Annotated in this window: 52 protein-coding genes and 5 pseudogenes (1 of these 57 running past the window's edge); 21 read left to right on the top strand and 36 right to left on the bottom strand. The window is 44.0% G+C overall.

The window, feature by feature from the left end:
- Nucleotides 1-556: the 3' portion of a Na+/H+ antiporter NhaC gene (gene nhaC / locus Q3W56_RS14275; protein ID WP_302895943.1), read on the top strand. 806 nt of this gene lie to the left of the window's left edge; 556 of the gene's 1,362 nt are visible here — the last part of the coding sequence; its start codon lies beyond the left edge, outside the window; its stop codon occupies nt 554-556.
- A gap of 40 nt (nt 557-596) precedes the next feature.
- On the opposite strand, the gene dat is transcribed toward nhaC, so the two are convergent.
- Nucleotides 597-1,445 (bottom strand): D-amino-acid transaminase, encoded by an 849-nt coding sequence (gene dat / locus Q3W56_RS14270; protein ID WP_302895942.1) that lies wholly within the window; start codon nt 1,443-1,445, stop codon nt 597-599.
- 284 nt (nt 1,446-1,729) lie between these two features.
- On the opposite strand from dat, the gene Q3W56_RS14265 reads away from it, so the two are divergent.
- On the top strand, nt 1,730-2,578 hold the full coding sequence (locus Q3W56_RS14265) for a polysaccharide deacetylase family protein (protein WP_019713800.1): 849 nt from the start codon (nt 1,730-1,732) through the stop codon (nt 2,576-2,578).
- Nucleotides 2,579-2,607: 29 nt separating this feature from the next.
- Here Q3W56_RS14265 and Q3W56_RS14260 read toward each other — a convergent pair whose 3' ends face one another.
- From Q3W56_RS14260 to Q3W56_RS14250, 3 genes are all read right to left on the bottom strand, one after another.
- On the bottom strand, nt 2,608-3,351 hold the full coding sequence (locus Q3W56_RS14260) for an NAD-dependent protein deacylase (protein ID WP_302895941.1): 744 nt from the start codon (nt 3,349-3,351) through the stop codon (nt 2,608-2,610).
- Nucleotides 3,352-3,424: 73 nt separating this feature from the next.
- Complete coding sequence (gene mscY, locus Q3W56_RS14255; RefSeq protein WP_302895940.1) at nt 3,425-4,540, bottom strand: small-conductance mechanosensitive channel protein MscY; 1,116 nt, start codon at nt 4,538-4,540, stop codon at nt 3,425-3,427.
- Between the two features lie 150 nt (nt 4,541-4,690).
- Complete coding sequence (locus Q3W56_RS14250) at nt 4,691-4,798, bottom strand: YhdX family protein (protein ID WP_003224203.1); 108 nt, start codon at nt 4,796-4,798, stop codon at nt 4,691-4,693.
- Between the two features lie 231 nt (nt 4,799-5,029).
- Here Q3W56_RS14250 and Q3W56_RS14245 point away from each other — a divergent pair, with 231 nt between their 5' ends.
- From Q3W56_RS14245 to crcB, 3 genes are read left to right on the top strand one after another with little or no spacing between them, the layout of a single operon-like run.
- Entirely contained in the window at nt 5,030-5,761 is a 732-nt protein-coding gene (locus Q3W56_RS14245) for a glycerophosphodiester phosphodiesterase (RefSeq protein ID WP_302895939.1), read from the top strand.
- Nucleotides 5,748-6,143 (top strand): fluoride efflux transporter FluC, encoded by a 396-nt coding sequence (locus Q3W56_RS14240; protein WP_302895938.1) that lies wholly within the window; start codon nt 5,748-5,750, stop codon nt 6,141-6,143. The genes Q3W56_RS14245 and Q3W56_RS14240 overlap by 14 nt, the downstream gene beginning before the upstream one ends.
- On the top strand, nt 6,140-6,496 hold the full coding sequence (crcB, locus tag Q3W56_RS14235) for a fluoride efflux transporter CrcB (RefSeq protein ID WP_302895937.1): 357 nt from the start codon (nt 6,140-6,142) through the stop codon (nt 6,494-6,496). Before Q3W56_RS14240 ends, crcB begins: the two co-directional genes overlap by 4 nt.
- 13 nt (nt 6,497-6,509) lie before the next feature.
- Here the strand turns inward: crcB and Q3W56_RS14230 are convergent, their stop codons facing one another.
- Nucleotides 6,510-7,895, bottom strand: coding sequence for a hemolysin family protein (locus Q3W56_RS14230; RefSeq protein WP_268400277.1), 1,386 nt, complete (start codon nt 7,893-7,895; stop codon nt 6,510-6,512).
- Nucleotides 7,896-8,187: 292 nt separating this feature from the next.
- Nucleotides 8,188-9,365: pseudogene (locus tag Q3W56_RS14225) on the bottom strand (pyridoxal phosphate-dependent aminotransferase).
- A 155-nt stretch (nt 9,366-9,520) separates the two neighbouring features.
- On the opposite strand from Q3W56_RS14225, the gene cueR reads away from it, so the two are divergent.
- The 3 genes from cueR (at nt 9,521) to Q3W56_RS14210 (ending at nt 12,407) form a co-directional block, all read left to right on the top strand.
- Nucleotides 9,521-9,952, top strand: coding sequence for a Cu(I)-responsive transcriptional regulator (gene cueR / locus Q3W56_RS14220; RefSeq protein ID WP_302895958.1), 432 nt, complete (start codon nt 9,521-9,523; stop codon nt 9,950-9,952).
- A gap of 60 nt (nt 9,953-10,012) precedes the next feature.
- Complete coding sequence (locus tag Q3W56_RS14215; protein WP_268400279.1) at nt 10,013-11,347, top strand: hemolysin family protein; 1,335 nt, start codon at nt 10,013-10,015, stop codon at nt 11,345-11,347.
- 160 nt (nt 11,348-11,507) lie between these two features.
- Nucleotides 11,508-12,407: an NAD-dependent epimerase/dehydratase family protein gene (locus Q3W56_RS14210; RefSeq protein ID WP_302895936.1), complete on the top strand. Its 900-nt coding sequence runs from the start codon at nt 11,508-11,510 to the stop codon at nt 12,405-12,407.
- Nucleotides 12,408-12,426: 19 nt separating this feature from the next.
- On the opposite strand, the gene Q3W56_RS14205 is transcribed toward Q3W56_RS14210, so the two are convergent.
- The 3 genes from Q3W56_RS14205 to Q3W56_RS14195 all read right to left on the bottom strand — a co-directional run bounded on the left by Q3W56_RS14205 (nt 12,427) and on the right by Q3W56_RS14195 (nt 15,384).
- Entirely contained in the window at nt 12,427-13,554 is a 1,128-nt protein-coding gene (locus Q3W56_RS14205; RefSeq protein WP_302895935.1) for an NAD(P)/FAD-dependent oxidoreductase, read from the bottom strand.
- Nucleotides 13,555-13,654: 100 nt separating this feature from the next.
- A complete protein-coding gene (locus tag Q3W56_RS14200; protein ID WP_268400281.1) occupies nt 13,655-14,254 on the bottom strand; it encodes a 1-acylglycerol-3-phosphate O-acyltransferase in 600 nt (199 codons plus the stop codon).
- A gap of 134 nt (nt 14,255-14,388) precedes the next feature.
- Nucleotides 14,389-15,384, bottom strand: a complete 996-nt coding sequence (locus Q3W56_RS14195) for an aldo/keto reductase (RefSeq protein ID WP_302895934.1) — start codon at nt 15,382-15,384, stop codon at nt 14,389-14,391.
- A 189-nt stretch (nt 15,385-15,573) separates the two neighbouring features.
- Between Q3W56_RS14195 and sigM the strand changes: the two genes are divergently transcribed.
- Genes sigM through Q3W56_RS14180 form a run of 3 tightly spaced genes read left to right on the top strand, consistent with a single transcriptional unit; the run spans nt 15,574 to nt 17,409 of the window.
- Nucleotides 15,574-16,065: an RNA polymerase sigma factor SigM gene (gene sigM / locus Q3W56_RS14190; RefSeq protein WP_003224177.1), complete on the top strand. Its 492-nt coding sequence runs from the start codon at nt 15,574-15,576 to the stop codon at nt 16,063-16,065.
- The gene (locus Q3W56_RS14185; protein WP_302895933.1) at nt 16,055-17,131 is read left to right on the top strand and encodes an anti-sigma factor; all 1,077 of its coding nucleotides are present in this window, start codon (nt 16,055-16,057) and stop codon (nt 17,129-17,131) included. The genes sigM and Q3W56_RS14185 overlap by 11 nt, the downstream gene beginning before the upstream one ends.
- Nucleotides 17,119-17,409, top strand: coding sequence for an anti-sigma-M factor (locus Q3W56_RS14180; protein ID WP_003224169.1), 291 nt, complete (start codon nt 17,119-17,121; stop codon nt 17,407-17,409). Before Q3W56_RS14185 ends, Q3W56_RS14180 begins: the two co-directional genes overlap by 13 nt.
- A 36-nt stretch (nt 17,410-17,445) precedes the next feature.
- Here Q3W56_RS14180 and Q3W56_RS14175 read toward each other — a convergent pair whose 3' ends face one another.
- Complete coding sequence (locus Q3W56_RS14175) at nt 17,446-17,874, bottom strand: GNAT family N-acetyltransferase (RefSeq protein ID WP_019713787.1); 429 nt, start codon at nt 17,872-17,874, stop codon at nt 17,446-17,448.
- 109 nt (nt 17,875-17,983) lie between these two features.
- Between Q3W56_RS14175 and pdxR the strand changes: the two genes are divergently transcribed.
- On the top strand, nt 17,984-19,393 hold the full coding sequence (gene pdxR, locus Q3W56_RS14170) for a MocR-like pyridoxine biosynthesis transcription factor PdxR (RefSeq protein ID WP_019713786.1): 1,410 nt from the start codon (nt 17,984-17,986) through the stop codon (nt 19,391-19,393).
- A 41-nt stretch (nt 19,394-19,434) separates the two neighbouring features.
- On the opposite strand, the gene Q3W56_RS14165 is transcribed toward pdxR, so the two are convergent.
- The 4 genes from Q3W56_RS14165 to citA form a co-directional block, all read right to left on the bottom strand.
- On the bottom strand, nt 19,435-20,784 hold the full coding sequence (locus Q3W56_RS14165) for a sodium-dependent transporter (protein ID WP_302895932.1): 1,350 nt from the start codon (nt 20,782-20,784) through the stop codon (nt 19,435-19,437).
- A gap of 116 nt (nt 20,785-20,900) precedes the next feature.
- A complete protein-coding gene (gene bcaP, locus Q3W56_RS14160) occupies nt 20,901-22,298 on the bottom strand; it encodes a branched-chain amino acid transporter BcaP (RefSeq protein WP_302895931.1) in 1,398 nt (465 codons plus the stop codon).
- 249 nt (nt 22,299-22,547) lie between these two features.
- Complete coding sequence (locus Q3W56_RS14155; protein WP_302895930.1) at nt 22,548-23,417, bottom strand: SDR family oxidoreductase; 870 nt, start codon at nt 23,415-23,417, stop codon at nt 22,548-22,550.
- Nucleotides 23,418-23,490: 73 nt separating this feature from the next.
- Nucleotides 23,491-24,591, bottom strand: coding sequence for a citrate synthase CitA (gene citA, locus Q3W56_RS14150; protein ID WP_302895929.1), 1,101 nt, complete (start codon nt 24,589-24,591; stop codon nt 23,491-23,493).
- 108 nt (nt 24,592-24,699) lie between these two features.
- Between citA and citR the strand changes: the two genes are divergently transcribed.
- On the top strand, nt 24,700-25,575 hold the full coding sequence (gene citR / locus Q3W56_RS14145; protein ID WP_019713781.1) for a transcriptional regulator CitR: 876 nt from the start codon (nt 24,700-24,702) through the stop codon (nt 25,573-25,575).
- A gap of 77 nt (nt 25,576-25,652) precedes the next feature.
- Here citR and lytE read toward each other — a convergent pair whose 3' ends face one another.
- The gene (gene lytE / locus Q3W56_RS14140; RefSeq protein WP_302895928.1) at nt 25,653-26,666 is read right to left on the bottom strand and encodes a peptidoglycan endopeptidase LytE; all 1,014 of its coding nucleotides are present in this window, start codon (nt 26,664-26,666) and stop codon (nt 25,653-25,655) included.
- A 536-nt stretch (nt 26,667-27,202) separates the two neighbouring features.
- Between lytE and phoA the strand changes: the two genes are divergently transcribed.
- Nucleotides 27,203-28,579 carry an alkaline phosphatase PhoA gene (gene phoA / locus Q3W56_RS14135; RefSeq protein WP_302895927.1) on the top strand — a complete coding sequence of 459 codons (1,377 nt, stop codon included), beginning with the start codon at nt 27,203-27,205 and terminating at the stop codon, nt 28,577-28,579.
- Nucleotides 28,580-28,610: 31 nt separating this feature from the next.
- On the opposite strand, the gene spoVR is transcribed toward phoA, so the two are convergent.
- The gene (spoVR, locus tag Q3W56_RS14130) at nt 28,611-30,017 is read right to left on the bottom strand and encodes a stage V sporulation protein SpoVR (protein WP_302895926.1); all 1,407 of its coding nucleotides are present in this window, start codon (nt 30,015-30,017) and stop codon (nt 28,611-28,613) included.
- Between the two features lie 158 nt (nt 30,018-30,175).
- Here spoVR and Q3W56_RS21195 point away from each other — a divergent pair.
- From Q3W56_RS21195 to lytF, 3 genes and pseudogenes are all read left to right on the top strand, one after another.
- Nucleotides 30,176-30,379 (top strand): annotated as a pseudogene (locus Q3W56_RS21195) (mechanosensitive ion channel); the annotation flags it as partial.
- 96 nt (nt 30,380-30,475) lie between these two features.
- A complete protein-coding gene (gene nsrR / locus Q3W56_RS14125; protein WP_019713777.1) occupies nt 30,476-30,916 on the top strand; it encodes a nitric oxide-sensing transcriptional repressor NsrR in 441 nt (146 codons plus the stop codon).
- A gap of 143 nt (nt 30,917-31,059) precedes the next feature.
- A complete protein-coding gene (gene lytF, locus Q3W56_RS14120) occupies nt 31,060-32,490 on the top strand; it encodes a peptidoglycan endopeptidase LytF (protein WP_302895925.1) in 1,431 nt (476 codons plus the stop codon).
- Between the two features lie 42 nt (nt 32,491-32,532).
- On the opposite strand, the gene Q3W56_RS14115 is transcribed toward lytF, so the two are convergent.
- Entirely contained in the window at nt 32,533-32,856 is a 324-nt protein-coding gene (locus tag Q3W56_RS14115; protein WP_302895924.1) for a YqzG/YhdC family protein, read from the bottom strand.
- A gap of 200 nt (nt 32,857-33,056) precedes the next feature.
- Here Q3W56_RS14115 and Q3W56_RS14110 point away from each other — a divergent pair, with 200 nt between their 5' ends.
- Nucleotides 33,057-33,299 (top strand): YhdB family protein, encoded by a 243-nt coding sequence (locus tag Q3W56_RS14110; RefSeq protein ID WP_003224139.1) that lies wholly within the window; start codon nt 33,057-33,059, stop codon nt 33,297-33,299.
- Nucleotides 33,300-33,313: 14 nt separating this feature from the next.
- On the opposite strand, the gene Q3W56_RS14105 is transcribed toward Q3W56_RS14110, so the two are convergent.
- The 14 genes and pseudogenes from Q3W56_RS14105 to Q3W56_RS14040 all read right to left on the bottom strand — a co-directional run bounded on the left by Q3W56_RS14105 (nt 33,314) and on the right by Q3W56_RS14040 (nt 48,385).
- Nucleotides 33,314-33,838, bottom strand: a complete 525-nt coding sequence (locus Q3W56_RS14105) for an NADPH-dependent FMN reductase (protein WP_302895923.1) — start codon at nt 33,836-33,838, stop codon at nt 33,314-33,316.
- A complete protein-coding gene (locus tag Q3W56_RS14100) occupies nt 33,835-34,482 on the bottom strand; it encodes a response regulator (RefSeq protein WP_019713773.1) in 648 nt (215 codons plus the stop codon). The genes Q3W56_RS14105 and Q3W56_RS14100 overlap by 4 nt, the downstream gene beginning before the upstream one ends.
- Complete coding sequence (locus Q3W56_RS14095; protein ID WP_302895922.1) at nt 34,479-35,621, bottom strand: GAF domain-containing sensor histidine kinase; 1,143 nt, start codon at nt 35,619-35,621, stop codon at nt 34,479-34,481. The genes Q3W56_RS14100 and Q3W56_RS14095 overlap by 4 nt, the downstream gene beginning before the upstream one ends.
- A 149-nt stretch (nt 35,622-35,770) precedes the next feature.
- A complete protein-coding gene (locus Q3W56_RS14090) occupies nt 35,771-37,516 on the bottom strand; it encodes a phospho-sugar mutase (RefSeq protein WP_302895921.1) in 1,746 nt (581 codons plus the stop codon).
- A 130-nt stretch (nt 37,517-37,646) separates the two neighbouring features.
- Nucleotides 37,647-39,314: a glycerol-3-phosphate dehydrogenase gene (gene glpD / locus Q3W56_RS14085; RefSeq protein ID WP_302895957.1), complete on the bottom strand. Its 1,668-nt coding sequence runs from the start codon at nt 39,312-39,314 to the stop codon at nt 37,647-37,649.
- Between the two features lie 141 nt (nt 39,315-39,455).
- A complete protein-coding gene (gene glpK / locus Q3W56_RS14080; protein WP_302895920.1) occupies nt 39,456-40,946 on the bottom strand; it encodes a glycerol kinase GlpK in 1,491 nt (496 codons plus the stop codon).
- 18 nt (nt 40,947-40,964) lie between these two features.
- On the bottom strand, nt 40,965-41,789 hold the full coding sequence (glpF, locus tag Q3W56_RS14075) for a glycerol uptake facilitator protein GlpF (RefSeq protein WP_019713768.1): 825 nt from the start codon (nt 41,787-41,789) through the stop codon (nt 40,965-40,967).
- Nucleotides 41,790-41,959: 170 nt separating this feature from the next.
- Nucleotides 41,960-42,536: pseudogene (gene glpP / locus Q3W56_RS14070) on the bottom strand (glycerol uptake operon antiterminator GlpP).
- Between the two features lie 28 nt (nt 42,537-42,564).
- Entirely contained in the window at nt 42,565-43,902 is a 1,338-nt protein-coding gene (locus Q3W56_RS14065; RefSeq protein WP_302895918.1) for an aspartate aminotransferase family protein, read from the bottom strand.
- 158 nt (nt 43,903-44,060) lie between these two features.
- Nucleotides 44,061-44,975, bottom strand: coding sequence for an AEC family transporter (locus Q3W56_RS14060; RefSeq protein ID WP_019713765.1), 915 nt, complete (start codon nt 44,973-44,975; stop codon nt 44,061-44,063).
- A gap of 112 nt (nt 44,976-45,087) precedes the next feature.
- The gene (locus tag Q3W56_RS14055) at nt 45,088-46,629 is read right to left on the bottom strand and encodes a carbon-nitrogen hydrolase family protein (RefSeq protein WP_019713764.1); all 1,542 of its coding nucleotides are present in this window, start codon (nt 46,627-46,629) and stop codon (nt 45,088-45,090) included.
- A gap of 15 nt (nt 46,630-46,644) precedes the next feature.
- The gene (locus Q3W56_RS14050; RefSeq protein ID WP_302895917.1) at nt 46,645-47,304 is read right to left on the bottom strand and encodes an HAD family hydrolase; all 660 of its coding nucleotides are present in this window, start codon (nt 47,302-47,304) and stop codon (nt 46,645-46,647) included.
- 125 nt (nt 47,305-47,429) lie between these two features.
- The gene (locus tag Q3W56_RS14045; protein ID WP_014113165.1) at nt 47,430-47,852 is read right to left on the bottom strand and encodes a CBS domain-containing protein; all 423 of its coding nucleotides are present in this window, start codon (nt 47,850-47,852) and stop codon (nt 47,430-47,432) included.
- Between the two features lie 137 nt (nt 47,853-47,989).
- Nucleotides 47,990-48,385, bottom strand: coding sequence for a YhcU family protein (locus Q3W56_RS14040; protein WP_019713762.1), 396 nt, complete (start codon nt 48,383-48,385; stop codon nt 47,990-47,992).
- A 110-nt stretch (nt 48,386-48,495) separates the two neighbouring features.
- Between Q3W56_RS14040 and Q3W56_RS14035 the strand changes: the two genes are divergently transcribed.
- Complete coding sequence (locus Q3W56_RS14035; RefSeq protein ID WP_302895916.1) at nt 48,496-49,404, top strand: RluA family pseudouridine synthase; 909 nt, start codon at nt 48,496-48,498, stop codon at nt 49,402-49,404.
- 30 nt (nt 49,405-49,434) lie between these two features.
- On the opposite strand, the gene srtA is transcribed toward Q3W56_RS14035, so the two are convergent.
- On the bottom strand, nt 49,435-50,031 hold the full coding sequence (gene srtA / locus Q3W56_RS14030; RefSeq protein ID WP_302895915.1) for a sortase SrtA: 597 nt from the start codon (nt 50,029-50,031) through the stop codon (nt 49,435-49,437).
- Nucleotides 50,028-53,630, bottom strand: coding sequence for a sortase-dependent nonspecific endonuclease YhcR (gene yhcR, locus Q3W56_RS14025; RefSeq protein WP_483298531.1), 3,603 nt, complete (start codon nt 53,628-53,630; stop codon nt 50,028-50,030). The genes srtA and yhcR overlap by 4 nt, the downstream gene beginning before the upstream one ends.
- Before the next feature lie 144 nt (nt 53,631-53,774).
- On the opposite strand from yhcR, the gene Q3W56_RS14020 reads away from it, so the two are divergent.
- Nucleotides 53,775-54,425 carry a spore coat protein gene (locus Q3W56_RS14020; protein ID WP_302895914.1) on the top strand — a complete coding sequence of 217 codons (651 nt, stop codon included), beginning with the start codon at nt 53,775-53,777 and terminating at the stop codon, nt 54,423-54,425.
- On the opposite strand, the pseudogene Q3W56_RS14015 reads toward Q3W56_RS14020, so the two are convergent.
- A pseudogene (locus Q3W56_RS14015) lies at nt 54,357-55,324 on the bottom strand (hypothetical protein). The gene Q3W56_RS14020 and the pseudogene Q3W56_RS14015 overlap by 69 nt on opposite strands.
- Before the next feature lie 118 nt (nt 55,325-55,442).
- The gene (locus Q3W56_RS14010) at nt 55,443-56,030 is read right to left on the bottom strand and encodes a YhcN/YlaJ family sporulation lipoprotein (RefSeq protein ID WP_019713757.1); all 588 of its coding nucleotides are present in this window, start codon (nt 56,028-56,030) and stop codon (nt 55,443-55,445) included.
- A 190-nt stretch (nt 56,031-56,220) separates the two neighbouring features.
- Here Q3W56_RS14010 and Q3W56_RS14005 point away from each other — a divergent pair, with 190 nt between their 5' ends.
- Nucleotides 56,221-56,622 carry a hypothetical protein gene (locus tag Q3W56_RS14005; protein ID WP_302895956.1) on the top strand — a complete coding sequence of 134 codons (402 nt, stop codon included), beginning with the start codon at nt 56,221-56,223 and terminating at the stop codon, nt 56,620-56,622.
- A 321-nt stretch (nt 56,623-56,943) separates the two neighbouring features.
- On the opposite strand, the pseudogene Q3W56_RS14000 reads toward Q3W56_RS14005, so the two are convergent.
- Nucleotides 56,944-57,226, bottom strand: a pseudogene (locus Q3W56_RS14000) (hypothetical protein).
- Nucleotides 57,227-57,671: the final 445 nt, after the last annotated feature.

Raw genomic sequence — 57,671 nt, 5'->3', positions numbered from 1 at the left:
AATTTTGACTGCTATTTTTGTCTCTGACAGCAGCCTGCAGGGGTTTATGACAGCTTTGCAAAATGGCACGACGTTCGAAACTGACAATGAGGCCGCCGCTCAAATTATCAACAGAGGCGGACTTCAATCCATGATGGGCTCAGTCTCGCTCATTATGATTGCTTTTGCACTCGGCGGGCTGATGGAGAAAATCGGATTGATTTCCGCGCTATTGGAGGGTGTCATGAAAGGCATCCGCTCAAAAGGACAGCTGATTGCGGCAACTGTCTGCTCAAGCATCGGCATCAATTTGGCAACCGGCGAACAGTATCTCTCAATATTAATACCGGGACAATCATTTAAAGCCTTATACGACAAACAAAACATCGAGCGAAAATTTCTTTCCAGATCCTTAGAGGACGGCGGGACATTAATGAATCCGTTGATCCCTTGGGGAGTATGCGGTGCTTTTATGGCGAGCGCACTTGGTGTTCCCGTCATCGACTATATCCCGTTTACGTTCTTCCTCTATATATCGCCGATGATCTCAATTTTGGTTGGATTTATTAAAAAATAAAAGAGCTCCGCTTGCAAAGCCGGCTCTTTCTTATGTTTCATTATGAAATGCTTGCTGCCTGGTGAATGCTTTCTTGAAAAGCAGCCTGAAGCTGTTTTGTCACCGGTCCGGGCTCACCGCTTCCGACCGTTTCTCCATCTAGCGTCACGACTGGAATAATCTCTGCTGTCGTTGACGAAATAAAGATTTCTTCCGCCTGTCTCAGTTCTTCCTCACTGACAGGCTTCTCTTCAAGCTCGATCCCGTTCTTTTTCATAAGCCCTAAAATAGTCATCCGCGTAATTCCGTTGAGAATGAGCCGATTAGCCGGATGCGTTCGCACCTTCCCATTGATAACAGCATAAACGTTAGAGGATGTACCTTCCGTAACAGTGCCGTCTCTTAGTAAAATAGTTTCAAATGCTCCTGCTTCATAGGCTTTTTGCTTGGTCATAACATTATACAGTAAATTCAGACTTTTGATGTCACATCTCAGCCAGCGAAGATCCTCATCTGTAATGGCTGCCACTCCGTATGCCTGCTCTTGCTCCGGTTTTTTCACATGAAATGTGTAAGCAGTCGTCTGCGGCTTAAGTCCAGTTTCATACTGGTGTTTTCGCGGCGCCACACCTCTTGTTGTCTGAATGTATACCGCTCCCTCACTGACCGCATTCTCCTGTACAAGCTTTTGCAGGTCCCACTCTAAATCTTCTATACTGAACGGCAGTGAGATTCCAATTTCAGCCGCGCTTCTGAAAAAACGCTCTGCATGCTCGCGCAAGCCGAACAATACCCCTTTGTACACTCTGATAACCTCATAGATACCGTCACCAAACTGATAACCGCGATCTTCCAAATCAACCGAAGCTTCGCTGCGTTCGATCAGCTGGCCGTTGACTAAAACCTTCATAATAGCCCTCCCTTTCGAGATTTCCCTCATGGTTTCTCTTGCTGTCATTGTCACTTATTCTATCATATTGGACTAGCTGAAAAACAGAAAGATCCAAGAGATCTATAGCGGGAAGGAGTTTATTTTTTCCTTAAAATCTGACATTTCGACACACTTTCTATGTTCTTTCCAGTTTTATTCCTGTATACTTGACTGGTGATACATAGGTTGTAAACATATGGCATCTTCATAGCTGCCTGCTGTACAGCGGTATGTAGAGATTTTATGCCAATGGAGAGATTGTTATGCGACAAACAAGAGGAGATGCTTCTCCTTCTGCAGTTTCGCTTGCTTTTAAATTTGCAAGTTTAGCAGTTTTATGTGTGCTGCTTTTGCTTATGGTGATTCTAGGGTATTCCAACAGCTCATCGAAAGCAAAGGAAGTCACTGTTACCACAAACGGCCAGCTTCGCAATGAAAAGGAAAGCCTGAAACTGAAAAACGACTCCCCCGATCTGCTGATCAAACATCTGCAGACAAAACAGAACATGGGAGATAAGACGGTTTACTTAACCTTCGATGATGGCCCGTCAGCCTATACAAACCGATTGCTCGACGTACTAAAGCACGCTGATGTAAAAGCGACATTTTTTATGCTGTCACCGCGGATGAACGAATTCAAACAAGCGGTGAAAAGGGCACAAAAGGAAGGCCATACACTCGGTTTACACGGCGTCACCCATAATAACAAATTGTTCTATCAAACACCGACATCTCCGTTAAAAGAAATGCAGGAGGCGCGTGATACGCTGCAAGACATTACAGGATATAAAACCGATCTTGTCAGAACGCCATACGGGAGCAAGCCGTCACTGACAGCCTCACAAATCCGCAATCTTGAGAAAGAAGGTTTTGTGTACTGGGATTGGACAATTGACAGCATGGACTGGAAATACCGGAATTCAACATATGTGGCGGCGGTGTTACAGCAGCTTGAGAATATGGAACACAGCCATTCAAGCAGGCCGTATGTCATTCTCATGCATGATCTTCCCGCTACCGTAAACGCGCTCCCGGCATTAATCAATAAACTAAAAGAAAAAGGCTATTCCTTCGGAGTGTTAGAGGACACCATGGTTCCTGTTCATGAATAAAAAAGTGAGGCGCACGCATATGGGCGGCCTCATTTTTTTATGCCCAAACTTCGGGCAAACTTTCCAATTTTTTGATGGATGACCATGTCAAACAAGCTGTCGCAAGACGTTGGCTCGAGGTTAATGATGACTTTCTTCATGCCGGGAATCCGGCTTGCGTCCTCAGGCACAAATCTTGCCGGCGCAACTTCGAGAGACGTGCCGATAACCAATAAAAGATCTGCTTGATCCAGCTTTTCATAAAGGGTGTCAAAGTGCAAGACGGCATCGCCAAAGAGAACCACATCGGTTTTTAATACTGTTTTGCAACTGTCACCATCTTGTCCGGGCGCCGTGCACTCCGGCACCTCCCGCTCCAGCAAATGTGGTAGCTCATATCGGGCGCCGCATGCCGGGCAAGCTGCTGTCTGGATAGAGCCATGCAGTTCGTACACATGTCTGCTTCCGGCTTTTTTATGAAGACCGTCAATGTTTTGCGTAAAGATATCGACCTGCTTTCCTTGCTTCTCCAGCTCAGCTAAAAGCAAGTGCCCTTCATTCGGTTCAAAGCTGCCGCTCATTTTCATCTGGAACAATCTTTTGAATTTAGGCCAAAATAGACGCGGATGGCTTAAAAAGTAGTCAAGGCTCATCGCTTCCATTCTTGAGGCATCCTCTGTCCAAATGCCCCCGGCTGAACGAAAGTCGGGAATCCCTGATTCTGTGCTTATCCCCGCCCCGGTCAGCACGACAATTCGCTGCGATTCATTTAGAATATTTTTGAATGCTTCCAACTCAACACCGCCTTTTTTCTCTTATTTTACCACGAAAAAGACTCCGCCTCTGTCAGACGAAGTCCTTCCCCTTTTAAGCCCGTTCCTTTTCCTCCTTATTCAGATTGACTTGGAACGGATTGTTTTGGTGCTTTTGCTTTACATAAACCATTTGGCCGGGGTATGCAAACTCAACACCTTCTGCGGCGAGAATTTCAATAATTTTATAGTTGATATCCTCTCTAACATCAAGGTTTTCAGCCCAAACCGTTGTTTTTGTATAGAAGTTGAAAAATAGATTGTAGTAGCTATCGGCAAACGTATCAAAGTTGACCATGATCGTTTCATTATCAACGCCCTCATGTTCCAAGAGCATGGTTCTGAGAGAACGAATAGAGCGTTCAAGGTTTTTAATCGGCGTTGCGTAGGACACATGGATGGAAAACGTGATCTGGCGTTTGGTCATTCTCGTCCAGTTCGTGATCGCTTCCATCGCCAGCGTAGAGTTCGGCACCGTTACAAGCGCTCCCTGTGCTGTTCTGAATCTCGTGCTCCTGAAGGTAATATCTTCTACTGATCCGGTTACTGTCGACGTCTCCACCCAGTCACCGATCGTGAACGGCTTTTCAGTGATAATGATGATTCCGCCAAAGAAATTGCTGATGGTATCCTTCGCTGCTAGAGCAAAAGCCAATCCGCCAAGCCCAAGGCCCGCCACAAACCCATTGACGTCATAATTGAATTCCTGTGCGATCACGCTCACACTGAGCGCTATAATGACAAAACGGAGCAGCTTAGACAAAAACGGCGCCAGAATATCATCCATATCCAGCTCGAAGCGCTGATTCACTTTATGAAAAATAAAAGATGATGTAGCGGTCAAATTACAAAGCCCCCAGCACAACAGCGCCACAATCAGCGAGCGGTATATTTTGCTGATCAGCGGCATCTGTACATCTAAAAACGGTGAATAACGGATCGCTAAAAACAGCCCTAAGGCAACAAAAAACCATCTGGCAGGCTTATCGAATGCCACAACCACCTGTTTAAAAACTTCGGTTTTCGGTTTGTTTGTCATATTAAAAAGCAAATTAAAGAAATATCTTGTAAACAGTTTTCTCAGTATAAGAAACACCAGCAAAATCGCCAAGCTGATGCCGATTTGTATGATTTTATCAAGCGTGACATATTGCTGCAGATAATCTGGCATGACAGTCTCTCCTTCTATTTAAATCAAATGTTTATTATACTAAAAGATTCGTAAAAATGCGCTTCTAAATGTCTTTTTCCAGCACAAAACCCCGGCGGAGCGCCGGGGTCAATTCTCAATTCAGCTATCAGCCAGATTCAATAGGGACAGTCACTTACTTTTTTTCGTTTGTGTCTGATCAAGGAGAGTTGCTTTTTGCATTTCAGCATCCGTTTCGGCTTTAATTCTTTCCTCCACTCTGATTCTCCCTTTTCCCATGATCTCGCCTCCTTTTTTGCTATTATAAAGTAACAGAATGTTTTTTGAACATGTCGAAAGGCCTAATTTCCTGGCGAAATATGTTCTGATACGCTGAATGTCTTTTTAGTTATACGCAGTCCTCAGCCCGTACCATTCCGATATGACAGAAAAAATTCACCAGTTTGTATCGCCGCGCATATATGGATTTGATACAATAACAGAAATGCCCATACGAGGAGCTGACTTAGCTTGTACACCATTGCCCATCGCGGAGCATCAGGTTACGCTCCGGAAAATACATTTGCCGCATTTGACCTTGCGGCGGAAATGAATGCAGATATGATCGAACTGGATGTCCAGCTTACAAAAGACAGGCAGATTGTTGTAATACACGATGACAGGGTTGACCGAACAACAAACGGCTCGGGTTTTGTTAAGGATTTTACATTGGAGGAATTGCAGAAGCTCGATGCAGGAAGCTGGTACGGCCCCGCTTTTCAAGGAGAGCGTATTCCAACCTTGGAAGCGGTGCTCAAGCGCTATCATAAAAGAATCGGTCTTTTAATTGAATTAAAAGGCCATCCATCTCAAGTCGGTATTGAAGAAGAAGCGGGACAGCTGTTAGGGAAATTTTCTTTTTCTATTAATAATATTGTCCAATCCTTTCGATTCCGCTCCGTCCAGAGGTTCCGCGAGCTTTATCCATCGATTCCGACAGCAGTCATTACAAGGCCCAATTTTGGCATGCTGTCTAGAAATCAGCTGAAGGCCTGCCAATCTATCGCAAACTATGTCAATATCAAATACACACGACTCAACCGGCTGATGATCGCTTCCGCGCATAAAAACGGCTTAAAAGTATTTGCATGGACTGTCAAGAATCAAAGGACAGCAGCAAAATTACAAGCCATGGGCGTGGACGGCATCGTAACAGACTACCCGGATTTCATCATAAAGGATGGAAAACATGAAAATATATAGCGCAGTTTTTATCGGAGGCGCGCTTGGCGCCTGCCTCCGATACGAATTAAGTATGTGGATACACACCGATCAATTCCCGGCAGCAACCTGGCTGGAAAACGCGGCAGGCAGCCTTTTATTAGGCATTCTGACCGGCTTTTTTATGACCAGGGCAGAACGGCCTTTGCTGTCGGCTTTTTTAGGAACCGGCTTTTGCGGAGGCTTTACGACAATGTCTACGTTTTCTAAAGAAACGGTGATGCTATTGCAAGCACAATCCTCACTGGCTGTTTTGTATATGGCAGTTTCACTGATATCGGGAATCGTTCTTGCGCTGATTGGCGTTCTGGCGGGACGGCGCATAGCAGGCATTCAGTTAAGAAAGGGGCTGCAGGAAAGATGACACTAGCTGGTATCTTCATAGCCGGCGGTCTTGGCGCGATGCTGCGCTTCTGGGTCGGCAATGTCATAACATCCAAAGCCAAAGGTCTCAGCCTTCCCATCAGCATAATAACAATCAATATTCTCGGAGCTCTCGGGCTTGGACTATTGACTGGGCACCATATTACAAATGCATCTGCCTCCCTCATCATCGGCACGGGTTTTTTTGGCGCCTTTACGACTTTTTCCACTTTCAGTGTTGAAAGTGTTCAGCTCCTGCTGTCCAAACGCGTAATGGAAAGCATGTTGTACATCGCCCTGACGCTTTGCGGGTCGCTTTTGGCATTTTGGTGCGGCTGGACAATTACAACGTAAAAAAACCTTGAGCTTATTTCTCGCTCAAGGTTGCACTGTTCATCATCACAGGCTCGGGCATTGGCAGCGTGTGGTGCGCTGTCATCCCGGTTGTGTTGCCAACTTCTTCTTTTATATCGATTTGTTTGATTAATCGGCCGTCCATCTTCAGTACCTTTATCGTATATGAACCGATACGGATGGACTCACCAGCCTCAATATCGATATTTTCTTTTAGTATCAGTCCGCCAATCGTATCGACGTCCTCTTCAATAGACGCGCCAAGAAGGCTGTTCACCTGATCGATCCGAACCTTTCCATCCATCACATAATGGCGGTCGCCAAGCTTTTGGATCAGCGGCTGTTCATCTTCGTCAAATTCATCTCTGATCTCGCCGACAATTTCCTCAAGAATATCCTCTGTCGTCACAAGTCCCGAGGTTCCTCCGTATTCATCAGACAATATGGCCATATGAATACGTTCACGCTGCATTTTAATCAGCAAGTCATGAACCGGGATGGTTTCAATCACTTCGATTACGGGCCGTACATACGGATGGATCGTCATCTTCATTCGTTCCTCTTCTGTCATAAACAGCAAATCGGAAAACAAATGCTTCGTATTAACCAAACCGATGACACTGTCTTTGTCCCCGTCTGTGACAGGCCAGCGCGTGTATTTTTCCTTCAGCATGACTTCAAGCATCTCGGCCATTGTCATCTCTGTTGACACAGCGGCCATTTCCTTCCGCGGTATCATAATTTCTCTGGCGATCCGATTATCAAATTCGAAAATTTTATTCACATATTTATATTCAGACGGATTAATCTCTCCGTTTTTTAAACTCTCAGATAATAGCATTCTGAGTTCTTCCTCAGAATGGGACCCGTCATGTTCTGACGCAGGCTTTAAACCGAACATGCCGCATAAAAGCCGCGCTGATCCATTGAGGATCCAAATAAACGGAAACAGGAGCAAATAGAATAAACGCAATGGACCCGCTATCAGCAAGGTCAGCTGCTCTGCCTTTTGAATCGCGACCGTTTTCGGGGCCAGTTCGCCCACAACAACGTGCAGGAACGTGATCAAGGCGTACGCGACCGCAAATGAGATCGCATGAGAAACCGATTCCGGCAGATCGAGCGGTTCAAACAATGGATGCAGCAGCCGTTCAAATGCCGGCTCCCCCAGCACGCCGAGTCCGATTGATGTCAATGTAATGCCCAGCTGGGATGCGGATAAATATTCATCCAAATCTGTAATGACACGCTTTGCGAGTATCGCCCGTTTGTTTCCTTCCGTTATAAGCTGATCAATTCTGGATCTCCTTACTCTAACAATCGCAAACTCGCTCGCAACGAAAAACGCGGTTAAAGCAATGAGCACGCCAATTAAAATCAGACTGTCAATATCGTCCATTTAACCTTATCCCCCCTCGTGGAAAGGATAAGGAGTCACCTCCTGATATAATCATTTTTCCTTAACATTGAGGTACGCGGTGTATTGTTGCCTAAGCAGAGGGCCCCATCATACCACCTCCAAGTCAAAGTTTGATTATAATTTGTATATTTTATTGTAACACAACTCATTCCAAAAATGATTTTTAATTTTTAGACTTTTGCCAGTTGCCTGTTTGAATTGGAAGAGGGAGGATTTTGAGAATATAAAAAAGATAACAGCATGTAAAGCCGTTTTCTTTTTCTTTACTATCCTAAGCAAAATCTCTATATAAGGATATGAAAATATCCCGTGAGTTTTTAATCTGCTCGATCGGCACACTAAAGGATAAACGGAAGTGCCCTTTCATTCCAAAACCGCTGCTCGGCACGATTAATAGTTTGTATTTTTGGGCGGCATGCACGCAAAATGCGGCTTCATCTTCAATTGGCGATTTCGGAAAAACGAAGAAGCCGCCCTTCGGCATCTCAAATTCAAAACCGGCTTCCTTTAAAATGTCGACCATTAAATCCCTGCGCTCTTTATAAGCGCTCGCGTCTACTCTTAAATCTTCCATTCTTGCCACAGCCCGCTGCGCCATGACAGGGGCATTCACATATCCAAGCGTTCGATTACAGTACACAAAGCGTTGATCAAAAGGCCTGCATCCGGCATCTTGCTATCCAATCCGATATACCCGAGCCGCTCTCCGGCTATGCCGAGATCCTTACTGAATGAGCTCGCCAAAATCACACGATGATATGATTGAAACGGATTTGCCAGCTCTTCATCATAAATGAATTGACTGTACGGTTCATCAAACAGCACATAAATTGTCTGGCCGTTCTTCTCTTCTATTTCTTTTAATATAGCGCCTAAATCATCTATATTTTTCTGGCTGAGAACGGTACCTGCCGGGTTATGTGGTGTATTGAGAATCAGCCCTTTCGTCTTTGGCGTGATCGATTTTACCACATCAATATCAATTTCGAACCGGGAGGTCAACGGGCAGCTGACAGCCTTTGCTCCGTAGTTCTCAATATACAATTTATACTCGGCAAAATAAGGTGCGAGAATAATGACCTCTTCTCCCGGGTTTACGATACTTTTTAACGCGACATTTAATGCGCCGCCCGCACCCACCGTCATGACGACGCGTTCTGCCGAGAACTTTGCTTCAAAACGGGACGCCAGAAATTGGGCAACTTTTTCTCGCGCTGCCGCAAGCCCTTGGTTTTGTATGTATCCGTGATTGCCTTTTTCAGCTTCCTCTATTAACGCTCTCTTAAAAGCTTCTGGCGGTTCAACAATCGGATTGCCGAGTGAAAAATCAAATACCTGATCATCTCCGAACTCTTTCTTCAGCCTTGCGCCTTCATCAAACAGCTTGCGAATCCATGAGCCTTTATTTAAGTTTTCTTCAATTTCCCGGGATAATCCAGCCAATTTCATCTGTCCCTACCGTCTATAAAAGTTTGAAAATTCTATCTTTATATGTTACTTCAATCAGGTGATGAATTCCACACTTCCAGTTTCCGCCTGAGAAAAACAATAAACTTGTGCAAGACACCGTTCATATATTAAACTATTCTCATAACTATAACGTGATGGTTGGGAGGGATATAGATGGGGCTGAGACTTATCGTATCAGTGAACTAGCGGCACTTGCCGGAGTAACGAAACGAACAGTTGATTATTATACGAATATTGGTCTGCTTACGCCGGCCAGATCCTGTTCAAATTACCGTTACTACGACGAAAATGCACTCAAACGGCTTATATTTATTGTAGATTGTAAGAAGCAGCGATTGGCCCTGTCCGATATTAAAGATCGACTGGAGAACCAGTTTCCCTCTTCAGCTAAACTTGATGATGAAATTGGAAACCTGGCATTAGAAATTGATCATATGAATCAAAACATCTCCGGCATCTTGAATCGGTTCGAGCGGCTGAAGCCTGAGGATCGTGACAAGCTGAAAAGCAAGCTCACTCCCGAAAAGCTCGCCGTGCTCCAATCATTTATGCTGCTGTTAAGTTAAAACCATTTTATCTAACAGGAGGTGTTACCTTCATTCTCAATGCTAGAGTGAAGGTTCTAATTGGACATAGTGAATTTGATTTTAGTTGCTGTTTTAATCGCCCTGACGGCATTTTTCGTTGCATCTGAGTTTGCCATTATCAGAATCAGAGGCTCACGGATTGATCAGCTGATCGCGGAAGGAAATAAAGCAGCAATAGCCGCAAAAAAAGTGACCACGCATCTTGATGAATATTTATCTGCGTGTCAACTCGGAATTACATTGACCTCCATCGGATTAGGGGTTTTAGGTGAATCAACGATTGAAAGGCTGCTTCACCCGCTTTTCGTACAATTGAACGTTCCTGGTTCCCTTTCACATGTCATATCGTTTATTTTTGCGTATGCCATTATCACGTTCCTGCACGTTGTTGTCGGAGAACTTGCACCTAAAACAGTCGCTATCCAAAAGGCGGAAGCAGTGTCTATGCTGTTTGCGAAACCGCTGATTTGGTTTTACCGCATTATGTTCCCGTTCATTTGGCTTTTGAACAATTCCGCACGGTTATTGACAAAAGCATTTGGCCTGGAGACCGTTTCAGAAAACGAACTCGCTCACTCTGAAGAAGAGCTGCGAATCATTCTGTCTGAAAGCTATAAAAGCGGTGAAATTAACCAGTCAGAGTTTAAATATGTGAATAAAATCTTTGAATTTGACGACAGGCTCGCGAAAGAAATTATGATTCCGCGGACCGAAATTGTCAGCCTTCCACATGATATCAAGATTTCTGAAATGATGGACATCATTCAGATTGAAAAATATACCCGTTACCCTGTAGAAGAGGGCGATAAGGATAACATCATCGGGGTTATTAATATTAAAGAAGTGCTGACCGCCTGCATCAGCGGCGAGGTATCTGTTGATTCCACCATTTCTCAATTCGTCAACCCGATCATTCACGTCATTGAATCTGCGCCGATCCAAGATCTGCTTGTCAAAATGCAAAAAGACAGGGTTCACATGGCTATCCTGTCTGATGAATATGGCGGGACTGCCGGACTCGTGACGGTTGAAGATATTATCGAAGAAATCGTTGGCGAAATCCGCGATGAATTTGATATTGATGAAATTAACGAGATCCGCAAAATCGGTGAAGGCCATTATATTCTTGACGGAAAAGTGTTGATCGACCAAGTAAACGACCTGCTCGGCATCCAGTTAGAGAACGAAGAAGTCGATACAATCGGCGGCTGGTTCCTTACCCAAAAATACGATGTTGAAAAAGGTGACTCGATCATCGAAGAAGGCTGCGAATTTATCATCAACGAAATTGACGGTCACCATGTCGCTTATATTGAAGTCAAAAAACTTGCGGCAGAAGAGCTTATCGAAGCTGGAGAATCGAAAGAAGCATAATGTGAAAAGACACCTTTTATTAGGGTGTCTTTTTTTATTATGTTTTGTTTTAACCTCCCCAATCTGCTCCTATGAAAACTGTTGCTAATAAAACGCTAATCCTCGGGAAGCCTAATTATGGGGTTCGATCTCATTTAAGACAAGAAAAAGGAGTGAAAACATGAAAGTAGTGGTAACTGGGGCAGCAGGCAAAATAGGACGTTGGGCCGTAAGAACAATATTGGAGGCCGGCCACGATGTGACAGCGTCAGATCGGTTATTAAGAGAAGAATCAGCATCGAAAAAATTTATTCAAGCTGATTTGCGGGATTATGGCCAGGTATGCCAGCTTATTATGGGCTGTGATGCTGTAGTCCACCTCGGGAATATCCCGACCGACGTCAGGAATACCTCCCAAGCGATATTTGAAAATAATATGCTCGTCAATTTTAATGTCCTGGAAGCCTGTAAAGATTTTAAAATCCCTAAGCTGGTATGGGCTTCAAGTGAAACAGTGCTGGGATATCCGTTTGACCCGAAAGAGCTCAGCTACCTTCCTGTAGACGAGGAGCACCCGACGATCGTAAAATCTTCGTATGCCATGGCAAAACGGCTGACTGAAATTCTCTCAGATATGTATTCAAAGCTTACCAAAACACAAATCGTCACACTCCGTTTTGCGAATATTTATGAGCCTGATGAATACGAAAAAATCCCTGGCATGCACTGGAACGAACAGCAAAAAGAGATACAAAAGAAAAATGCATGGGCGTATTGCGATGTAAGAGATGCGGCACACGCTTGCCTCCTTGCAGTCGAAAAAAATAATCTCGGGAACGATGTCTTCCATATTACTGCGCCGGACACCATCATGAAAGAACCGAGTGAAGATTTAGTTAAGCGGTTTTTCCCGGATGTCTCTTTAAAAAGAGATATAAAAGGATATGAAACGCTGATGGCAATCGATAAAGCGAAAAAGATCCTTGGTTATGAACCGCGTTATACATGGCGTTCTGTATTAAACAATGACGGCTCACTCAAAGCACTGCCAGAAGATCAGCTTTCATTATCCAAAATATAAAACAAAAAGCAGCCGATGTTCAATGAACGTCTGCTGCTTTTTTTATATCATACTCTTCTAAATTGATGTCTACATCCATTTTGAGAGCCAGCTTTGCCAGCTGCAGCCCCATATAGGGCCCCATTGTCAAACCTGACGATCCTAGGCCATTTGCTGCTATAATCCCGTCCCAGCCGGGAAGAGGTCCGATCACCGGCACATCACCTGGTGTAAAGGGGCGTAAACCGACTCTTGCCTCTTGAAAGGTGCTGTTTGCTAAACCAGGGGCCATTTCTAAACCTTTGTTCAACAATTCCTGCAACCCGCCTGCCGTTATCCGTACATCATGTCCATCTATGTCATCTTCACGAGTCGCTCCAATGGCTATTCTCTTATCAGCATAAGCTAACAGATATTCCTTAGAAGGCGGCATTACAGCCGGCCAGCTGTCCATATCTTTTGCGGCCGGAACCTGTACATATACGATTTGCGCTTTTTGCGCGCTTACTTTGAAGCGAATGCCTAAAGGTTCCAGCAATTGGCCTGCCCATACACCTGCACAAACAATCACCTCATCAGCAGCATAACATTCATTATTCACGGTTACTCCTGTCACTCGTTTCGAATGATAGTGAAGCTTGGCATCGCCTGTTAAAAAAACGGCGCCCATCCTTTGAGCAGAACGCACCAATGCATCTCTCAGCACTTCCCCATCCACTCGGGTAGCTCCGCTTATATGAATGGAATGGTACCGTTTAGCCAGCAGCGGAAACATGCCAGCAGTTTTTATTTCAGAGAGAAAGGAAATCTCACCGATTTCCGGGGCACCTTGTTTACGTTCCTGCACCCGTTTTTCAATTTTCTCGATCTTTTCTTTCTCGTGATGAATACTAAGAGCACCAACAGGAGCATAACCCGTTTCTTTCACGCCTGTTTTTCTAAGCTCTTCTATGAAACTCGGGTAAAAGTGTGCTCCTGCCTTTGCCATTCTGTACCACGCCTGATTTTGCCTCGGTGACAGCCATGGACAAATAATGCCTTTCGCCGCATGGGTGGCCTGTCCCTTATCTTTCCGATCTATCACAAGAACCTCAGCCCCCATTTTGGCTAACTGATATGCAGTTGACGCTCCCAGAATTCCAGCTCCTACTACGATGATTTTTTTCATTTTCCGTAACCTTTCCCAACAGTCATTCCTCAATTAGTATAGCTAATTGCTTAGGAACTTATAAACAATCGGGAAATTAGTGAGAAGAAGCACTGATGGTTTATAGCTGCTCAAGCTTCTTTTCGAGTTCTTTAATACTTTTATTCAAAGCCTCTGTCATAGCTGCAAGTCTTTCCTTTGACGGCAGGTGTGCAAAATCAGCCTGCTGAAGAGGCTCACCGATAATAAGCTTCATTTTCCCTTTTTTAAACAATTCCTTTCCGCTTGATGGCCCTTTATAAGCAGCAGGAACAAGCGGCGCTTTCCCCATTTGCGCAATCGTCACCGCACCTCTTTTCAAAGGCACGTCCTCAGAGGTTCTTGTTCCGCTTGGAAAGATACCGACGATCTCTCCTTCTTTCAGCAGCTTAATCGGTGTTTTAATACTGCTAGGCCCGGGATTTTCCCGATCTACCGGAAAGGCATGAATTTTCTGCAGAAATGAACCGATCCATTTATTTTGAAAAAGCTCTTTTTTCGCCATGTAGTGTATTTGATAAGGAAGAATCCCGACTCCGAGTGTGATCACATCAACCCAGCCGGAGTGTGTACACGCGATGACAAAACCTGAATCGGCCGGAAGGTTTTCTTTGTTATACACCTTCACTCCTCCGCGAAGAGAAAGAATAACTTTTAAAGCATTTGCACAAAACTTATACATATCGCACTTCCTTTGTCGTAATCAATGATTCTTACTGTTACTTATTATAACAACATTTTTTATTACCTGGTACTAATTTTTATGATTTCTCCGGTTAAAACGCTAAAAAGCTGAGGATTCACCCTCAGCTTTTGTTATATTTCCTCCCTTGTCGGCGGTGCCATAAACTCCGGCCCGACCGGGTCTGATATCGTATTTTTTAAAATGGTATTAATGTCTTTATGATCTTCACTGCTCAGCGTCCAATCAGTTATTTCTGATACCGCCTCAACCTGCCCAGGCTTTCTTGCTCCCCAAAGAGCGATATCCGCTCCCGGCTGATCTAAGATCCATCTGACGGCCAAGTGAATCACTGATTTTCCATAACGTGTCTTCGCCAGCTTATCCAATTGTTTGACAGCGGAAAGGTACTCTTTAAAGCGGGGCTTCTGGAATTTTGGATCGTGATTTCTCAAATCGTCGCCTTCAAATGGATACTCTTCGGTCATTTTTCCTGTTAACAGCCCTCTGCATAAACTGCCGTATAATAACGTTGTGATCTGTTTGTCCTTTGCATACGGAAGAATATTCTCTTCGATGTCTCTTTCAAACAGATTATATGGAGGCTGTATTGAATGAAGCGGTGCAGCGGCGCGAAATGTATCCATTTGCTCAACTGAAAAATTGCTGACGCCAATCGCCCGGATTTTCCCCGCATTATATAATTCCTTCATGACTTCCGCCGTTTCTTCAATCGGCACAAGCGGATCAGGCCAATGCACCTGATAAAGATCAATATAATCCGTTTGAAGCCGTTTCAAAGAAGCCTCAACTTCCTCTATAATTCTCGCTCTGTTCGCGTGGCGGAACAGCTGGTTGTTCTTCCAGTCCAGAGCCGTTTTCGTGGCGAGAATCACCTGATCTCTTTTGCCGAGCTCTTTAATCGCCTTGCCGACGATTTCCTCGGACTGCCCGAAGCCATAAGCCGGCGCAGTGTCAATCAATGTGATCCCCTGATCAAGAGCGGCGCGGATTGTTTTGATGGATGTTTTTTCGTCAGTGCCTCCCCACATCGTTCCGCCAATCGCCCATGTACCGAGGCCGATTCTGGAGGCTTTGATTCCTGTATCTGCAATACTGGTATATTCCATTTTGCCACTCCTTCACTTTTTCACTATTTTTCCCCGCTGGCAAAAATGTTAAACATTTCTCGGTACTATCTTTTGCGTGTATTTTTAGTTACTATATAGGAATGGTGTTTGATAAAAAAAGCCGTTTGCACGTAATGTGCAACTTTAAACCTTTCTTATGCGTGTATAAGATAGAGGGGAGAAAAGGCAGTGACGATCGATGAAATTTACCAAATGTACATGAATGATGTTTACAGGTTCCTGCTCTCCATGACTAAAGACAAGCATCTTGCCGAAGACTTGCTGCAGGAAACCTTTATGCGGGCATACATACACATTCACTCCTATGATCACAGCAAAGTAAAGCCCTGGCTTTTTCAAGTAGCGCGAAACGCCTTCATTGATTACGTCAGAAAGCATAAGAAAGAAGTAACCATTTCTGATGACTTGATCGGAAGCCTCTTTCAGAATGCTGTTCAGAGCCCTGCCCATCAGGTAGAGATAAAGGAAGTGCTGACTGGTTATATGTCCGAGCTCCCCGATAATTATCGGGAGGCCTTAACGCTATATTATTTAAAAGAGTTAAATTACAAAGAAGCATCCCATATTATGAATATTTCAGAGGCGAATTTTAAAAGTGTTTTATTTCGCGCCAGACAGCGGCTGAAAGCACTTTATAATAGAGGTGTTAATGATGAATGAAGAATTTAAAAAGCGTTTTGATCAATATAAAAATGGGGAAATGAGCGATCAGGAAATGACCGCTTTTGAGGAAGAACTTGAGAAGCTAGAGGTGTATCAGGAACTGATTGACAGCGAGCTGGAGGACGATAACGATTGGGATGTCAGCATCAGTCCTGAAAAACAAAAAGCGATTTTAGCTTACGGCAAACGCAAGTCTTATTTGCGAATTTCTGTACTTGCCGTCATTTCGACATTGATGATTTTGCCGCTTTGTACGCTGGGAAGCTACCTCTATTATGGAATGGGAGGAAAACACAGCACCGGCAATGAGTTTATGGAAACGGCCGCAGTCACTGTAGCCCTGACCATGCCGAATGTTCTTGTCGATACATCAGGACTGAAAAGCCAAGTGAAGCTGTTTGGCATGAATACAGAATTCCCGCTGCAAAAGCAGATCGGCACGAAGACAGCTGCCGTAGGGAATGAACGGGTTGAAATGTTTTATGATAAAGTGAAAGCGCCGGCCGTTAACTACTATAACTTAGAAGTGAATAAAACCGGCCTTTACTTTACACACCCATCAAATGCGTCGGAACAAACAACCGCTAAAGCAGAAAAAACGTTAAAGACATTACCTGAAGGAACGGTTTCCGAGGTCTATCTTTCATATGACCGTGCATACCCGACAAAAGAAGTGTATAACAAGTTCAAAGGCTATGATGTGAGCTTTTTGTGGAATGCAATTGAAACAGAGAGAAATACAAATGAGACAGTGTACACAGAACCTCTTGGCTATCCCGGGAAGGATTCAAAGTTCTTGGCTGCACTTAATACAAAAGGCAAGTCAAATGGCGATCAGTTTATCAATGCCTTGAAATTCATGTCCAAGCACGAAAAGTGGGCGCAGGTCATTTCAAAACGAAAAGACTTGAATGTGAATAACCGATTGGATTATGTCGAAAAAAACGGTGTCAATGTATACGGTTCGGTCGTTACAGGACCAACCAAGGAAATCCAGCGCATGCTGAAAAACAAATCTGTAAAATCAGCGAATGTCGGTGAGGTGGAATTATGGAACTGGTAAGAATTTTCAAAGAACACAATGTATTCGGCTGGATCTCTGTCGGAACAGCGGTTCTGTCCCTGCTCCTGCTCAATTTGGCGATTATCAGCAATGTCACATTTTATTCCTATCAAATGCTTCCGTTCGCCATGGCTGCCGTTCCGTTTGGCGTTATTGAACTCTTTATCAAGAGAGGACGCACAGGCCCCGGCCTGCTCGGCGTCATCCTGAATCTCTTTGTAATCATTTGTGTGTATACCATTGTATCTGTAGATACCAATTTACAGTTTGGCTTTTAAAAAAAGACAAGACGCCTCTTCAGGCGTCTTTTTTAATTACACCTGCTTTCGAAACAGGTAGCTTTCTATAGAAAAACCCATTTTGTCTGTATAAAATCGGTGTGCGTCCTTACGCTGAAGCCCAGATGAAAGACTGATAAAGCCAAATCCGGCTTTCCTCGCCCAGTCTGCCGTATAATCTAAAAGCATTTTGCCGTATCCCTTTGATCGGCAAGGCGCGGTTGTCACAAGATCCGCAATCCATAAGTGCTCCCCTTTATGAATGGATACTCTCGGCAGCGCGCCGCACAGCGCTCTGATTGCTGTATCCTCATATAAGGCAAACAGCATATACGATTCTTTCTGTACACAGGCTTCAAGCCTGTGTAAATACGTCTCTTCATCCAGTTCTGTTCTCAATTCACTCATTACCGGATACGACTCGGCCCATTCTTCTTTTGTGGTTAGTTGTTTCATATAAATCATCTTCTCAATCCCCTTTCCTTTCGTTACAATGATCATAGCGAATAAATGGCATTTGCCAAATAGCCAATATTAGAAAAAATAACCATGCCAGATACAAAGGAGATATGAGATGGATATCACGCCGTTTCTTGATAAAAAAAGCAAAACACCGTTGTATGAGCAACTTTATACCTTTTTCAAACAAGAAATTTCACATGCGCGAATCACGAAGGGAACAAAACTTCCGTCAAAACGCAGCCTCTCCGGCTTGCTCGGTGTCAGTACGGCAACAATCGAACGTGCTTACGAGCAATTAACTGCTGAAGGCTATGTCAAAAGCAAGCCAAAAATCGGCTGGTTCGCGGCGGGAGTAGAAGCGGACTTCCCGGCGGCTCCTATCCATTTCTACCAGTCTATGCAGCAGGTCTTACATGAGAAAAACGCACCTTCTATTGACTTTCATCAGGGCAATGTTGATCATATCCACTTCCCCTTTAACGCCTGGAGAAAAAGTACGGCAAAAAGTCTGGAGTGCTATCCTGGATCGTTCCACACCTCTGGAGATCCACAAGGAGAACCTGAACTCAGGCACATGATTTCCCATTTCGTCAGAATGTCACGAGGTGTCAATTGTGAGCCCAGCCAGATCATCATCGGCGCAGGAACAACCGTCCTTCTGCAAATTCTCTGCCTTACGCTTGAGCCAGGAACAAAAATCGGCTTTGAAGAACCGGGCTTTCACCGTTCAAGAAGGATGTTTGAAGCAAACCACATGAATGTCATTCCGATTTGTTCTGATGAAGAAGGCGTCCTGTTGGGTGAGCTTGAACGCCAGAATCCGTATCTCGTGTATACGACTCCTTCGCATCAGTTTCCGCTCGGGACCATCATGACAATAACCCGCAGACAGGAGCTGCTGGCATGGGCGAAAGAATCAAACTCGTTCATTATAGAGGATGATTACGATGGAGAATTTCGTTACAGCGGCCATCCTATTCCCTCTTTGCAGGGTCTTGATCCAAATGGCAGAGTCATATATCTTGGCACTTTTTCAAAGTCACTGTTGCCTTCCTTGCGGCTTAGCTACATGATTTTACCCCCTGCACTCATTGAAGCGGTCAGAAAGAACGCTCAGTTAATGAAGCAAACGGTCTCTTTCCACTCGCAAATGGCACTGGCAGACTTCATCGAAAGCGGAGAGTGGCAAAAGCACGTAAATAGAATGAGAGCCTTATACCGAAAAAAACACGCTGTCCTGTTAGATGCCATACGCTCTGAACTGGGAAATAGCGTTGAGATTCTCGGTAAAAACTCCGGGCTTCACGTCCTGCTGCGGATTTTGTTTCCAGCAAGTGAAGAAGAAGCGATCAAAGCTGCCGCCGACAACGGCGTAACCATCTATCCCGTATCCCCCTCCTATAAAGGACAGCCGCCATTTGTTTCTGTCTTAATCGGCTATGGCAGTTTGTCAGAAGAGGACATCAGGCTCGGTATCGAAAAACTGAAAACGGCATGGGCACCGTTTATATCATCTTATTAAATAAAAAAACAGGCCCCGGAAGCGGAGCCTGTTTTTTAAAATCATAAAATCCCGATTAAATTTAAGAATACAATAATAATAGCTAATGGCACGATAAACCGCAGCAAATAAAACCATGTGTAAAAGAATGCTTTACCTGCATGTGATCCATTTCTCATTTCTTCCCAGAGCTCGCGCTTCGAAATTTTGAGCGGGATAAAAAGAGAAATTAACAGAGCGCCTAATGGCATTAAAACATTGCTGACGGTAAAATCGGCAATATCAAAAAACGTTTTACCAAATATGTGCACATCGCTCAGTATCCCATAAGACAAGCAGCAAGGGATTCCGACCAAAAAGATGAAAAGCCCGCTCGTCCATGACAGTTTTTTTCTCTTCTTTTCATTTCCTTTTCCAATTGTGGCGACAATAATTTCAACCATCGAAAACGCTGAGGTTAAGGCTGCAAATAAAAACGCAACGAGAAAGCCGATAAAAAACAGCGTGCCGAACGGAAGCTGTTCAAATACGGCCGGAAGCACTGTAAACAGCAGTGTCGGGCCCTCGTTTGGCTGAAAGCCGAATGAGAAAACCGCCGGAAAAATAGCCAATCCAGCCAAGAGTGTCACAATAATATTCATCACGACAATTGAGACTGCCGAACGAGGGACATTTTGTGTTTTCGGCAAGTAAGAGCTGTAAGTCACCATCACCGAAACACCCAGTGTCAACGTAAAAAAGGCCTGTCCCAGCGCAAATAATATGGATTCAGGAGTCAGCTCGCCGAAATGAGGCACAAGCAAAAATTTCACACCTTCCATCGCACCATTAAGTGTGAGAGACCGAAGAACGAGAAGAATAAACAATATAAACAAAACCGGCATGATCACCGCGCTGACCCGTTCAATCCCTTTTTGAACCCCTCTGGCGACTACTAAGACAGTCAGCACCATAAATACGAACTGAGCCGCGAGTGTCTGCACCGGGTTTTGGATAATAGAAGAAAAAAGGGTGCCATACTGCTCTTCAGAAAGTCCGGCCAGTGAACCTGATGCTGTTTTCACGATATACAGCAAAATCCATCCTCCGATTACACTGTAAAACGACAGTACTAAGAAACATGCGGCTACGCCGACCCACCCTGTAAGAAACCAAGCTGTTCGCGGCGCTTCTTTTTTATATGCATCAATGGCATTCGTCTGGTTCCGTCTTCCAAAAATAAACTCCCCCACTAAAAGCGGATAGCCTAAGAGGATGGTAAATAACACAAAGATAAGAAAAAAGGCTCCTCCTCCATTGGTCCCCGCTACATAAGGAAACTTCCAAATCGCGCCCAAGCCGATGGCCGAGCCGGCGGCTGCCATGACGAAACCGATTTTCGAAGCCCACTGGACTTGTTTTTGCTCAGACAATAAACGTCACTTCCTTTCCAGCCTATATTATCTCTTATTTTTATCTTCATTTCTATATATCAAGATCAAGAATATAAAAGAGAGCGGCCTGAATCACCGCTCTCTTTTTGAAAAGATTATTGATTTAATTTTGAATGCTTTCTTGAATACAGAAAATAGATTGCCAAACCGATTAACAGCCACACAAGGAAGCGGACAATCGTCACCCATCCAAGATTTAAAATGAGGAACAGGCAGAACAGAATCGCCAGGCCTGGAATCACTGGAACTCCCGGGCATTTAAAGGCTCTCGGAAGATCCGGCTGTTTCTTTCTCAAAACGATAACTGCCACAGAGATCAACACAAACGCTGACAGCGTCCCGATGTTTACCAGCTTTGCAAGTTCATCCAGCGGAACAAGTGAGCCGAGAAGCGCCGACATCGTTCCGAAAAACCAAGTGGCCACATAAGGTGTTTTGTGCTTTGGATGCACCTTAGAAAGGGAGCCGGGCACCAGTCCGTCACGTGACATGGAAAACATGACGCGTGTCTGTCCATAAAGCATTACGAGCATAACTGTTGTCATTCCCAAAACAGCGCCAATATCAATAATGCCTGCGACCCAGTTTTGCCCGGCGCTTTGAAGAACAAGAGAAACCGGATGAGCCACACCCGCAAACTCAGCAAATGGGATTACCCCTGTCATAACCGCTGATACGGTGACATATAAAGTGGTGCAAACCAATAAAGAGAATAGAATGCCTTTAGGCAGATCCTTCGCAGGATTTTTCGTCTCTTCTGCTGCAGAGGATACAGCGTCAAACCCAATAAATGCAAAGAATACGAGCGCCGCTGCACTGAATACGCCGCCAACGCCCATCGGCATAAACGGCTGCCAATTATGCCGCTTCACGTAAACGGCTGCCACCGCGATAAACAGCAGAACGACCAGCACTTTCAAGATCACCATGATGTTGTTGACTCTTTTGGATTCTTTAATGCCTAAATAAAGCAAAAACGTTATCGCCATGACAATCACGAATGCAGGCAGATTAAAAATGGTAAAGGTGCCTTCCACCGCTCCCGGTGCCGCGGTTAAAGCAACCGGTAGATGAATGCCGAGCCCTGATAAAAACGATTGGAAATAACCAGACCAGCCGACTGATACTGCACTTACCGCCAGCATGTATTCCAAAATTAAATCCCACCCGATAATAAAGGCCATAAGCTCTCCCAATGTCGCATAAGTGAATGTATACACCGAGCCTGAAACAGGCACACTTGAAGCAAATTCTGCGTAAGACAGCGCGGCGAATAAACAAGCCAGCGCCGCCACAACAAATGAAATGGTCAGCCCGGGACCTGCCGTGACTGCACCTGTACCTGTCAGCACAAAAATCCCTGTGCCAATAATGGCTCCAATTCCAAGCAATGTTAAATCGAAAGCCCCTAATTCTCTTTTTAAAGATTTTTCACCGCTCGTCGCAGCAAGTAAATCCTGAATGCTTTTCTTCCTAAATACGCTCCCTTTCATTCCCCTTCAACTCCTAGACTCATTATCTATTCCTCATCTATTTTATTTGAATTTTCTGAATTCATGTGCGACAATGGTCATTTTTCTTTTTTTCTACTCTATTTGTACCGGTGGCGATTCATCCCTTTCTCCTATTCAATAGTATATATAAAATCAAAAATTGAAAACAAAGTTGTTAGAAAAATCGACGAGTTTTTTACTTTTAGATTTTTTATCAAAAAAACCAGCCCTCGGCTGGTTTTTCGTTAATTATGTTGAAATAAAACGTCCGCCATTCACATGAATGGTTTGACCTGTCATATAGGAAGATTCGTCAGACGCCAGCAGGACATAGGCACCTGCATGCTCAACCGGCTGTCCCGGTCTTCCCATTGGTGTATCCAAACCGTGCTGTTTCACTTTTTCCTCAGGGAATGTCGCCGGAATGAGCGGTGTCCAAATCGGGCCGGGCGCCACCGCATTTACTCTGATGCCTTTATCCGCAAGCGACATCGCCATAGATCGCGTAAAGGAGACAATCGCACCTTTCGTGCTGGAGTAATCAATTAATGCCGTGTCCCCTTCGTAAGCGGTAATCGATGTCGTATTAATAATAGCACTCCCCTCTTTCAAGTGAGGCAACGCTTTCTTCGTCATATGAAACATGGAAAAAATGTTTGAACGAAATGTTTTTTCCAGCTGGTCTGTTGAAATATTGAGAATACTGTCCTGCGGGTGCTGTTCAGCGGCATTGTTCACCAAAATATCAAGTTTGCCAAAATGGTCTACGGTTTGCTGCACAGCTTGTTCACAATGGTTTTCGTCACCCACATCTCCCGGAATAAGCAGGCAACGGACATTTTCCTTTTCGATCCGTTTACGCGTTTCCTCTGCGTCCGAGTGCTCATCTAAGTAAAGAATGGAGACATCAGCCCCTTCTTTAGCAAACGCAATAGCAACTGCTCTCCCTATTCCGCTGTCGCCCCCGGTAATGATGGCGACTTTTCCTTTCAGCCTTCCGCTTCCTTGATAATCCTCGTCCTCTGACAGAGGACGAGGATTCATTTCAGACTCAATGCCCGGCTGTCTGTTCTGATGCTGCGGGGCTTGTCCTTCTGTTTGTCTGTCCATTGGGTTCATATTCATCACTCCTACACATGTGGTTGATACTGAACGTTACCACGCCATAGAAGCGAATAAACGACAAAATAGGTTATGAAAGAACTTCTTCAGGAATGAAGCCTGTATATTTTGCTGATGGACGGAAAATCATGTTGTTTTCAGCCTGCTCCAACACATGGGCGCACCACCCTACCATTCTGCTTGCTGAAAAGGTCGGTGTAAACAATTCATCGTCAAAATCGATCGCCTTCATGACAGCCGCCGCATAAAATTCAACATTTGTATAAAGCTTGCGTCCCGGTTTGTAGATTTCAAGCAACCGAATCGCTTCTGCTTCTACATGCAGCGCAAGATCAAGATCGCGGTCATTGCCAGCCACCTCTTCTGCTTTCTGTCGCAAAGCTTCGGCCCGCGGGTCCTTCGTCTTGTACACCCTATGGCCAAATCCCATCAGGCGCTCTCCTTTTTCGAGTTTTTCTGACAGATATGCTTCAGCATTTTCTTTTTCTCCAATGTCTTCAAGCATTTTTGTCACCGCAGAAGGAGCGCCTCCGTGCAGCGGGCCTTTCATCGTGCCAAGAGCAGCAGTGACAGCAGACACTATATCACTCTCTGTCGATAATGTGACCCGTGCCGAAAAAGTGGATGCGTTCATGCCGTGCTCCATGGCCAGAATCATATAAGTTTCAAGCGCTTTCTTTTTTGCCTCTGAAGGCTGTTCACCTGTGAGCATATAATAGTAGTTTTCGACATGTCCGTACTGGGAAGATGGCGCAATTGCCTGTTCACCGCGCGTCCATTGTTTTCTGTACGCAATGATGGAAGGCGTGATTGCAATCAGCCGAAGCGCTTCTTCTGTTTTTGGATGGAATGTGTACGCATTTTCTCCCAAAGCTGAAACAACCGTTCTCAGTACCGACATGTCGTCCATGTTGTTTGGCAATGACTGAATCAAGCGCTCGATGTATTTGGGCAGATGCCGCTCCGCAGCCAGCTTATTTTCAAATGTCTGCAATTCTTCAGTTGATGGCAGCTTACCAAATAAAATCAAATAAGCGGCTTCCTCAAAGCTGTAATTCAAAGCAATGTCTTTTGCATGATGGCCTCTGTAAATCAGACGGCCTTTTTCGCCATCAATATGGCTGATAGATGTTTCCACACATGTAATTCCCTTTAATCCGTAATGTACCATTTGTATTCCCCCTATCCTTTTCTGTTATTATAGTAAATATAATATTTAAAAAATAATGAATATTTTAAAGCAAATTAATTAAAAATATTAATCAGAGGGAGAATAGAAATGGATTTCAAATGGCTTCACACTTTTGTGACCGCTGCGAAATATGAAAACTTCCGAAAAACAGCGGAAACGCTTTTTTTATCTCAACCCACTGTGACTGTGCATATCAAGCAATTAGAAAAAGAAATCAGCTGCAAGCTGTTCGAGCGAAAAGGCAGGCAGATTCAACTGACTGATGAAGGCAGGGCTTATTTGCCGTACGCGCTCCGGCTACTTGATGATTACGAAAACAGCATGGCAGAGCTTCATAGAGTGAGACAAGGCTACTCTCAAACCTTACAGCTCGCGGTCTCTCCGCTAATCGCAGATACTGTGCTCCCTTCTGTCATGAAGCGGTACACAGCGATAAATACGGAAACAGAAATGGCAGTTACAATTTTCGAATCGGCAGAAATTGCGTCACTGATTAAAGCCGGGGAAGCAGATATCGGTCTGAGCTGTTTAAAAGTACAGTCTTCCTCTTTAACCTGCCACTGCTTATATAAAGACCCTGTTGTCCTTGTTGCTCCGCCCGATCAGCGGTTTTTAGATGACAAAGAAATTGATGCCAAAGAGGTGCTCGAGCAGTACCTGCTTTTGACCCACAATCACCCTGATTACTGGGACGACTTGCTCCGTCAAGTCAGAGTGGCATTTCCATTTGTAAGAACAATGAAAGTCACACAAACACATATAACGAAACGGTTTATCAAGGAAGGACTCGGAGTTTCATTTCTGCCCTTATCTACAGTAAAGCGCGAATTGGCAGAAAAACAGATGATCAGAATCCCTTATCAATCTGTACAGCTGCCCTATGCCGGCGCTTACGCAATCGCCCTTTATGAAAATAAGAAAGAAAAAAAATTTTTGGATTTTTTATCACATTTTCATTTTTAGGAGCAACCTAAACGGATCTGCTCCGTCTAATGAAAAAAACCCGTTCCAATGAACGGGTTTCCTTGAAAATTAGAAAATTAGAATCTTTTCGCACCGAGGTAGCGAGGCTTCCAGTAGCTGTTGTCCAGGCTGCTGATTTGTACGCCGTCAGAACCTGCATGTACGAAACTGTTGTTTCCGACATAAATTCCCATGTGGGAAGGGCCGGATTTATAAGTTGTGAAGAAAACAAAATCTCCGACAGACGGGCTGGAAATGCTCTTCATAGAACTCCAGTATCCCGCAGTGCTTGTTCTGCCCACGTTTGTTTGCTTATTCAGTACGTACCAGATGAATCCGCTGCAGTCAAAGCCGGAAGTTGTCGTTCCGCCCCATTTGTATGGCGTTCCGATTAACGCTTTGGCATCAGAAACCAGCTTGTTCACATTAAGTGATGTGGTAGATGATGGTTTGCTGCTTGAAGATGCTGAAGAGCTGGAAGAAGCAGGTTTTGAGCTTGTGCTTGTGCTTGTTCCTTTTACTTTCAACACTTGGTTGACATAGATTACATCTGATTTTAAGCCGTTTAAGCTTTTTAATTTGCTAACGGTCGTGCCGTATTGCTTTGCGATTTTAGACAGACTGTCCCCGCGCTTCACTTTATAAGTTGAACTTGATGATGTTGATACGCTTGATGAGCTTGAGCTGCTTGAACTTGCTGAACCTTTCAGTTTCAGCACTTGTCCGATACGAAGCAAGTCTGACTTTAAGCCATTCAGTTTTTTCAGTTCACTGACCGTCATGCCGTATTTTTTCGAAATTTTCCAAAGGCTGTCCCCGCTCTTTACTGTGTATGTAGAAGAGGATGAAGAACTGCTGCTATTTGAACTTGTAGATTTGCCGTTAATTGATAAAGTCTGCCCTACATAAATAATGTCTGAACGAAGGTTGTTCTCTGATTTTATTTTACTGATCGTAGTGTCATATTTTCTCGAAAGATCCCATAAAGTGTCGCCTTTTTTCACCTTGATGCTTTGTGCAGATGCCGCTCCTGCAAATAATGTTGATCCTAAAACAACTGCTGTCGTAGCTGTAATGATTTGCTTTTTCATATTCTTCCTCCCAAAATTTTATATCTATATATGTATCTCTTTTTTAAATTAATCTTATTGTTTTCTATTATAAGGATAGATTCCCAATATAAATAGTCTTGACTTCATACGACAAATTACTTAATTATTCGTTCTTAAAAAAAGTTTTTAAGGGTATAAAATATTTCATTTTCGTTTCAAAGGTGACAAAAAATGAGTGCTTTTGTCATGTTTCGTGGGAGGTTTTTCAATAAAAAGGAAGCAAATGAAAAACTTTCGGGGTCAACTCACTTATTGCAGAATTGTGTGATAAAGAATATACGAGGAAAGCTGCGGTTATCCGCAGTTTTTTTATTTAAACAAACATATCATGCAAGGACAAATCAGGTAAAGATCTTTCTGAAAAATGAATGCTTTGAACCAACTAAGGCAAAATAACGAAACGACGTTTTTCATTTCCTTACAATGCTTTACTTAATGTTTACACGATCAACAGCCGCATTTAACAAAATTTCCCTAACATGATAAGCAGAATACTTTAAAGGAGGCATGCAAAAATGAATTTGTTTCAAACCATGAAGTCAAAACTTTTGCCAATTGCCGCTGTTTCTGTCCTTACAGCTGGGATCTTTGCCGGAGCCGAGCTGCAGCAAACTGAAACGGCAAGCGCCAAAAAACAAGACAAAGCCGAGATCAGAAATGTCATTGTGATGATCGGAGACGGAATGGGAACTCCTTACATAAACGCCTACCGTTCCCTGAAAAATAACGGCGAAACACCGAATAACCCGAAGTTAACTGAGTTTGATCGGAACCTGACGGGGATGATGATGACGCACCCGGATGACCCTGACTATAATATTACAGATTCAGCAGCTGCCGGAACAGCATTAGCGACGGGCGTTAAGACATACAACAATGCAATTGGCGTCGATAAAAACGGGAAAAGAGTAAAATCTGTACTTGAAGAGGCCAAACAGCAAGGCAAGTCAACAGGGCTTGTCGCAACGTCTGAAATTAACCACGCCACTCCAGCCGCATATGGCGCCCACAATGAATCACGGAAAAACATGGATCAAATCGCCAACAGCTATATGGATGACAAAATAAAAGGTAAACAAAAAATAGACGTTCTGCTTGGCGGCGGAAAATCGTATTTTAACCGCAAAGACAGAAATTTGACGAAGGAATTCAAACAAGCAGGCTACAGCTATGTAACAACAAAACAAGAACTGAAGAAAAATAAAGATCAGCAGGTGCTTGGGCTTTTTGCAGACGAAGGGCTTGCAAAAGCGCTCGACCGTGACAGCAAAACACCATCTCTCAAAGACATGACGGTTTCAGCAATTGACCGCCTGAACCAAAATAAAAAAGGATTTTTCTTGATGGTTGAAGGCAGCCAAATTGACTGGGCGGCCCATGACAATGACACAGTAGGAGCCATGAGCGAGGTTAAAGATTTTGAACAGGCCTATAAAGCCGCGATTGATTTTGCGAAAAAAGATAAACATACACTTGTCATTGCAACTGCTGACCATACAACCGGCGGCTTTGCCATTGGCGCAAACGGCAAAAAGAATTGGCACGCGGAGCCGATTCTCTCCGCGAAAAAAACGCCCGAATTTATGGCCAAAAAAATCAGTGAGGGCAAACCGGTCAAAGATGTGCTCTCCCGCTATACAAATCTGAAATTTACATCAGAAGAAATCAAAAGTGTTGAAGCCGCTGCACAGGCTGACGAAAGCAAAGGCGCCTACAAAGCCATCATCAAGATTTTTAACACACGATCTAACAGCGGCTGGACGAGTACCGATCATACCGGCGAAGAAGTGCCAGTATACGCGTATGGCCCCGGAAAAGAAAAGTTCCGCGGACTGATTAACAATACCGATCAGGCAAACATCATATTTAAGATTTTAAAAACAGGAAAATAAAGAGGATGCAGAACGCTGCATCCTCTTTTTTTTATAAATACCTGCGGTGAACACCTTTTCCGTCGTACGAAAACATGACTTCCTTCCCCTCAAGCACAGATTCAATGTGTACGCTTCTTCCCCATAGCTGAAATAAATACGGAAGCACCTTCTCCAAATATTTCAAGTCCAGTTCTATGCCTTCATACCAATGCTTTATATAGAGCTCGTTATTTTTCATGTAATCGCCGTCGTTTACTGTCAAATATGGAAACCCGCCGTTTACCCGCATGCTCACGAGCTGGTCGCGCACAGCCTCCCACTCTTTATCGACGATTTTATAATCTCTGCCCTGCTTTTGAAACAGATAAAGATCCTCGCGCATCACTAAGTCTTTTGTTAAGTAATTGCGGATGAATGAGATATCTGATTCAATCTCTCTGACTTCAAACATTTTTTCCCGGCCCGCGTTCGGCTTGACGCCCATTTTCTTCATTTCTTCCGTCGGGTTGTTGTACCGATCCTCAATGTCTTCAAATATTTTCAGCCCTAAATAATAAGGATTGATTCCCGTTTTTGACGGCTGGACAACCCCGGCATTCAGCTTGGCGAACTCTATCGCTTCATCAGAGGTTAAATCAAGCTCCCGGATAATTCTTTGATGCCAGTATGAAGCCCATCCTTCATTCATAATCTTCGTTTCCAGCTGAGGCCAGAAATAAAGCATTTCTTCTCTCATCATCGTCAAAATATCACGCTGCCACGGCTCAAGTTCCCTTGAATGCTCCTCAATAAAAAGCAGAATATCTTTTTCGGGCCGAGGCGGGAAAGGTTTTTTTGATTTTTTAAATTGTTTTCTCGGTTTCTTCTCATCTAAATTCCATAGATCATCGTACGGCGTAGCCATTTCCTCACACTCTTCTTCCTCATCATCCACACTCCACTGGAGCTTCGGACGCACCAAAGACGGATCGATATGCTCCTGGATTGAAAGAATTGCGTCTAAAAAGGCCTCTACCTCCTGTATTCCATGAATGCGTTCATAATGCTTAATCCGCTCCGCCGTGGCTGCCATGCTTTCCACCATGTCGCGCTTCGTGTTTTGGAATCGGCAGTTGTTTTTGAAAAAATCACAATGGGCCAGAACGTGAGCGACAATCAATTTATTTTGGATCAGTGAGTTGCTGTCAAGCAAAAAGGCGTAGCATGGATCTGAATTAATGACCAGCTCATAAATCTTGCTTAATCCAAGATCATAATGCAGCTTCATTTTGTGAAACTGCTTGCCAAAGCTCCAGTGGCTGAATCTTGTCGGCATCCCGTACGCGCCGAATGTATAAATAATTTCAGCCGGGCAGATTTCATATCTCATTGGGTAGAAATCAAGGCCGAATCCTTTTGCAATTTCGGTAATTTCCTCAATTGCCCGCTGTAATCCCTTCTTCTCATCCGCGTTCAACCGAATCCCCCCTACTTGAACTTATCTATAATGTATGAGCCCGCCTGACAAAAGATGATAACCCCGCTTGGGCAAGAAGAAATTCGATTTAGCTGTTTGCTGATTGTGGCAGAGCGATACCCATTTAATGTAGCGGACATGCTTTCTTCCTCAGTAAGCTGCCAAACTTATTTGCTTTACTCGTCTTTTAGACGGATGGGCTCTTGCTAAAATCAAATTGTTTACAAAGGGCTCAGAATAACAAAAATCGACAACAAGCGCTTTGCTGGGAAAAAGCCATCACGCTATTCTCCAGATAAATTCATATCATTCTATTATTTTAAATTCCAAAAACAGTGGCGTCACCGTTTGTCAGTATGCTAAAAAGGCGCGTTTTTTTGTGGGAAATTCCTTTTTTTTCATTTTTCAATTGATTATGATAAGATATAGAAAATGTCTTATTAAGAGGTCTTATTATTATGAAGTTAACAAATTATACAGATTACTCATTAAGAGTGTTGATTTTTCTGGCTTCAAAGCGTCACGAAGAACTATCAAATATAAAACAGATTGCCGAAACGTATGCTATCTCAAAAAACCATCTCATGAAAGTGATATACAGGCTCGGCCAGCTTGGCTACGTAGAAACAATACGCGGACGAGGCGGCGGTATCCGCTTAGGCATGGAACCTGAAGACATCAACATCGGTGAGGTTGTCAGAAAAACGGAAGACGATTTTAATATTGTGGAATGTTTTGATGCAAACAAGAATCTCTGTGTGATTTCCCCGGTGTGCGGCTTAAAACATGTGCTTAACGAAGCGCTTATGGCCTATCTTGCTGTTTTGGACAACTACACTCTGCGTGACCTTGTCAAAAACCAAGAAGACATCATGAAGCTTTTAAGAATGAAGGAATAGATATGATTCCTTCTTTTTTATGTCTTTTTTCCCCCTTTTTTCTGAGATAATATGGCTGTTTTTCAAAAAAGGCAAAACGATGGGGCGAACTTGCCGATATAATAAAGAAACAGCAAAATCATTGGGGAAAAAGGAGAGCTCAGATGAAAAAGAAATTAGCAGCAGGGCTGACAGCATCTGCAATTGTCAGTACAACTTTAGCAGTGACACCAGCTGAAGCAGCAACAATTAAGGTCAAAAGTGGAGATTCTTTATGGAAACTGGCCCAAAACTACAACACAAGTGTGGCGGCGATCACATCCGCCAACCATCTTTCGACTACCGTTCTATCTATCGGCCAGACGCTTACGATACCGGGAAGCAATACAGGCAACTCATCTACTTCAAGCTCAACAACCAAGAAGAGTGGAAGTTCTGTTTACACAGTGAAAAGCGGAGATTCTCTTTGGCTGATTGCAAATGAATATAAAATGACGGTGCAGGAGCTGAAAAAATTAAACGGACTAAGCAGCGACATGATTCGTGCAGGTCAGAAATTAAAGGTAGCCGGTACGGTTTCTTCAAGCTCCAGCGCTAGTTCCAGTACAAAAAACAGTTCCAATAAGAGCTCAAGCTCTTCATCTTCTACCGGAACATACAAGGTGCAGCTTGGAGATTCGCTTTGGAAAATTGCAAACAAAGTCAATATGTCCGTCGCTGAATTGAAAGTCTTGAACAACTTAAAATCGGACACCATTTATGTAAATCAAATATTGAAAACAAAATCAAGCGGCTCTAATACGTCATCCAAAGACACTTCATCCAATTCGAGCCACACTTCAGCAACAAAGACTTATACTGTAAAAAGCGGAGATTCACTTTGGAAAATTGCAAACAACTATAATCTGACTGTACAGCAAATCCGAAACAGCAACAATCTAAAATCAGACATGCTGTACGTCGGACAAGTGCTGAAGCTGACAGATCAAGCATCTACAGGCACTTCACCATCATCGTCCTCTTCGTCAAATGCCAGCTCAAGCACGACGACTACATACACGGTGAAAAGCGGCGATTCCCTATGGGTGATTGCACAAAAGTTTAATGTGACAGCTCAGCAGATTCGGGAGAAAAACAATTTAAAAACTGATGTCTTGCAGATTGGCCAAAAGCTGGTCATTACCGGAAAAGCTTCATCTTCTTCATCCGGTTCTTCAAGCAACACCAGCTCAACAAGCGCGAAGATTAACACAATGATTGCCGCCGCTAAAGAGCAGCTTGGGGTTCCATATCGCTGGGGGGGCACAACACCGGCCGGGTTTGACTGCAGCGGATTCATTTACTATGCACTGAACAAAGTCACATCCGTATCTAGATTAACGGCAGCCGGATATTGGAACACAATGAAATCAGTCAGCCAGCCTGCTGTCGGAGACTTCGTTTTCTTTACAACATATAAAGCAGGCCCTTCCCACGTCGGAATTTATCTTGGAAACGGGGAATTCATTAATGCCAACGATTCCGGAGTCGTCATTTCCAGTATGAACAACTCTTACTGGAAACAGCGCTATCTTGGTGCAAAACGATATTTCTAAAAAACAAAACTGTATGGCCTGAGCGGCTGTACAGTTTTTTGATTAGAGCCTGAAGACGTTGATGCTGATCATATGCTTTGTCACCGGGTGAAAATAGACTTCGGCCCGAACAGAAAAAGTATCAGCTTTCTGTTTGACCGTCACCCGAAAAACATCTTTCGTCTGCTCATCATTCACCTTGGTCCGCCCCATGTAATCGTAATCAGAAAATGAAGCGTCCTTATATTCATCCTGAATTTTGCTCCAGGCGAGCTGTTCCCACTTTTGAACGGACTCGTCTGTGTCCGCTGAATGCCCTTTTGCAGCCATTGACATGATGATTAATCCGCAAAAAAGAAGAGCAATGGTATACGGCAGAGATTTCATGTTTTCAGTCTCCTGTACCCAGATTATGTTCTCTCATAGGTTTTCCAAAAGCGACGGCTTCATTCAGGCATTTTGATTTTATGTCTCCCTCATATTACTATCCCTGTACTGCCGCAGACGCCAAGTTTTGCCCCGTCAATAACCTGGGATGCGGCATAAACTAATCATGAACTTCTCACACAAGAAAGGAGAAGCGATTCATGGATTATGCCGATTACGATAAAGCGCTGTATTACACCCATCGTTCTCAATGGGATAATTTATTAATTTTAATGGTGCGTACAGAGGATGATTTGTTATCAAAACGAATCGAACATTTTCTGCATGCGTATCATTTTGAACAGGATTACGCGGTTCTTGAAAAGATGCTGTACTCCCTTCTTCGTTATATTGATCATGCCACAGAGCTGACTTATGAAGATCAATTAGCCTTGCTCACATAAACAAATCCCGGCGTTCAGACGCCGGGATTTCCTGCTTTTGCAAACTGGCCGAGTTCTTCGACAAGCTCTTTTATGCTGGCCTTTATATTTTCCGTCACTGTTGCATTTTCAATATCAATGTCCACCGGATCAAGCACGAGCTGCTTCGGAATGACATTGGCGTAGACACCCCGCATCACCGTTCTCATATTGTTTAGCGCGTTGATGCCGCCTTTTCCGCCTCCCGCCACTGCCAATAATGCCACGGGCTTATATTTAAATTGTTCGCTGCTTAGAAAATCAAGCGCATTCTTTAAAGCGCCGCTCATGCCGCTGTGATATTCAGGAGATAATAAGACAATTGCATCTGCTTTAGCGACGCGCTGCCTAAGCTCCTGTACCTGCAAAAGTTCGGATTGCTCCGCTTCACCGTTAAAAATCGGCAATATAAACTCGCTTAGGTCAATTAAGTCCGTATGATACAACGCTGAAATATAGGATGAGGCAATTCTCGTTCTTCCATGTTTTCTAGGCGTACCGTTTATGACTAACATGTTCATTTCGTGATCTCTCCATTCAGGTTATATTTCACTGCGAAAAGCGCTGCTTGCGTGCGATCGGCCACTTCAAGCTTCGCTAAAAGATTTGACACATGGGTTTTCACTGTTTTTTCTGATATAAACAAAGCTGCCGCGATTTCTTTATTGCTTTTCCCGTTCGCAATTTCGTTTAGAACGTCCTTTTCCCTGCGTGTTAATTGATAAAATTTTTCTTTTTCCGGATCATGCTGATTTTTCATATGTGTCAGCACATGGGGCATAATAGCTGAAGAAAGCTTGTATTGGCCGGCATGCACTTGTCTTAGTGTTTTCACCAATTCCTCGGGCTCCGTATCCTTTAATTGATACGCCTTCGCACCTGCCTGAAGCGCGGGGATGACGTGCTCCTGATCGGAGTAGCTGGTCAGCACAATGATATTGATCCCCGGAAATTGCTTTACTGCTTTTTTTATCGCTTGAATGCCGTCCATCTCAGGCATAGACAGATCCATCAGCACAAGATCAGGTTTTGTCTCTTCGATGACACGAAGAGCCTCTGCTCCGGTTGCCGCCTCGCCAACAACTTCAATATCACCCTGGGTGGCAAAGAAAAAACGAAGCCCCTTTCTGACAACATGGTGGTCATCCGCAATTACAATCTTCATTGCACTGTCCTTCCTTTCCGATTGGTAAGCGGAAGCCTAATGGACAGATTTGTCCCCGCTCCAAGTTCTGACTCAATCAAAAACTCCGCGCCGGCTTTTTCCGCCCGTTCTTTCATCCCCTTGATGCCGAGTGTAGGCAGACCTTCATGTGCTTCATAGCAAAACCCTGCCCCATGGTCGATGATACACAGCTCCGCATGGCACGAAGAAGCAGTCAGACTGACATACACCGTATCAGTTCCGGCGTGCTTTTTACAGTTATTTAAAGCTTCCTGAACAACACGCCACAGCATATGCTCCTGCTCATCAGTAAGAATAGGACAGCCTTGTTGTGTAAAAATGACATTCAATCCAATCAGCGCGCCATAGCTTTTAATGGCTTCAGACAGCCCTTTTTCCAATCCTCCGGGGCGAAGCTGCCAAATTAACGCTTTCATTTCTGCGAGCGCGTCCTGTGATAGGTTTTGAATGAATTCAATCATCTGCTGCAAATTCTCATCTTTTGTCAGTGTCTTTGCCGCTCTGGCTGTTAAACTGACGGAAAACAGCATTTGATTGACAGAATCGTGAAGCTCCTGGGCGAGGCGGTTGCGCTCCATTAAAAGAGCATTTTTTTGTTTATATTCAGAAAGCTTTATACGCTGAATCGCCGTTCCGATCTGAAAGGCGACAGATTCCAGTAAATGCAGCTCTTCCTCATCAAACATGGTTTTTCCGGCTGCCGCTACATTTAACAACCCGAATCTCCTGTCCCCGCCTTCTAAGGGCACAGTTGCATGATGCGTAATCCCTTCTGTGTCAAAACATTGCAGTTCCTTAGCTGATTCTATGCGCTTGCAGTTCATTATATTAGCCGCCCTTCTAAGCCCTCCGTTATTGAATTTTGTCAGGCAGTAGCACTCCCCTTCGCACATCAGCACTTTTTCCTTACTGCTTAAAGCCGGGGGCAGATAAGCGTCGGCTGCTAACGTATAGGACCCGTCTTCTTCGATCAGAAAAATCCAGCCGGATTGAAGGTTCGTCAGACTCAGCAATTCTTTTAATACCTCATCCAGTGTTGCTTTGACATCGTGCCCTTGGTTTAAGGTTTCGGCAATTGTTTTCAGCGTTTTTAATTTTTCCATCCTCGTTTTGGTCACGTTTCTCACTCCGGCATTGGTCTTGTTATTTAAGATTATACCAGTTTTTTGTATATCTCTACTTCGCTTGAAGGAGGATTTCCTTTCATACTTTTGGATGAGAAAAAGAAAAAAGCCGGATCATTTACAATGATCCAGCTATACTCAAATTATATTGCTGTAGCCTCTACAATGTCATCTACCGTCTTCATTACATCGTCAGAAAGAGCGGAAAGACGCTTTTCACTGTCTTCTAAAGAGGTTCCTTTTACAGCGAAATAAAATTTGACCTTCGGCTCAGTTCCGGAAGGACGAAGGCAAAACCAAGACCCGTCTTCCAAGAAGTATTTCAGTACATTTGATTTTGGCAAGTCGATCGCTTCTTTTTTGTTTTCCTTCAGAAGCGTTCGTTTGCTTACAGCGTAGTCTTCGGCTGTCACAACCTGTTTACCGGCCATTTTTTGCGGCGGATTTTGTCTGAAGGAAGCAAGGATCGCTTCAATTTGCTCTGCTCCCTGTTTTCCTTTCAGCGTTAGTGATTTCAGTCCTTCACGGTAAAAACCGTACTCGTTAAAGAGTTTGATGAGCGCTTCATACAATGACATCCCTTGTTTTTTATAAAACGCGCAAACCTCAACTGCCAAAAGCGCTGCCTGAATAGCGTCCTTGTCGCGGGCAAAATCCCCAATTAAGTAACCGTAACTCTCTTCATAACCGAATTGGAAGGTGTATTGGCCTGATGCCTCGTATTCCTTAATTTTTTCACCGATAAACTTAAAGCCTGTCAGCGTATCAATCGTATCAAGGCCGAACGAAGAAGCAACCGCACGCCCGATTTCACTTGTGACAATTGTTTTGAGTACAACGCCATTTTCAGGAAGGATGCCTTGTTTTTTCTTTTCAGAAAGCAAGTAATGAAGCAGCAGCGCACCGGTTTGGTTTCCTGTCAGTACTGTATATTCGCCTCGTTCGTTTTTTACTGCTATACCGAGACGGTCAGCGTCCGGGTCTGTTGCGATAAGAATATCTGCGTTCTGCTCCTCCCCGAGCTTAATAGCATATTCGAATGCCGCATGCTCTTCCGGGTTTGGAGAGGCAACAGTAGAGAAGTCTGAATCCGGCAGTTCCTGTTCTTTGACAACCGTTACATTTTTGTAGCCGAGTGCTTCAAGACCGCGTCTCACCGGTTTATTCGCAGTTCCATGCAGCGGTGTGAAAACGACGTTTACATCTACTTCTCCGGATAATTCAGGATGAACGGAAATGGACGTCAATTTTTCTGTATAGACTTTATCAATCTCTTCACCGATGATCTTGATTAAGCCCTTTTCTTTTAACGCGTTTTCATCGGCGACTGTGATCGTCAGCTCATTTTCAATCGCGTTTACCTGCTCAATGACGATGTCCGCTTCCTTTGGAGGCAACTGGCCGCCGTCATCCCCGTATACTTTGTAGCCGTTATATTCAGGCGGGTTATGGCTTGCCGTCACAACAATTCCCCCATAGGCGTTCAGCTGTCTGACAGCGAATGACAGCTCTGGTGTCGGGCGAAGCTCATCAAATACGTATGTTTGGATGCCTTGTGTCGCAAGTGTTTTTGCCGCTTCCATCGCGAACTCCGGCGATTTATGGCGGGAATCATAAGCAATGACAACGCCCCGTTTTTTCGCTTCCTCACCTTGCTGCGAGATGTATGCCGCAAACCCGGCTGATGCTTTGCGCACAGTGTAAATATTCATCCGATTCGTCCCGGCGCCAATTTCTCCGCGCATTCCGCCGGTACCGAATTCAAGATTTTTATAGAAACAGTCCTCAAGAGCCTGTTCATTCCCCTCTAATTCAATGAGGCGTTCTTTCAGTTCCGAATCTAAATTTTCTGTCTGTTTCCAACGTTCATAGCTCATTCTCCAAGTCATATTCGTCCTCCTATGTATCAGCTTATGCCATTATTTTATATGAAGCGGGTGCCTCTGTCACTTGATAACCTGAGGTCTGGCACTTTCGGCACAAAAAGAAATAACGGGCTGAAAGACAGCCCGTTATGATTTATTGTTCGAGCGGTACAACCGCATCGTGTAAAAGCTTGTTGAGGTTTTCTGTATGTTGGTTTTTCGCCTGCTCATCCCATTGGAATCGCTCGCTCATAAAATCAATAACGGCATCTTTATATGTTCTTACCCAATTGATATCAAAAAATAAACGTCCCGTTCTGCGGACAAAGAAGTCAGCAGGTGTTGCAGTCATTTCTTCTTCTATACTGTATTCTGCCTCAGCAAGAATATGAACCGGAATGTGACGTTTCGCAGCCTCATCTTTCAGTGCTTCTACCCGGTTAAATACTCGCTCTACATTGGAGCCGTATCTGATCGCCAGCTGTTTTGCATCTTTTTCTGATAAACCGGCTGCGATTCCTTCTTTTGTTTTCGTAGTAACGAAGGACATGAGATTTTTCGAACCGCCGACGTGCCCTCCTGAGATTGGCATGTTTTTCGTTTTACATGGACCGAAATCCTTTTCGCCTTCTTCTTTTAAGCGATCACGCACAAGATCGACAATGTGCTCCGCCATTTTTCTGTATCCTGTCAGCTTCCCGCCGGCGATGGTGATCAAGCCTGAGTCAGATGTCCAAATCTCGTCTTTCCGTGAAATTTCTGAAGGGTCTTTGCCTTCTTCATGAATCAGCGGACGCAGCCCCGCCCAGCTGGATTCGATGTCATTCGCAGTGATATTCAGTTCCGGGAACATGTAATTGATTGAGTTGATGACGTAATCACGATCCTCCGTTGTCATTCGCGGATGCTCCAGCGCCTCTTTGTAAACGGTGTCTGTTGTTCCCACGTATGTTTTGCCTTCACGGGGAATCGCAAATACCATACGGCCGTCAGGTGTATCGAAATATACTGCTTGTTTTAACGGAAAAACAGACTGGTCAAATACAAGGTGAATGCCTTTTGTATGCTGCAAATGCTTTCCGTTTTTTGAATGGTCTTTTTCCCTGAGCTGGTCTACCCAAGGGCCTGTCGCATTGACAATTTTTTTCGCGTACACTTTATATTCTTTCTTTGTCAGCATGTCTTCAATTAATACGCCAACTGCTTTCCCTTTTTCATAAAGGAGCTCTTTCACTTTGGAATAATTCACAGGCTCTGCCCCAAATTTGACTGCTTCCTTCATGACCTCGATTGTCAGTCTTGCATCGTCAGTGCGGTATTCCACATAGTACCCGCCGCCTTTTAAGCCGTCTTTTTTCACCAATGGCTCTTTTTGCAGCGTTTCTTTTGCCGAAAGCATGCTTCTACGTTCTGATTTTTTCACACCTGCCAGGAAATCATAAACTCTTAAACCGATAGAGGTTGTGAATGAACCGAATGTGCCGCCTTTATGAAACGGAAGGAGCATCCATTCCGGTGTAGTGACGTGCGGGCCGTTTTCATAAACAATCGCCCGCTCTTTCCCTACCTCAGCAACCATTTTCACTTCAAATTGTTTTAAATAACGCAAGCCGCCATGAACCAATTTGGTTGATCGGCTTGATGTTCCCGCCGCAAAATCCTGCATTTCGCTAAGCGCGACTTTCATTCCCCTTGATGCCGCGTCAAGAGCTGTTCCCGCTCCTGTAATTCCTCCTCCGATAATAAATAGATCATAGGTATTTTTCGTCATGTCTGTCAGCATGCGGTCTCTTTCAAGACTTGAGAATTGTTGTTTCATTATTGCTCCTCCTTGTTGTCACGGTGTGTAAATAGAAAAAGAGACCACAACAGCCAAAGTGCATGCTTACACTTTGGTGCTGTGGTCTCTCCTCATCTCAGGACCGTTCTTATTAACTTGTAACTATTATATCATATTATGATTTTATTTAAAAGCCATAGCTGCTTTGACGGCTTTTTGCCAGCCTTTATACAGCTCATTTCGTTTTTCTTCTTCTAACTCAGGTTCAAACCGTTTATCCAGATTCCACTGGTTCGCGATTTCAGAACGGTCCTTCCAGAATCCCACAGCAATACCTGCCAAATAAGCTGCACCGAGCGCAGTTGTTTCATTAGTTTCCGGACGCTCAACAGGAACATTCAGAAGATCCCCCTGGAACTGCATCAGGAAATTATTTTTCACAGCCCCTCCGTCTACACGAAGCGTCTTTAACGAAATGTTTGAATCAGCTTCCATTGCATCAAGCACATCTTTTGTCTGATAAGCCAATGACTCCAGTGTCGCACGAATAAAGTGCTCTTTTGTTGTCCCTCTTGTCAGGCCGAAAACCGAACCGCGCACGTCGCTGTCCCAGTATGGCGTTCCCAATCCGACAAATGCCGGAACAACATATACGCCGTCAGTTGAATCCACTTTCTCTGCATAAGATTCACTAAGCGAAGAATCTTGGAACATTCTCAATCCGTCTCTCAGCCATTGGATGGCAGAGCCTGCGACAAAAATGCTTCCTTCTAACGCATAGTTAACTTTTCCGTCAATGCCCCAAGCGATTGTTGTCAAAAGCCCGTGTTCGGACTTAATTGCTTTTTCCCCTGTATTCATCAGCATGAAACATCCAGTGCCGTATGTGTTTTTCCCCATGCCTTCTTCAAAGCACGCCTGGCCGAACAGTGCGGACTGCTGGTCACCCGCCGCTCCCGCTATCGGGATATTTTGTCCGAAGAAGTGATAATCAATAGTTTCCGCATACACATGGGAAGACGGCTTCACTTCAGGCAGCATGGATTTCGGAACGCCTAGGATGTCGAGCAGTTCTTCATCCCATTTTAAACCGTAAATATTAAACATCAGCGTTCTGGAGGCATTGGAGTAATCGGTCACATGCGCTTTTCCGCCTGACATTTTCCAAATGAGCCATGTATCAATCGTTCCAAACAGCAGCTCGCCTTTTTCCGCTTTTTCTCTTGCGCCTTCCACATTGTCTAAAATCCATTTCACCTTCGTGCCAGAAAAGTATGGATCGATTAAAAGACCAGTTTTTTCTCTGAATGTATCATTATATCCTTTTTCACGAAGTTCCTCACAAATATCGGACGTCTGTCTGGACTGCCAAACAATTGCATTATAGACAGGCTTTCCTGTATCCTTATCCCACACAACCGTCGTCTCACGCTGATTCGTAATGCCGATGCCGGCAATTTGAGAAGCGCTGATGCCCGATTCAGAAATGACTGATGCAATAACAGCAAGCACTGATCCCCAAATTTCATTCGCATTATGCTCAACCCAGCCTGGATGCGGGAAGTATTGTGTAAATTCCTTTTGAGCGGAGTGAACGATTTTGCCTTCTTTGTTAAACAGAATCGCTCTTGAACTTGTCGTCCCCTGATCTAAGGATAAAATGTACGTTTCCATAAGATGTCTCCCCTTTGATTACATATATTCTGAATTTGATAATGTTTTAGCAGAATGTGATTTCGTATAGACATAGAGTCCTAACAATACCACAACCAATACAACGCTTACAATCCAGAAACTGCTTGTGATGTGCCCTTTAAATGCGGCATTGTAAAATACGCCGCCGAATGAGCCGCCCAAAATCGGGCCGACTACCGGAACCCATGCGTACTTCCAGTTTGATGATCCCTTGCCCGGGATCGGAAGAAAAGCGTGTGCAATCCGCGGACCTAAGTCACGGGCCGGATTAATCGCATATCCCGTGGTTCCTCCTAGAGAAATACCGATCGCTACAATGAGGAAACCGACGATTAAAGGATTAAGCCCTTCTGTAAATTGATTTGCCCCAATGGCCAGGATTCCAAGCACAAGGACAAATGTCCCGATCACTTCACTTAAAACGTTTGCAAATGTATGCGGAATGCTCGGGCCTGTTGAGAACACACCCAGCTTGGCAGCGGGGTCATCCGTTGACTTCCAATGAGGCAGGTAATGCAGATAGATAATCACCGCACCGATGATCGCTCCAATCATTTGCGCCGCAATGTAAACCGGAACTTCATTCCACGGAAATTCACCAACAAAAGCAAATGCTATCGTTAACGCGGGATTAAGATGGGCGCCGCTGATGCCGCCGACCGCATAAGCAGCCATTGCCACACCCAATCCCCATCCAAATACAACAACAATCCAGCCAGATTGATATGAAAGCGATTTCTTTAAATTGACTCCTGCACAAACACCTGCACCAAAAATAACAAGCAGCATCGTACCGATTAGTTCTCCCCAAAATGCTGTCATAGATAATTCCTCCTAAGTTGCGATTAAGAAGTATGATAGAGAATAAAAAAACCACAACAAACCGCTTTACGGGTGCATAATTATTTACCGTAAAGAGCTGCTGTGGGTCTCCGGATTCTCCATCACATTGTATTAACCTAGTGCAATTGTATCAGTGAATGAAAGCGGTGTCAATCACTTTCCGTTCAAAAAGTTTTCATACTTATTCCATAATTTGGTATTAGATGTTGTAACAGCTACAGCCCCTGCTTTCAAGGCCTTGTCTACATCCTCTTCCGTACGAATGAAACCGCCAGCAAAGATGGGAATTCCCGTTTTCTCTTTAATTTCTTGAATGAGTGATGGGACGATGCCGGGCAGCACTTCAATAAAGTCGGGCTTATGCTTGCCGACAAACTCCATGCTTTTCTCCATCGCACTTGTATCAAGCAGAAACAGGCGCTGAATCGCATAAATTTTCTTCTGCTTCGCCTTGGCAATCACGTTTGATCTTGTGGAAATAATCCCAGCGGGCTTGATATCCTGGCATATAAACTCCGCTCCGTATTCGTCATGCTTAATTCCTTGAATGAGATCGACGTGTACCATCATGTTCTTTCCGTGCTTTTGCGCTTCTCTGATTACGCCTTTTAGCTGGCCGAGATGAATATCAAGAATAACACCGTAGGTAAATGAACTGTTCAAAAACTCATCAAATTGCTTCATATTGCGAATAGCCGGTAAAATGGGCTGGTTGTGAAAACTCATCGTGTGCTCCTTTAACAAATCACTTTTATTAAATCGTCTGGAAGCTATCTTTCACCGTTTTCACGATAAAGGAAAGGTCCTCTTCTGTCAGGCAAAATGGCGGCGCGAGCTGGATGACGTTGTTGTAGCCGGCGACTGTATCGCCGTTTTTACCGATGAACAGCCCCTTTTCTTTGCACGCCGCAACCACTTGGTTTACGATACCGGCATCAGCCGGCTCTTTTGTCAATTTATCTTTGACGAGCTCGATTCCGATCAGCAATCCTTTCCCTCTAACATCTCCGACTGCCGGGTGCTCTCTTAAAGCCTGAAGCTCACCCAAAAGTGTTGCCCCAAGGTCGCGGGATCGCTGAATCAGCTGTTCATCCTCCATAATTTGCAGGTTTTTCAACGCCAATGCACAGGCAGCCGGACTTCCGCCGAACGTGTTTACGTGGCGGAAACGGTCATAGGGAGCTTCACCTTGATATGCTTCGAAAATGTCCCGTTTAACAGCAGTCGCTGACAATGGCAAATACGCGCTGGTGATTCCCTTTGCCATCGTAATGATATCAGGCTTCACGCCATAATGCATAAATCCGAACGGCTCGCCTGTCCGTCCGAACCCGCAGATGACTTCATCGCAAATCAAAAGAGCTCCGTGACGGCGGCAAATGTCCTCCACCTTCTTCATATATCCTTCCGGCGGCATTAAGATGCCTCCGCCTGTAATGATGGGCTCCATGATGACCCCGGCAATCGTTTCGCTTAATTCCCATGTCATGATGCGGTCAATTTCATTTGCGCTTTCTAGCGTGTCCGCATCCTCTGGGTTCCGGTATACATCTGGAGGAGCTGCATGCAGGAACCCCTGGCTTAAAGGCTCATATTTATATTTTCGCTGCGCCTGGCCGGTAGCTGAGAGCGCTCCCAATGTGTTGCCGTGGTACGCTCTGTATCTAGAGATGAATTTATAACGGCTGTGGTCGCCGTTTTGCAGATGGTATTGGCGGGCGATTTTAAAAGCAGTTTCGTTTGCTTCCGATCCGCTATTGGAAAAAAAGATGACATAATCGCCGCCAAGCCATTCATTCAGCTTTTCCGCGAGTTGAATCGCCGGTGTGTGACTTTGCGTTAACGGGTAGTAAGGCAGCTCCTTTAATTGCTCATAGGCAGCCTCCGCAAGCTCTTTTCTCCCGTAACCAATGTTGACACACCACAAACCGGACATTGCATCCAAATAGCGGCGTCCATCTATGTCGGTCACCCAGGCTCCTTCGGCCTTTTGGGCAATCAGGCTGTCCGCTTGATGCGCTCCCTTCATAGCATGCCACACAAATTGCTCATCTTTTTGCTTTATTTCCTGATTTTGCTGAATGTTTTCCATCCCATCATCTCCATTTCATTAGCGTTCACTAAAGTGCCAATTCAATTGAAACAGACCTATTCTTATGTGATGTCTTGGTGATGATTTCCCTGCCTTCAATATAAAGCCAGACGGGGTTGGAGTCAATAAACCCAGGAAATAATAAAACTTCCTCTTTCTCAAGTTGAAAGAGGATGCAGCATCCAAAGCAAAACAGGCAAGGTGACAATACTCAGCATCGTGCTGATAAAGGTCGCGCTCGAAACGACTTCCGGCCTTGTATTAAACTGGACAGCCATTAAAGTCGTATTGGCAGCTGTCGGCATAGCGGCGACGAGAATCATGATTTGTTTTGTCATGTCATCCACCGGCAAGATAAACGTGAAGCCAAGCGCAATTACCGGAGATACCATCAGCTTTAAAAGCAATGCATAAGAAATTTTTCTGTATTCAATATGCTTAAAAGATATCAGTGCAAGCTGCATGCCAAGTATGATCATAATCGTCGGAATGGCCGCATTTCCGACCAGTTCAATACCCGTCATTATCTCTTTAGGAATTGAAATACGCGTAAGCTGTAGTATTGCGCCTAAAAGTGCACCATACGCAACAGGCATACGGATGACCCGGGCCATGACCATTTTAAATCCGCCTTCCTTCGAACCTCCTTTTGCCGCATAATACATGCCAATAGTGCTCATGATTAACTGCTGCAGCACCATTAACACAACAGCCGTGTCCAGCCCGGCTGTCCCAAACACCAGCAGAACAACAGGCGTCCCGTAATTGCCGTTATTCATAAAAGCGGATGATAGGATCATGGCACAACGATCTTGATTCGGGTACTTATGAAAGAAAGATAAAAAGTAGACAAATAGAACAAGAATCAAGCAAAGCCCCAGCACAAAAATGGAAAGATAGACATAATCCATCGTCAGTTTATTCGTATAAAACGTATCTAACGCCAGAAACGGAGACATTAAGTATAATGACATTTTGGACAGTGTTTGAATATCAAAGCCAAGCGTTTTCTGTCCGATATAACCAATTGCGAAAATTCCGAAAACAGGAACTAAAACAAGCAGAAACTCCATAAGGGCACCTTCTATTCCAATATACAATTTACTTTTATTTTAAAGAAAGCGCGTAATCGTTTCAATTCCGTTTTCTTTTAAAAAACCCGCCAATTCCAGGCGGGTTTCGGGATTATTTTTTATATTGAATATGATAAACATCTCGCCGTCTGTCTTTTAGCTGGCGCACCGTACCGTTTTGGCGCTGCCTTCTGAGAATTTCCAGGTCAACATCGCCGATGACGACCATTTCGATATTCGGATTTGTTTCACCGACAATACCGTCTCTGGCGAATTCAAAATCTGATGGTGCAAAGATGCCTGACTGAGCGTATTGGATATCCATATTTTCCGTTTGCGGAAGGTTTCCAACCGTTCCTGAGATAACCGTATAAATTTGATTTTCAACTGCTCTAGCCTGCGAACAGTATCTGACACGCAAATAGCCTTGGCGGTCTTCTGTACAAAATGGCGTAAAAATGATCTTTGCGCCTTTATCCGCCGCAATCCGGGCGAGCTCAGGAAATTCAATGTCATAACAGATTTGAATCGCGATTTTTCCGCAATCCGTATCAAACACGCGAACCTGGTCTCCGGCGCTGATTCCCCACCATTTACGTTCATTCGGCGTAATATGGAGTTTATATTGCTTCTCAATCGTTCCGTCCCGTCTGAACAGGTAAGCGATATTATAAATCTTGCCTTCCTCTTCAACGAAATGAGATCCGCCGATAATGTTGACGTTGTACTTCACGGCCAAATCAGTAAATAGGCTAATGTAATCTTCCGTATACTCGGTAATTCTCTGTATCGCCAAGCTCGGTGACCGTTCCTCAAGGAAAGACATGAGCTGGGTTGTGAAAATTTCCGGGAACACCGCAAAATCAGATCTCGCGTCAGAAGCGACATCGACGTAGTATTCCACTTGATTCGCAAATTCCTCAAAGGAATAAATTTTCTTCATTTCATATTGGATCACACAGATTCTCACAGGGAACGCTGATTTATAATAACGTTTTGTCTGCTGCGGAAGATAATCGACATTATTCCATTCCATCAGCGTCGCATATTTGATCGAAGCTGTATCATCCGGGAGATAATTCGGATTAATCCGCATAAGGGTAAAGCCGTTCATCAGTTGAAAAGATAGGACCGGATCGTAAATTTGGTGGCGGGTTACTTGTTCAACATACTCTCTCGCCGTCATTTCTTCTGCATATTTATGATAGTTCGGGATCCGACCTCCTATAATGATGCTTTTCAGATTTAAGCGTCTGGCCAAGTCCTTTCTCGCCTCGTACAAACGGTGGCCGATCTTCATTCGTCTGTACTTCGGATGCACCATGACCTCAATTCCGTACATATTTAAGCCGTCTGGATTATGGTTGGTGATGTAACCATCATCTGTAATGTCCTGCCACGTATGGCGGTCATCATATTCATCAAAATTAATCAGGAGACTTGAGCACGAACCGATAATTTCACCTTCAAATTCTGCACAAAACTGCCCTTCGGGAAAGTGTTCCAGATGGCTGATTAAATGCTCCCGCTTCCAAGGCTCCATTCCTGGAAAGCTGTCCTTTTGAAGATCGATAATCTTGTCAATGTCTTTCTCTTCGATATTGCGAATGACCATTTTCTTTTCAAAACGGGTCAAATCTAATTTCTCAGACAATCTACTCGCTCCTCTCTAGTGTTTATTCAGATGATCAAGCAATAAGGCGAGTTCCATCTCCGCCATTGATTCAAGCCTGTGATCATAATCTTCAAACATCAAGGTGCTTGTTACTTTATTCGGGACGATGACACACTTCATGCCCGCTCTTTTCGCAGCAATCGAACCATTGACCGAATCCTCAAACGCGAGACATTCTGATGGTGATACGCCCAAATTCTTTGCGGCCAATAAATACAGTTCAGGATTCGGCTTCACCTCTTCCACATCATCCGCCGTTTGAATGACCTCAAAATCATCAAACAGGCCGATTTGCTTCAAATGGCCCGATACCCATTTATAATCAGAGCTGGAGGCAAGGCCTACTTTTAAGCCTAAATCCTTTGCCGCATTCAGATACGCCTCGACACCCGGTCTTGCTTTTTCTGTTTCGATGCGTTTCGCAAACCGTTCTCTTCGCAATGTTGTCAGCTTTTCATGGTTCAGCTTTTTGCCGATCTGCTCTTCTAAATATTCAAACGGCCGAAATCCCGCGGCTGTTCCAATGACCTTTCCCCAGACGGATAACGGCAGGACTGAGCCGTGTTCCTCAAATATTTCCTGAAGGACTTCATATTCGTGTGTTTCTGTATCAAGAATCAGTCCGTCAAAATCAAAAATTAACGCTTTAATCACTGCGTACAACTCCTTTAATCCGAATTAAGACATATGTATACACTCACTATACCCCGAAACATGCCTGCTTTCAAAAAGTAAGGTTTATGTGAAGAAAGAGCCTGCACACCGCAAGCTCTTTCTTATTAATGAATGTTTTGATGAGAAATGTTTGTCAGCGCTTCTCCAGCAGACTCGTTCGACATCTGATTGACTGCCAGGTCTCCAAGCGCAACGATCCCGACTAGATTGTTTTGATCTACAATAGGAAGGCGGCGGATTTGGTGCTGGGCCATCAGCTGTGACGCGTCTTCCAGACTCATATTAGGATTTCCCGATACGAGGTCTGTTGACATCACTTCTGAAACGGGTGTCTGGCCATCTCGGCCCTGAGCTGTGGTTCTTAATGCAATGTCACGGTCAGTCAGCATTCCTTTTAAAACACCTTGCTCTACAACGGGAATTACCCCGACGTTATGCTGTTTCATGAGAGAAGCCGCTTCCTGAATCGTTTGATTCGGAGAGACGGTTGCCACCTGCGTTGTCATTGTATTTCTTACTGAACTCATTGTCAGCACCCCTTTCAATCATTAGTATGTTCAGACACGTGCCGATTAAAAAGGGAGTTAGAGGAAAGGTTTTATGATATGATTTCTCTGATACAAATAAGAGCTTTTCTGAAGATAAAAAAGCTCTTGCTGCCTGATTATATCAGCCTTCTGTTGCCGAAAAAGGCTTTGTTTGTCTTCGTTTGAAAGTCAGAAAAAGCAAACGGAAAATAAATCCCAAAATCATTCAGCATCTTGCTGTTTCTATCAAAAATCTCTTGATTATTCAAATCAGTGTGCGGCGAAGGCTTTGTCAGGATAATATGTATCATTTGGAGACAAGCCATGATTTGAAATGCTTCTTTTAATGTTCCTTGGTAATAATGGTTATTTAAAGACAGAACGCCTTTCTTTTTAAAGCGCTGAATGTCCAGTTCGGAGAAATAAAAAGGAAAAACATCATGGATCAGCTCCATTGACAGCTCCTTGATAACGCTCTCCTGTTCTGCAGTTGCTGCGTTCACAATTCTCACGTCAATCACCTTTCTTGCCATCGAATATCCTAAGTCTTAATCAAGAATAGCACAGAAAAAAACACGAAAGCTAAGGTAAGTGTTTCCTATGAGAAACAGCAGCCTTCTGCTTCGAAAAGGAGCCAATTAGCATGAAACAAAAAGGCAGAGGGCTTGAGCTCCTCATCAATGAAAAACAAGATGGCCAATGGCTGTTTTCTGTACTGAAAACAGCGCTTAAAGCCTCTAAACCCGTGATTCAAGACTGGATGTCCCATCATCAGGTAAAGGTCAATCACGAATCCGTCATAAATAATGTTATCGTCAAAAAAGGAGACCGTGTGTTCATTGACCTTCAGGAAAGTGAAGAATCATCCGTCATACCAGAGTATGGAGATCTTGATATTTTATTTGAGGACAATCATATGCTGATCGTCAATAAGCCTTCGGGCATACCAACGCATCCAAATGAGGATGGCCAAACCGGCACACTGGCTAATTTGATTGCTTACCATTATCAGGTGAATGGGGAAATAGGCAAGGTGCGCCACGTCCATCGTCTTGATCAGGATACGTCTGGCGCAATTGTTTTTGCCAAGCATCGTTTGGCACACGCCATCCTGGATCAGCAGTTAGAGAAAAAGACGCTAAAGCGCACGTATACCGCCATGGTTGAAGGAAACCTAAAAGCAAAAAAAGGTACAATTGATTCACCGATCGGCAGAGACAGATCACACCCGACAAGACGCCGGGTTTCACTAAGCGGACAAACAGCCGTCACGCATTTCAAGGTAATTGCAAGCAATGCGAAAGAGCGACTGACGCTCGTAGAATTGGAGCTAGAAACAGGCAGAACACACCAAATTCGTGTTCATATGGCGAGCATTGGCCATCCGCTGACAGGAGATGCGCTCTATGGAGGCGGGAGCAAGCTGCTAAACAGACAGGCGCTGCACGCCAAAAAGGTACAAGCTGTTCACCCGATAACCGGCGAGCTGATTGTTGCCGAAGCGCCTTTCCCAGTTGATATAGAAAACCTGTTCGACACATATTTTTCATGAAGAAAAGCCGCAGGAATTGACTGCGGCTTTTTAAGTGACTCGTTTTCCGTATATAATATAACGCTTTGGGGCGTTTCCGACATATGAAAACGGATAGCAGGTCGTCAGAATGAGCTCTTCCTTTTCATGCTGGAGCGTAATAATGGATGTGTCATCTTTATCGACAATTTTTGTTTTCACAATTTCATATGTGAAATCTCCATATGACAGGATTATACGAAGCCGGTCCCCTTTTTCCAGCTCCCCCGTCCTGCGAAACACGGTATCCCGATGTCCCGACAGCACAATTTGCCCGTTTTCGTCAGGATAATAGCTGTCCTTGTAATGCCCGACACCTTTTTCTAAATCATCTGCATCGGTACCCTCAACGATCGGAAGCTCTGCGTTGATTTTAGGTATTTCTAGAATACCGCTCGCTTGGCCGGTCTCAGGCTTAAATGATGCTTTGTTCCCTGCTTGACCTGCGCTTTGTTTCGTATCAGAAGCTTCCTGCGGCTTTTCAGTCGCCAGTTTTGCTTCTTTTAATGTCTGTTCGGTCTTCATATTCGTACCGATCAATTTAAAGCCCCCATAGCCTATGATCACAAGACCGACCACAATGATGACGAGTGGAATAGCCTTTCTCACGTTCTGGAGGCGCTCCTTTTTCTTCTGACATATAGATAGGTTCCTGACAGTGTGACCGCCGCACCGATTACCATAAAGTTATAATGGCCTGCTGAAGTATCTGGAAGCTGATGTTCAGACCCACCTTTCGAAGTTCCGTTTTGCAAAGGCAATGTGCTGATCTTGCCGGCAATGTTAGCATTTCTTTCACCACTCGGCTTTTCACCTAATCTCAACATGTCTGAAGGCGGCAGCTGATGAACTGGCACAGTACCTGGAGTTTCTTTTATATCAGTCTGGTCTTCCCCAGGCTCTGGATCCTCTTTAACCGGCTCTTCCGTAACTGGGGCTTCTGTTACTGGTTCTTCTGTTACTGGTTCTTCTGTTACTGGCTCTTCTGTTACTGGGTCTTCAATGCCAATTGCTTCAGCTAGTTTAATTCTTCCCTCTTTTGTATACACAATAGGCTCATCAAAGCTTTTTACGTACTCAACTGTTGCGTCCAAATCCTCAGGCCCTGTTACCGGATTTTTCCCAAGCAATCCGATTGGCTGATATTTAGTGCCTGTTGCTGTCGCCATAAAATTGTTGACTGTCAATGTATATGTGGCATCAGGCTGAATCTCGGTGCCATCTGCCATTCTCATATCGACAGCTTTTCCGGTTTTTTTGTCCCACGTATACGTAAACCCGCTGATGCTGTAGTCAGGCCCAAAAACCGGCGAGATTTGCGCATTGATAATCTCCCTTAAATCTTTTCCTTTAATCTCAAGCTTCGTTAACACATTTCCGAATGGCTGGATATTGTAAAGATCTCCCCACGTAATGGGACCTTTCTTCAGCGCTTCCCGAATTCCGCCGCCATTCATAAGAGCAAAATCCGTTTTCATGGCCGCTCGCATGCCATCCGCAATGAGGTTTCCTAGAGGCGTATCACCGTCATTTGAATATCCCCCTTCCATATCAACAGCCGCTTCGCCGACAACCTCGCTGATAATTGGCTCAGCCAGTGTTTGGTATTTCTTTAAAATGGCTGACGCGCTGGCATCCGGTTCTATTTTACTTTGATCGACATATACGATGTCGGCTGACTTTTTGACAATGTCTTTTGTCGTTTTATCGAGCTCTACATCAACAACACCTATCGCTTTTCCATATTCAAACGCCTGAACAATCAGTTTTCCATTCACTTCACCGTTAACAACCTTATGATTATGCGCTGCAAATATGACGTCGATTTCGGAATCTGTTTTGTTTGCAAGATCAGCAGATTCACCGGTAATTGCGGCACCGTTTTGTTCGGCTGACATATGCGCGAGAACCGCGATGGCCTTCACGCCTTTTTTCTTCAGCTCTTCGGCCGCCTCATTCACTGCTGTTACTTCATCTGTAAACTCGATGTTTTTTATTCCGTCAGGCATGACCATACCCGCGGCCGACTGTGTGACAACCCCGATAAAAGCAACGGGTATGCCCTCCACGTTTATGATGTCATATGCCGGCAAAAAGGGCTCTCCTGTAGATTTCATTTTACAATTAGCGCATACTAGAGGAAAGTTCTGTCCATTATATCCGCTTGTGCCTTTCGGGTGATCTCCGCCATTTAGGATCCTCAGCAGTTCATCCGTACCTTCATCGAACTCGTGGTTGCCTACAGTTCCGACATCAAATCCGATGTCCTCCATCAGTTCTACAGTCGGTTCATCTTGAAGAAGAGATGAAACTGGAGAGCTGCCTCCGATCATATCTCCAGCGTGCACAATCAGTGTGTTTTTCTTTTCGGCCTTTTTCTCTTTCAAATATGCGGCAGCATAGTCCATGCGCCCAAATGTGCCGTCTGCAGTTCCGTTCCCATCGAGATCAAGCTCATATTGCTGATCAATTTTGCCATGCAAATCATTCATGCTGAGAATTCGAAGCGGCACATTTTCTTGAGGTGCCGTTTGCCTCTTTTTATATCCTGCGTTCTCCGCTTCACTTGCTGAGGCGAAGAAAATTCTGTTTTCCACAGTTACCTGCATCCAGTCAGCCGGATGTACATATGTTTTATTTGAAGAATCTCCCACATATCTTGTCAGGCCTTTTCCCTGCTCTCTGGCTCTAAATTCAAACGGCATTTCCAAGAGGGGATCGTCTTCATTCCAAATTCCTTTTTTCTCTTTTTTCGCAGCAGCTACGGCAGCTTGAAACTGCTGATAATCCTCTTCATTGTCAACCGGCCAAATAAAATACGTCGGAGCATAGCCATTTTTCACAAGCTCTAAGTTCACATTTGAGCCCGATTCGGTTATGACCTGTCCAAGAAGTCTGCCATAGCTGTCCTTTGCTTCCCTTCCGACCTTAACCGTAATTTTATCTCCTGGGGACAGAACCGTTTTTAGATAGTCAGATGCTTTTTTGCCAAATCGTAATTGATTTTTGTCTGCTTCATTTTTGGGTGTGTGATACGTTTCAGGTGTATCTACATTTACAAACCTGATTTTTGTCGTTCCAAGTACTGGAGTTTTAAGATGAATGGTATCACCGTCAACAACCCGGTCAACAATACCTTCATATTCACCCTCCACAGACGGAGGTGCGGGCTGTTCTTCAAGCAGCTTCAGGTCAGACGATTTTCGCGGTAGCAGCTGAAAGGATTGGTATCTGCTTAACACACCGGTAAATTCATACCATTTGCCTTCATTAAGTTCGCCAATCACACCTGTTTCAGTCATAACCCGGAGCGTCATCGCATGATGGTCTTCATCAATCATCGTGACATTGTAACCGCCGCCGGCAGGAGAATTTGGAATTGAGGAAACAAATGCTTTTAATGTCACAAGGCGGCCTTCAAACTGATCACCAAGACTGCTGTTAATCAGTTCATTTATTGTTACATGTTTAGGGGCAGGGGTAGGTTGGTTTGACTGGTTGATTTTGATGCCTGACGAGTTTGGAACGATTTCTGTCAGCCCTTGGTATGTCGTGATTTTCCCTGTTACCGTGACATCCATGCCTTCTTTTAATTCGGGAAATGATTTAGGGGAGGGCGAATAAATGTTAATGCCTCCGGTATCATCCTGCATAAAGGTTGACAGCTTTCCGCCTCCGATTGCACTTTGATCAGCAGTGACGACCCCTTTTATCGTTACTTCGTCATTCAGCCGCCCCCGCGCTTCATTTATTGTGACTGGCTGTTCAGCCGGCGGAGTTGTCGTATCATCAGTTAATTCCATTGACTGAACGTTCTTAAGTCCTGTCGTGTTAAAATAATCTTCAAGCTTTCCTTGAACAGTCATCTTTTTTCCAAGCAGAAGCGGATTGGTTTGCAGCCCAAATTGGCTTCTGAAGGCAGAGGGGATTTGTACGGGAAGGATGTGATCGGACGATGTCTCGTTTTTACTGTCTGCCAGCGCGACATTATAATCATTTGAAAAAGGGCTTGTCAGCTTATAGTTCCGCGGGGAAACAGCCTGTCCGACAGCGTATCCTTCGACAAGCGCCTGACCTTCTTTTTGCTGTATTGCCTTCTCAACCGATATCGGCTGGTGCGGTTCAGCTGCCTTTACGGCTTCGCACGTGTACATTACATTCAAGAACATCAATGCCGTGATCAACAAAATATGCAAAATACGCCTCATTGTTTTTTCCTCCCTTAAGATACACTTCGACTTTGTCTGCTTATCATTTCGACAAACAGCATATAATTCCTTTCAGGCTTCTGCATAAATCACGGCAGACTGACAGAAAATATAGCTGATCTGAAAAAAAAGGAGGAATTCGGTTTGGATCAGTTAAATCAGCAGCAATCCCAAATGAACAAAGGTATTCCTGGCAAGCCGCATCAAAATCACGGCGGACATGAAATGTTTGACATGCACGAGGTGCTTTCCGGAACACTTACTGTGCTTGATCAGTTTATGATGCTGAGACAATTTTGTAAGGATCAGGAATTATTAAACATCCTTGATCGTCAGCATCAATTCATTACGTCTCAATATAACTTAACTGCAGAATGCTTCAAAACAGGAAGCGAACCTTCACAAAAAACTGCAACTTATATGATGAAGGAAGACAACCAGACTGTTTATGGCATGCAGCCGTCACAGCCTAAAAAACCGGCTCAATCCATGAATGATATTGATGACAGCATCATCAGCCGACAAATGCTTTGCGCGGTTAAAGCACAGGCCTCTATGCTAACAATGGCTTCTCTGGAAATGACAAACCCAGCCGTAAGACGCGTACTGTCAGCGCAAATTCAGCAGTATGTTGAAATGGCATTTGAAATTTTCTTATACCAGAACAAACACGGCTATTACCAAGTTCCTCAGCTAGATGCTCAGGATATGGAACAATTGAGAAATTCATTTGCTCCAGCACAAGGACAAATGCCTCCAACTCAAGGCGGTATGGGCCAGCAAGAACTTCATTAATAACAAAGGCATTGGATAGATTTATCCAATGCCGCACTATTTTTTTCAAATGTTTTCTTAAACTCTCTCTCAAAATGATCAAGACTTTCATTTGTTGCCGATTGAAACCCTTTTTTAAAGTCCCCTTTTTTTGCCGTTTCCTTTATCATTTCTAAAATAATGTCTTTCCCGTATTTGCCCGTCAGCTCATTGATCATATAAAAGCTTTGCAAATAGACATCAGTGTCATATTCGACTCGGGCCTCCTGCCAATCTTGATCTGTCTGCAAACTGTCAAAGGGCACGACAGAAAAAGTGATCGGATCTATGAGCAGTTCATAGTTCGCGATCCACTCGCTTAACCCTTCGTGAAACCATAATGGAAACTCATCGGGATCAGCTTCAAGCTCCTTTAATTTCTGGTGAAACGCATGGTGCGTGTATTCATGAATCAACAATCTCTGGTATAAATAAACCGCTACTTCGTCACCTTCTAAAAGTTTCGCTTTCTCTTCTGGCAACAATCCAATTAGCTGCTCCCGTTCAGAATAAAAACCGACGACATCCAGTAAACCAGAGTAAGCCTCCATCTGTTTTTCGTTAGAAAAAAAAATAATATCAATAGGCTTTTGATTCGTATATCCAATCATAATCTGATTAATACTTACCGCATATTCAAGCGTATCTTTCGTCAATGGCAGTAAGGACTTTTCCTTAGATGTGTAATAAATATCAGCCTGTTTGAATGACTCTTTCTTCATGTGCTTCGTCACTTGTTCTTTTGTTATACCAGATGCCTGCCCTGGCAAAGACAGTATATACATCGTGCTTGATACGATGGCCGAGCTTACAGCCAGCATCACAAGGACTCCACACAGGAATAGAGCGGATGCCGCACGCTTTCCTATGCCATCCCGCAAACGTCTCCCCCCCTGAGCCGGTCCGTCTTGTACCTTTTATTTTTACTCTATGCAGCTTGCATTGGCGGTGTGTCATTAACGCAAAGAAAAAGCCGCACAAATTATGCGGCTTTTTCATTTATTCAGCTTGCGGGAATATACGCTGTACAGTTTCACTGAATTCATCAAAGAATCCTGCAACCGGATCGCCATTTTGTATCCGCTCGCCATATCCCTGCATCCGGTCTACAAAGTCTGGATTCGCAGAAACGTAAACATTATCCATGTTTTTATCAGTGTCTCTCACTTTATCAGAAATTTTCTTTTTGAGATCTTTTCCAACTTCTTTATTTCCATTTGCTAATACAACCGCAACATATGCTTGATTTCCAGCAACAATGACATTTGCATGTTTTACTTCTTTGATATCTTTGATTTTATCAGCAGCGTCGTCAGCAACTTCTAATTTACGGTTATCATTACCATCGATGTTGCCGTTATCGTTATTGTTGACATTGTCAGTCACATTATTATCGACATTGTCACGATTATTATTGGCACCGTTAATATTTCCTGTGCCATTATCGTTTACTGGATTTCGGTAGTTAACGTTTTCTGGATTTGCATTATTATCACGTCTGCCCTCACCCTGATTAGCCATACCGCAGCCAGTCATAAGCAAAGGGATCAGAAGCATGGACGCAAGGACTTGTTTTTTTCCAAGCATGTGAATTCCTCCTTTATCACTTTAGTTATAGGTTTTTCTAATTGGTTCTAATTATGCATGAAAATATAACGGAAATGCTTTCCCGGGAAATAAAGCGGTTAATTTGTCTAATTAGAGGGGAAAATATCAATACACTATTAAAGGAGGGATCACGTTGTTCAATCAGCGGAAAGGACTCAGCCCCGCAACAATGATTATAGGGTCAACTTTGCTTATTGCTGCTTTATCACCACAGATCCGCCACAGAATTAGCGGGTTTATCTCAGGACAAATGAACAGACAAAATTCTAAAAATAACATGTTAGATGATTCTAATGTAGGGAATATGGTCAAACAAGCACTTGGCGGCGGTAATAATCAGGAACGTTCGCAAAATCAAAGCCAACAGCAAAATGGCCGTCAGCATCAGCATGCTGGAGCGCAGCAAACCCAGCACCAGCATACCCAGACTCAAACAAGGCAAACTGAGACAGGAGCGAAAAAAAGACAGCCGCATTATGCTGAACCCATTCAATTTGATCAAAGCGCTATGAATGTGATGGACGACAACACCATGATGGAAATGCTGGAGGACTTAGAACCCGGACGTTAAACGTGTAATCGTTTTATATTTTTACACCTGCTTTTGAGTACAATTGGTGAGCATAAAAAAAATCCTTCTATCGTTTAATAGGGAACGTCGGAAGGATTTTTTATTTATGCTGCCACTCTATCCAAGCAATCTTTATTGATCCATTGTTACTTCCCTCAACAAAAGCTGAAAGTGACAGAGCATTAGATAACACTGCTACTGGTACATATAACCGACTGAGATCTTATTTTTTGCTTCAACGCTCAACATATAATAGAAACAGTAGACACAGCAAAAGGACCCCCTTCATTTGTGACTGTAATATTGAGCAACAATTGTTTTTTAGATTTCTCGTTTGTTAATATGCTTCGTTTCCTCAAGGAATAATAAAAAGGATGCTACATGATCTAACACCCATTTCATGCTTTGATTCTCCATATAAACGTTAAACTAGTCATTAAAACTTCCGGCAAATATCTTGTCTTGTAGAATTTGTAACGATATTCAGCAAAGTTATTCGTTCACCTTCGACAACCAACATGCAATCTCTGCTTAAACTTCTCATGAAAACTAAAGAGGGGATACCCACATTAAAACCCAAGCTTCTGAATCGTTTATCTTTCACCTCAGTTTCTTTATATAAATAATGGATTTCAAGGAAAAAAGTATGATATATTGAAATTGAATATAATTTGGAGTGTGATAACTTGATTAAAAATCTGCCTATCTTAGCAGCCCTTTGTTCAGTTGGAGTATCTCTAGTTACTATAAGTAGGGCCATTGAATTATCAGTTACTTTTAATTGGATAGTATTATTACTTGGTGTTGCTATGACATTTTATAGTGCAGTATGTCTTGTGGCATACGCAACGCAATTAAGAGAAACAACTAAGTAGTAACTAATGATATCTCAAATAAAAACAAGCATGTTTTAATATGCTTGTCAGCTTGTAGAGAAAACGATGTTTTTCTACAAGCTTTTTTTGTTTTACGCTGTTTTTTTGGATATTCGGCTGATTTCAAAAACAGAAAAAGAGCTCCCACATACCTAGCCCTGCTTGGCTAGGTAT

Source organism: Bacillus sp. C28GYM-DRY-1 (genome assembly GCF_030519405.1).
Taxonomy (GTDB): Bacteria; Bacillota; Bacilli; order Bacillales; family Bacillaceae; genus Bacillus; species Bacillus spizizenii_A.
Note: the sequence above shows the minus strand (reverse complement) of the source record. Positions and strands in the feature narration are given on the sequence as shown.

Excerpts from the sequence above, each read along its gene's own strand:
- Q3W56_RS14205 (WP_302895935.1), bottom strand. The coding sequence starts at position 13,554 with ATGAAAAAAATCATCGTAGTAGGAGCTGGAATTCTGGGAGCGTCAACT.
- Q3W56_RS14265 (WP_019713800.1), top strand. The coding sequence starts at position 1,730 with ATGCGACAAACAAGAGGAGATGCTTCTCCTTCTGCAGTTTCGCTTGCT.
- Q3W56_RS14035 (WP_302895916.1), top strand. The coding sequence starts at position 48,496 with ATGAAACAAAAAGGCAGAGGGCTTGAGCTCCTCATCAATGAAAAACAA.
- Q3W56_RS14060 (WP_019713765.1), bottom strand. The coding sequence starts at position 44,975 with ATGGAGTTTCTGCTTGTTTTAGTTCCTGTTTTCGGAATTTTCGCAATT.
- Q3W56_RS14110 (WP_003224139.1), top strand. The coding sequence starts at position 33,057 with ATGGATTATGCCGATTACGATAAAGCGCTGTATTACACCCATCGTTCT.
- Q3W56_RS14230 (WP_268400277.1), bottom strand. The coding sequence starts at position 7,895 with ATGGACGATATTGACAGTCTGATTTTAATTGGCGTGCTCATTGCTTTA.
- glpK (WP_302895920.1), bottom strand. The coding sequence starts at position 40,946 with ATGGAAACGTACATTTTATCCTTAGATCAGGGGACGACAAGTTCAAGA.
- nsrR (WP_019713777.1), top strand. The coding sequence starts at position 30,476 with ATGAAGTTAACAAATTATACAGATTACTCATTAAGAGTGTTGATTTTT.
- dat (WP_302895942.1), bottom strand. The coding sequence starts at position 1,445 with ATGAAGGTTTTAGTCAACGGCCAGCTGATCGAACGCAGCGAAGCTTCG.
- Q3W56_RS14210 (WP_302895936.1), top strand. The coding sequence starts at position 11,508 with ATGAAAGTAGTGGTAACTGGGGCAGCAGGCAAAATAGGACGTTGGGCC.
- Q3W56_RS14175 (WP_019713787.1), bottom strand. The coding sequence starts at position 17,874 with ATGATTTATATGAAACAACTAACCACAAAAGAAGAATGGGCCGAGTCG.
- Q3W56_RS14240 (WP_302895938.1), top strand. The coding sequence starts at position 5,748 with ATGAAAATATATAGCGCAGTTTTTATCGGAGGCGCGCTTGGCGCCTGC.
- Q3W56_RS14010 (WP_019713757.1), bottom strand. The coding sequence starts at position 56,030 with ATGCTTGGAAAAAAACAAGTCCTTGCGTCCATGCTTCTGATCCCTTTG.
- citA (WP_302895929.1), bottom strand. The coding sequence starts at position 24,591 with ATGGTACATTACGGATTAAAGGGAATTACATGTGTGGAAACATCTATC.
- Q3W56_RS14040 (WP_019713762.1), bottom strand. The coding sequence starts at position 48,385 with ATGGCAAGAAAGGTGATTGACGTGAGAATTGTGAACGCAGCAACTGCA.
- Q3W56_RS14065 (WP_302895918.1), bottom strand. The coding sequence starts at position 43,902 with ATGGAAAACATTCAGCAAAATCAGGAAATAAAGCAAAAAGATGAGCAA.
- yhcR (WP_483298531.1), bottom strand. The coding sequence starts at position 53,630 with ATGAGGCGTATTTTGCATATTTTGTTGATCACGGCATTGATGTTCTTG.
- lytF (WP_302895925.1), top strand. The coding sequence starts at position 31,060 with ATGAAAAAGAAATTAGCAGCAGGGCTGACAGCATCTGCAATTGTCAGT.
- Q3W56_RS14100 (WP_019713773.1), bottom strand. The coding sequence starts at position 34,482 with ATGAAGATTGTAATTGCGGATGACCACCATGTTGTCAGAAAGGGGCTT.
- crcB (WP_302895937.1), top strand. The coding sequence starts at position 6,140 with ATGACACTAGCTGGTATCTTCATAGCCGGCGGTCTTGGCGCGATGCTG.
- mscY (WP_302895940.1), bottom strand. The coding sequence starts at position 4,540 with ATGCCAGATTATCTGCAGCAATATGTCACGCTTGATAAAATCATACAA.
- Q3W56_RS14155 (WP_302895930.1), bottom strand. The coding sequence starts at position 23,417 with ATGAACCCAATGGACAGACAAACAGAAGGACAAGCCCCGCAGCATCAG.
- Q3W56_RS14105 (WP_302895923.1), bottom strand. The coding sequence starts at position 33,838 with ATGAACATGTTAGTCATAAACGGTACGCCTAGAAAACATGGAAGAACG.
- Q3W56_RS14045 (WP_014113165.1), bottom strand. The coding sequence starts at position 47,852 with ATGAGTTCAGTAAGAAATACAATGACAACGCAGGTGGCAACCGTCTCT.
- glpF (WP_019713768.1), bottom strand. The coding sequence starts at position 41,789 with ATGACAGCATTTTGGGGAGAACTAATCGGTACGATGCTGCTTGTTATT.
- cueR (WP_302895958.1), top strand. The coding sequence starts at position 9,521 with ATGGTTGGGAGGGATATAGATGGGGCTGAGACTTATCGTATCAGTGAA.
- Q3W56_RS14200 (WP_268400281.1), bottom strand. The coding sequence starts at position 14,254 with ATGTATAAGTTTTGTGCAAATGCTTTAAAAGTTATTCTTTCTCTTCGC.
- Q3W56_RS14115 (WP_302895924.1), bottom strand. The coding sequence starts at position 32,856 with ATGAAATCTCTGCCGTATACCATTGCTCTTCTTTTTTGCGGATTAATC.
- phoA (WP_302895927.1), top strand. The coding sequence starts at position 27,203 with ATGAATTTGTTTCAAACCATGAAGTCAAAACTTTTGCCAATTGCCGCT.
- Q3W56_RS14195 (WP_302895934.1), bottom strand. The coding sequence starts at position 15,384 with ATGGAATATACCAGTATTGCAGATACAGGAATCAAAGCCTCCAGAATC.
- Q3W56_RS14090 (WP_302895921.1), bottom strand. The coding sequence starts at position 37,516 with ATGACTTGGAGAATGAGCTATGAACGTTGGAAACAGACAGAAAATTTA.
- pdxR (WP_019713786.1), top strand. The coding sequence starts at position 17,984 with ATGGATATCACGCCGTTTCTTGATAAAAAAAGCAAAACACCGTTGTAT.
- Q3W56_RS14180 (WP_003224169.1), top strand. The coding sequence starts at position 17,119 with ATGGAACTGGTAAGAATTTTCAAAGAACACAATGTATTCGGCTGGATC.
- lytE (WP_302895928.1), bottom strand. The coding sequence starts at position 26,666 with ATGAAAAAGCAAATCATTACAGCTACGACAGCAGTTGTTTTAGGATCA.
- Q3W56_RS14250 (WP_003224203.1), bottom strand. The coding sequence starts at position 4,798 with ATGGGAAAAGGGAGAATCAGAGTGGAGGAAAGAATTAAAGCCGAAACG.
- Q3W56_RS14185 (WP_302895933.1), top strand. The coding sequence starts at position 16,055 with ATGATGAATGAAGAATTTAAAAAGCGTTTTGATCAATATAAAAATGGG.
- bcaP (WP_302895931.1), bottom strand. The coding sequence starts at position 22,298 with ATGAAAGGGAGCGTATTTAGGAAGAAAAGCATTCAGGATTTACTTGCT.
- citR (WP_019713781.1), top strand. The coding sequence starts at position 24,700 with ATGGATTTCAAATGGCTTCACACTTTTGTGACCGCTGCGAAATATGAA.
- Q3W56_RS14005 (WP_302895956.1), top strand. The coding sequence starts at position 56,221 with ATGATTATAGGGTCAACTTTGCTTATTGCTGCTTTATCACCACAGATC.